Below are 57,671 nucleotides of genomic sequence, written 5' to 3' on the forward strand. Positions count from 1 at the left end.
CATATCAAGATGCCTCAATATGTCCTATCCAGTATTAGCTCCAGTTTCCCAGAGTTATCCTCGAGTTAAGGGCAGGTTATCTACGTGTTACTCACCCGTTCGCCACTCTCTATATTGCTATAGAGCGTTCGACTTGCATGTATTAGGCACGCCGCCAGCGTTCATCCTGAGCCAGGATCAAACTCTCCAAAAAATTTTTGTAAAGTTTAATTTAAGCTCTAAAATTAATTAGTTTTTTTGTTTCATTGTTCATCATCATTCAGTTTTCAAAGACTCTTTTGCACTACGCTTTTTTCAAGCGCTTTTACATTCTATCATTATAAAACAACCTTGTCAACCACTTTTTGTCTAATTTAGACAAGGTTTTTAAATTGGATAGAAGTTTAAGTGGTGGAGGGGGACAGATTCGAACTGCCGAACCGTTAGGAACAGATTTACAGTCTGCCGCGTTTAGCCACTTCGCTACCCCTCCAACTTGTTCGTGCCTTATTATTCTATCGTAAGATAGATAAAATTGCAACTACTTTTTTAAACTTTTTTTGAATTGTGGCTAAAAGTTCGAAATACCTATATATAAGATATATATTAGGCGTTAAACCGATACTTTATATGCTTTTGTAATCACAATTCCTTATCTATTATAACAATACTTTTTTAAAAAACAACCTTTATGATAATTATTTTTTAATTAAACGCTTTTCAAGCTCATATCGCATTAAAACAATCTCACGACCACAGCCTTTACATTGAAGTTTAATATCTGCTCCAATACGTTTAATAACCCATTCTTTACTTCCACAAACATGTGCTTTTTTTGTTGTTACAATTTGACCAACTTCAAATGACATCATAATTCACCTCTTATAAAGGATTTTTAATGATTTTTGCGTATGCTCTTGGATATCCAGATTGGTGTTTTTCTTTTTTTATATAGATATTGGCTCTAAAACCCATATTCTCTAATTCGAAATTTTCAATATGGGAAATTTTAGAATTCAAAATTTTTAAAGCTTTATCTGCGCGCTTTATTTCTTCTTCATATTTAGATCCTTTAGGTGCAATAAATATACCACCAATCTTTAGCATTGGTATGCCGTATTCTAAAATGATATTAAGTTCACCTAAAGCTCTTGCAGTAACAACATCAAATTTTTGTTGATTTTTTAATGCATAAACTTCTGCACGCTCATGCACCACTTCATACTCTAAATTTAATTTTTCTTTAAGTTGATTTAAAAATTCAACCCTTTTAATTTGGCTTTCAACAATCGTGACCTTTAAGTTGGGATAAATCATTAAAAGCGGAATCGAAGGAAATCCTGCACCAGCACCCATATCACAAATTGATTCAACTTGATTAAAATCAATGCCTAATCCTAGTAAACAAGAATCTAAAAAATGTTTCACATATGCTTCTTCTTTATTTGTAATACGTGTTAAATTCGTATGTTCATTGTATGATACTAAAAAATCATAGTATGTATCAAATTGAACTACTTGCTTATCCGTTAGTTCATAATTCAAATATTTATTAAATAATTTTTTAAGCATGTCTAGACTCAAGGAATACCATTAAGACAGAAATATCAGACGGGTTAACACCTAATATTCTTGAGGCTTGTCCTAAAGTTTCCGGTTTTACTTTACTTAATTTTTCTCTTGCTTCAGAAGAAATATTGTGAATCATTGAATAATCAATATCCGCTGGTATTGTACGTGTTTCTAACTTTTTGAATTTTTCTGCTTCTCTTTTAGCTTTTTCAATATAACCTTCGTATTTAATTGTAATTAATGCTTGTTCATATGCAGATTCACTGTATGATCCTACAACAAAATGCTTTAAATCTTCTACATCAAGTTCAGGACGCTTTAATAAATCATAAATATAAACACCTTCATAAATTGGCTGAGAATTTCTAGATTTTAAATACTCTAAATTTTCTTTGGTTGGATTAATTCTTGTTTGTTTTGTATATTGAACGATATCATTCATTTCATTCATCTTGTTTTGGAATTTTTGATATGTAGATTCATCAACTAATCCAACTCGATAACCGTGTAATCTTAATCTAATGTCTGCATTATCATGTCTTAATAAAAGACGATGTTCGGCACGAGATGTTAATAAACGATATGGTTCATAAGTACCTTTTGTAATAAGATCGTCAATTAGTACGCCAATATATGCTTCATCACGGCCTAAAATTAAAGGTTCTTTATTTAAAACATTTAGCGCTGCATTAATACCGGCCATCAAACCTTGACAAGCCGCTTCTTCATAACCTGATGTACCGTTAATTTGGCCTGCACAATAAAGATTTTTAATAATCTTTGTTTCAAGCGTACGATAAAGTTGAGCAGGATTAATTGCATCATATTCGATTGCATATGCATAACGTAATATTTTCGCATTTTCTAATCCAGGTAAACTATGTACCATTTGTTCTTGAACATGTCTTGGCATAGACGTTGATAACCCTTGAATATACATACTATCCCAATTTAAAGATTCCGGTTCAATAAAAATTTGATGACGTTCCTTATCTTGGAAACGTACAAATTTATCTTCAATTGAAGGACAATATCTTGGTCCAACACCTTTAACAACACCACCATACATTGCTGATTCATCTAAATGATCAAAAATCAATGTTTTTAATTCTGGTGTCGTATGAATTAAATAACAATCCACATTATGCTTATATGATGTTAATTTAGAATCGTGTTCAAATGTCAAAAACTCCGTATCACCTGGTTGTGGTGTCATCTTAGAAAAATCAATTGTTTTTCTATCCACACGTGGTGGTGTACCAGTTTTTAAACGAATTACTTCAAAACCATGATTTCTTAATTGTTCTGAAATACCATATGTCGGTTTTTCACCGTGAGGACCACTTGCAATTCTTTCGTGTCCAATTAAAATTTCTGCAGCTAAGTATGTACCCGTTGTAATAACGACTGTCTTACCGTAATAAGGTGTTTCATCAAGTAGACGAACACCTTTTACGATATTATCTTCAATAATTAAGTCGTGAACTAATGCTTCAACAATTGTTAAATTTTCTTGGGTTTCTAAGACATCACGCATGATTTTAGGATATAATTCTTTATCAATTTGCGCTCTTAATGCTCGAACTGCAGGGCCTTTTGATGAGTTGAGCATTTTCATTTGGATCGTTGCTAAATCTGCTGATTTACCCATTTGACCGCCTAATGCATCAATTTCACGGACAACAACACCTTTAGCGGGACCACCAATTGATGGATTACATGGCAAAGTAGCAACTTTATTCAAGTCACCTGTGATTAGTAATGTATTCAGTTTGAGTCTTGCCATTGCTAATGCTGCTTCAACACCTGCGTGTCCAGCACCAACAATAATTCCATCATAAATCATATATTAAAAACCTTCTTTACCATTCAAAATACTTTCAAATTTTACAGCAACACTGTGTGGATTAAAACCAAAATGCTCTAAAACTTTTAAAGCAGGAGCAGATATTCCAAAGTCATCAACCCCATAAACAAATTGTGTGAATCGATACCATGAATAACTTGATCCTAACTCGATTGCTAAAGTTTTAACACCTCTTGGTAATATTTCGTTTTGATATGCTAAGTCTTGTTTTAAGAAATTATAATGACTTGGCATAGATACCACACGAATGTCAAATCCCTTTTGAGTTAATATTTTTTTTGCTTCTAGTGCAAGTTCAACTTCTGATCCACTTGCAAGTAAAATACCATCTAATTTTTGATGTTCTTTAGATACGATGTATCCACCTTTAAGAACACCCTCTTTAGATGTATTTTCTAAATTTAATACATTTTGACGTGTTGTAACAATCACATGTGCTAAATCTTTAGAATTTAATGCAGATTCTAAGGCAGCTTGTGCTTCTTTTCCATCTGCAGGACGTATCACATTTAAGTGTGGAATACTTCTTAAACCAACTAAATGTTCAACCGGTTCATGTGTTGGACCATCTTCTCCAACTAACACAGAGTCATGTGAAAAAATAAATGTGGAAGGTAACTTCATCATTGCAGCTAATCTCATAGGTGGTCTCATATAATCGCTAAAGACAAAGAAACCTCCGCTAAACGCTTTTAATCCCCCATGTAAATTAATACCATTCACAATAGCGCCCATCGCATGTTCTCTTACACCAAATTGGATGTTTCTACCTAAACGATTTTCTTTTGAGAATAAACCATCTTGTCCCTTAACTTTAGTTGATGATGAAAGGTCTGCAGAACCACCAATTAAGTTAGGATATTTTTTACCTGCGTAATCTAATAATTTACCTAACATATTACGTGTTGCATCTTTTGAACCAACTTCAAAAGTTACATCACTTAAATCAATTTCGAAACCATCTAAATATGATTTGAAATTTTTTGCCTCTTCTGGATATGCTAATTCATATTGATGTAACATTTCAATCCAAGCTTTATATGCTTTTTGCCCACGTTTATAAACCTTTGTGCGGTAATGTTCGTAAACTTCTTTTGGTACAAAGAATGGATCATAATTAAAATTTGTTTTTTCTCTTAAACTTAAGGCTTCTTCTTTACCTAATGGTGAACCGTGAACTTTAGATGTTCCTTCGTTTTTAGCACCTTTACCAATAATTGTTTTAATTTCGATAATGGTTGGACGATTTAAATCGCGTTTGGCAGCTAAAATCGCACGATGAATTGATTGAATATTTTCACCATCAGCAACTGATATATATTGCCAACCTTGCGCCTCAAATTGCTTTTTAACATCACTTGTGATGGCATCTTTTGTTGCACCATCTAATTGAATATTATTTGAATCATAGAAAACGATAAGTTTTCCTAATCCGAGGTGCCCCGCTAAACTCATCGCTTCTAAAGCAACACCTTCTTGTAGGTCACCATCACCACATATAACAAATGTATAGTGATCTATTAAATTAAAGTTTTCTTTATTAAATTTTGCACTTAAATGTGCTTCTGCAATTGCCAAACCAACTGCATTTGCAATTCCTTGACCTAATGGTCCTGACGTTGTTTCAACACCATCTGTATGACCATATTCAGGGTGACCTGGTGTATTACCAGGATATTGTCTAAAGTTTTTAAGATCATCAATAGACACATTAAATCCACTTAAATGTAAAAGACTGTATAGTAATGCAGAGCCATGTCCAGCAGATAAAATAAAACGGTCACGGTTAATCCAACGAGATTCTTTTGGATAGACAGTTAAATGTTTTGTAAACAAAGTATGTGCCATAGGTGCAGCACCTAAAACAATACCTGGGTGTCCACTATTTGCTTGGTTAATTGCATCCACACCTAAAAATCTGATACTTTGAATAGATAAAATGTCTTTATTATTCATTCTTATCATCCTTTTCTTCGTTTTCTTTCTCTTCTTCAATAACTTCGTTTTGATTTTCTTCTTCGTTAATTTCTTCAGTGTCTAAATCCACTTTAAAATATTGTTGATAATACAATTCTTGATTTTTTAAGACTTCTTCAAATTTTTCAACACCAAGATGATCTTTAATCATTTGACTTGCCTTAGTGTTTTCTCCTTGAACATAGTCTCTTAATTCTCTTTGTTGTTTATTTGATGAAACAAATAATCCAATCAACATAACAACCAATGTACCAATTGAAATTGGTTGTACATATTCAGAGAATAACATTTGAGCAACAAACATTAATATAAATAATGAAACAAACATTATCATAGAAAATGTTAAATATTTTTTACTCATTTTCTTTTGTTCGCCATAAATACTTAAAGTGAAATCTAACCAAATTGTATTAATTTCGTTTTCATATAATTCTTTTACTGCTTCATAATAACCTTTATCTACAAATAATCTAAAATCTTCACCATTAGAAGTCCAAACAGAGAAGCGACCTCTTTGTGCGAATTTTGCATAATCAGCACGATCATCTAAATAGTAAAATTCTAACTTTTTACCACGATAATCTTCCACTCTAAATGGAGTGCCTTGTGCTTTATCATAATCTTTTGGTAATATTTTCATTTTTTTCCTCCAATAATTAGTATCCATATTTGATTATATCATAATGATATATTGAATGGGCTTCGTTTATTTTTATTGATTCTATATGTCTCAATTTTTACATAAAAAAATATCCCTACGGGGTATCCTCACCCACATATCAGGTGACTTATGGCTGCTCCACTCAAGGCCTGACCAGGTTCGTTCCTTAATATTGAATGAGGATACCCCCTAGGGATATAAATTACCTTAGGGTTTTAAAAAAACTTTTTAATAATACTTTAGATTCATCTTCTAAGATGCCACCAACATATTCTACCTTATGATTAAAGTTATTGTCAAGTAAATTTACAACACTATTCACAGCGCCACCTTTTGAATCATATGCTCCAAAATAAAGTTTTTCAATACGTGCTTGAATAATTGCACCTGCACACATCGCACACGGTTCTAATGTTACATAAAGTGAAACTTCATTTAATCGCCATGATGGTACTTTTTTTAATGCCTTAAGCATTACAATCATTTCAGCGTGTTTTGAAAAGTCTTGATACTTTTCTTTTAAATTGTGGGCTCTTGCAATAACTTTTCCACCCATCACTGCAACTGCACCAACAGGAACCTCGCCTTTATCATAAGCCTTTTTAGCTTCTTTTAAGGCAAGTTTCATAAATTTTTCATGTGTTGTCATCGTCTTTTCCTAATACTTCATGTGCATGGCGACTTCTAGGTTCATAAGATTCAGATGCTCCAATAACAATAATTGGGTCATGAATACTCGCTGGTTTTCCATTAATGATACGTTGTGTACGTGTCGCTGGTTCTCCTGTTTTAACACAAATTGCAGTAAGTTTTGTAACAAACTCAGCAATAGCTAATAACTCTGGCATTGGTCCAAATGGTTTACCTTTAAAATCTCTATCAAGACCACCAATAATGACACGAATACCAATATCTGCTAAATAATCGGCAATTTTAACAATATTATGATCTAGGAATTGTGCCTCATCAATAATTACTGCATCAATATCTTCTTTAATGTATTTTAAGATATCATTTGCTTCCTTAATTAAAATCGCTTCTTCTGTAATTAAGTTATGTGATACAATTTCATTTTTTGCATTATAACGATTATCAATTTCAGGTTTAAATATTAAAAATTTTTGTTTCGCATAGCGTAGACGTCTTGCACGACGAATAAGTTCTTCTGTTTTTCCTGCAAACATCGGTCCACAAACAACTTCTATAAATCCATTTTGATATGCATGATACATAGCAGTAACCCCTAACTCTTTTTAGTTTATTATATCAAAAAGCGAGATGGATTCATCTCGCTTTTTAATTCATTATTTCTTAGATTTTTCTAAACGTTTATTGAACTTATCAACTTGACCAGCAGATGCAACGAATGTTTGTTCACCTGTGTAGAATGGGTGTGTGTCTGAAGTAACTTCTAAACGAACTAATGGATACTCTTTTCCATCTTTTTCGTAGATACCCTTTTCTTTTGCGTTGATAGTGGATTCAATTAAAAACTGTCTCTTAGTTTGAGCATCTTCGAAGATAACTAATCTAGTTTTTGGATGAATTCCTTGTTTCATACGCTAATTTCTCCTTCCGCCATGAGTGCGAACCTCATAGTAAGTTTTGCTAACCTATTATAACAAATCAAAATTATTTATGCAATAACTTTATTTAAAATGATGAAACCTTAAAATTTCTACTGTAAACTTGTAAAAATCTATTAGAAATGACACCTATTAAAAATCCCGCAGGAACGCTAATAAATAGCATAAACGGTAAATAATAGACTAAAAGTCCTTCTTCTAATAAATAAATACCAGCAATAATTTGTCCTATATTATGGAAAATAGCACCAAATACAGAAACTGTAACAATGTGTAATCTAAACCATTTTTTCATGATACCCATTGTAATAATTGAGAAAATTGCTCCACTTAACCCCATCCAGAATGTTACTGTAAATGATCGATATAATAATCCTACGAGTAATACTCTAAGAATGGTTACCAAACTTGCTTTTTTAAAATCGAATAAATATAACACAATCACAGTCACTAAATTAGCAAATCCTATTTTAGCACCTGGAACAGGTATGATATTAAGCTGCATTTCAATAACATTTAAAACTATAGCAGCAGCTAACATCATGGAAAGTGTTGTTAGAGTTTTAACATTTGTCATACATAACCATCCATATCGTCGGACACATTTTCAAATCGAATATATACTTTGTTTGGTAATGATATAACCGGTAATCCAGTTCCGTTATACCAATTTCGATTTACACCAATTTGTTTTGGTGTACTATCGTGAGCAATTCTTAAACTTTTTGTGTCAAAATCAATTTCAATCCACACTTCAGTAGGTCCGTTTTCATCCTCATAAGCACCCATAATAATATAGGCTAAATCGCCACCTTCATTTTCAATAGGATCAGTTACTTTAGGATATCCAGGAAATCCAGATTGTGGATAAACTTTGACTTCATTCTTATTAAAATCCACTTCAATGAGTAATTCGCTTCCTCGAAACACTTTTCCAATGGAGCCAGGCTCACCATGTTGAAGATTAACAATAATTAATGCAATACCGAAAATAACGAGGAGTGATGCAATAATCACATAGTCCTTTATTTTCATATTGTTATCCTCTTAGTGTTATTGTATTTTGGTTAAATACGCGTTTTGTACCATCAAATCGATAAATAACAGCTTCATATGGATGTTCTGTTAGAAACGCCTCAAGGGTTTTTTCATCCATACAGAATAGTGCAGTTGATAATGCATCCATGAATCCAGCATCTTCACCAATAATTGTTAAAGATAAATAATAGTTTGCTGGCATCTTCGTTTTTGGTGAAACGATATGGTGATACCAATTATTATCTGAATCTACAACATATTGTTCATATGATCCAGATGTTGTAATAGATGTATTTTTAATCGTTGCGTACGCGTATCCATAAGTATCAAACGGATCAAGTGGATCTCTCATACCAATCATAAATTCTTCAATTGAGCCAAACTTAACACCTAGAACAATCGATGATGTTCCACCTGAAATGTTATAGATAGTAACTTCATGATCTTCTAAATATTCTTTAGCTTTTTGTGTTGCAAATCCTTTAGCAATCGCTCCAAAATCAAGTTTTGATCCTTTTTTAAGTGTTACATAAAACTTTCCGTCAGTTTCATTTAGTGAAACACCTTTTTCAACAATTTCTATTGCATTCACTTTATCTTTAACTTGATTTACATCTTCAAAACTTACTTCTTCTTTAGGACTAGATTGAATTAAATCTTTCCACGCATCAACTACATCACCCATATAGAAATTAAAATAACCATTTGTTATTTCTTCAACCTCTAATGCTAATGCCATTAATTCATATAATAGTGGATCGATTTCAAAAGTTAATTCATCTTCATCAGTTTCTTTTAATGCTTTATTCATTTGAAAAACATTGTTTAAATAAACTTTATCATCTTCAAAATTATCAGTTAATGAATCAATTTTGTCATAGATTGCTTTAATATCTTTTTCGATATCAAGATTTGCATGTTTTTCGTTATCAAGATATGCATATCCACTAATATATGTATCCATTGTTTCAAAGCTGATATTTTTTCTTGATAAACCTAAATTTGGTATTGTACATGCAGAAAAAAGGCTTATTAAACCTATTAAAATTGTTATCATAAAACCTTTTTTCATCGTACAACACCTCAAAAATATAATTTAGAAAATACCTTTTAATCCTGATAATACCATTGCAATTAATCCTAATATAATTAAAAGAATTGGTAAACCTTTAAATCCTTTTAAAAGTGGATTAACACGAATGCGTGAAATAATAACTGTAAATAATACACTTGTAGCAACAAATCCAATCGCTGCTGCAAACATTTCAATTGTTGCATCACCTAATGATACTGAACCCAAACCATAAATAATTGGTACTAATAAAATTGAATGAATACCCATATATGGTTCATGTGGTAAAAATGGTACTTTAGGTTGAATAACTTGATATAACTCATTGACACAAATGAGTAAGAACATGACAATTAATAAATGTAAATACATTAAATCGAATGGAATTAATACAAATTGTACTAGTGCAATATCAATACCAAAGACAAGTAATGACATTACTGCAACAGTGCTACATTTAATAAATACTGGTTTAATTCGTGTTTGAGGTTCAATAATTGTTTCTAAACCTAAACCATGTGTCATAACGTTGCTGACAAGGACACCACTTAAAATGCTCGCAAGAATATTAAATAACATTTTGTGCATCCTCCTTGTCTCTTCTACTAAATCTAATTGTATTTATAATACCATATAAAATACCACCAAGAACAAATCCACCCATCGGTTGATTTAAGAATGAAAATGCATAATCTGAATTAAACACTTCAAACTTAAATTGGAATAATGAAATTGCTCCTGTTCCTAGGAATTCTCTTAAGAACCCTATAACAATACATAATAACAAGACTAATCCTAAATGTTCTAATCGATCAATATATCGTACTTTAACTTCATCTTCACCGTGTACTAAGTGAATAATGATTTTACTTGCATAAAGTGCAAGCATTTCTTCTAATGAAAGATAAGTATTAATCAATGTTAATAAAATTGCTAATATAGTTGTATTGAAAATAATCAATGAGTATACCTTCATACGGCCATCTAAGTACTTACTGATTAAAGCTTCAAATGGATACATTAAGGAAGCAATAATTAAGAATAGTAAGCCTACAGTTATACCTGATTGCAGTGTTGTAATGACGATAATTAATGGTGCTACACCAGCTAAAACCCAATATTTAACACGAGACTTACTCATCTTGCCACCTCCATAATATCTTCAATAATATTTGAGATAAGTGTTTGTGAATATGTAGTACCAGCTACTAAATCTGGTAATTCATCATTCACATTAACACCTTTTAATAATTCTACATATGAATTTGAAATTTGATAGAAGTTTCCTTGAGTATGACCGTATAAATCTTTAGGCATTGATACGTATTGAATAACGCCATTTGTATCGATTGCAACTAAAATTGTGATAGAACCTTCATGATCTTGGAAACCATCATTATAGCTACCATTTAATTTATGGCGGTAAACTTTATAGTTTTGTCCATTTACTGTAACATCACTAACTTCGATACCTAATACTGTATTTGATGCGTTTAATGTATATTTAGCACCAAATAATTGCTCAATGTAGTCAATTGGTTTACCGTTATGATAAACAATGATTTGTTCAACAACATTTTTAATTGCAGAACGAGATACTTGAATTGTTGTAGCACCTGCTGCACCATCAATGTATTGAACGTTTGGATAATATAATCCGTTATAGTTTTTAAGTAAATATTCACGAACTAAAGGTAAATAACTTTTTGATGTTTCATCTTTTGGAATAATTTCTTTATCAATTGCATAAACTTTACCTTTTGCATCGATTGCAACATATAACTCTAAATAAAAGTAAGTGTTGTCAACGCGCGCAATATAAAGGTTTGCAAGTTTTTCACCATTTAAATTCTTTACTTCTGCTTTTTCAAAAATTTGTGAATATTCAGGATCAATAACCGCTTGTTGATTAGCAATTACAACTTTTTGATTAAACATTTTATCGATTGCAGTTAAAGGTACAAAGTTTTGTAAAGTAACAACAACAATACCTACAACAAGCATGATCACAAATGCGACAGTTAATATGAGGTTTTCTTTTTTCATCATGATTGATATACCTCTCTTATAATGACTAAAATTTTGTGAACTAATCTTCTTGAGTTGTATGCTATTGATGGATCTGATGCACCAGCATAATTATCTAAAACATCTTGAATTTTACCGTCAAAGAATAATTCTAAATATTCAATAACAGTCGCACGATAGTTACCACCTGAATGCTTATATAAGTCGCTTGGTAATTCACCACCAATAATCTTACCTTCTAAATCTAAGGCTAAAATAAGTGTGATTGGTCTTTCAACATCAGAATCTGAGTTATAAATACCTGATTTAGTAACTGTATATACATAACCTTTATCTTTAATTGATTCTACTTTAACTTCAGCACCATCATATGTTGTTATTTCTGTACTAACAACTTCATAATCATCACCAAAGTATTCTTTGTAAGGTAACATATTTGGGAATTTTATAATTGAATCGTGATAAACACCTAAGCTTTTCATCATGGAAATTAAAGTATTTAGTGATACAGATGTTACACTACCAAGTACATCTGGCATATTAGAACTTACAAGCGCATCAACATATAATTTGATAGCTTCTTGAGTTCTAGATTGATACATTGTTTGATTTAATTCAACAATTTCAATTTTATCTATGCGATCTTTTAAATTCACTAGTACTCTTAATTTGATATTACCAAAACTATTTCCTGCATTAATGATATATAAATACCCTAATGGTGTTTCATCTTTTCCATAAACTTTTAATGCTAGTTCAATAGATACACCATTGATTGTATCTTTTGTCAATTGTTCAAAATCAATAACGTTTGGATAATAAACTTTAACTTCATCTAACATTTCTTGTCTGTCACGTTCTTTTTTGATTGGATCAAAGATTGCGTGGCTTAAAATAACTAATCCAAAACTAAAAGCCATTGATACAAATAATATAATTAATTTTTTAATTTTTGTTGCTGTCATATTGTGTACCCTCCTAAGACAAGGAAGCTAATCACACATATTAAGGCAAATGATAATCCGTATGTTAAGAAAAATTTCTTTGTAAAACGGTTTGTTGCCCAACGTGGATAATCAATAATTGGTACGAGGACATTGGCAATTAAAATTGCAAATGCTACCCCTTCAGGAAGTGCACCAAATGTTCTAATCATGAAAATTAACGTTCCAATGATTAAGCCATAGTACCATCTGCCCGGACGTGTAATTGGACTTGTTACAGGGTCTGTTACCATGAAAGCCAATCCAAAGAGTAATCCACCAGATAATAAATGGAATAATACATATTCAACAACGTGATATGGATAAAGAATTATACCAGCAATTGTTGTTAATACAGTGAAGATAACTAATGCTGAAACCATTGGTCTAAAATCAGCACTTTTACGAATAATTAAGTAAATTGCACCAACTAAAATGAGTAAACTATGAACTTCACCCATTGCACCAGGAATATTACCAACGAAAAGGTCAGTTAATCGATAAGCATTAAATGCATTGGGGAATCCCATACTTAATGCTGTAGCTCCAGATGTTTGGTCAACAAAACCATAACTACCTTGGAAAAATCCTGCAAATGTTACTGCAATAAATACTCTGCCTAAAGCTGCTGGGTTAAAAATATTGTATCCTAAACCACCAAAAATCATTTTTCCTACAAATGCTCCAAATAAAGCACCCATAAACACGACATATAAACTGAGTTTATCTGGTAATAACATTGCATAAATTAAACCAGATACTGCCGGAGCAGAAAAATGATTGATAGAATATTTTTTAAATTTTGCTTGAAGTTTTTCTTTAAAAGTATACCCTTCTACTTTAGTTGTTGCTAAAAAATAAATTAATTCAGTAAGTATGAATACAACTAAGCTGATTAAAATACGAACTAATGCATCTAATCCATATTTATAAATTGAGAAAAATGTAACTGGTGTTAATGCGATTAACACATCAAACATCATGCGTTTAGTAGAAGTTTCTTTTCTAATATAAGGTGATGTTTTTTTAACAATTGATGGTGTCATGTTCAATTACCTACCTTAACATTCTCTTACCTTGTCTCATATAATCTGTTAAATGAATCTTAGATGGACATACGTATGAACATAATCCACATTCGATACATTTATTAACAGACAAGGTTTTTAAAAATTCTTTGTCGTTTGCTTTAACAGCATTCATAATTTGAACTGGTTGAATCTTAACAGGACATGAATACACACATGATGCACAGTGTACACATGGATCTTCATTTAAAAATACTGTGTTTTGAACAATTAATGATGTTGTTGTATGCGTTAAGATTAAATCATCTGAAGGAACGCTTGAACCCATCATTGGTCCACCTACAATTAAGGTTTTTGGAATTGATGGATCAACATAACCCCCAGCAATATCAAGTAAACTTTGGATAGATGTTCCGATTCTTGCTTTAAATGATTTATTAACAGCACCATCACCTGAGATAACAAAGTATCTCTCTAAGACAGGTAAATTGAATTTAACTGCATGATATAAAGATTGTAGTGTTGAAACGTTAAATGGAATAATGCCATAATCAGCTGTTAATTTACCTTGTGGTACAACAATACCAGTAGCTGATTTAATTGCTTCTAATTCCCAACCTTGTGGGTAATAATTACCAACAGATGCAACTTTAATATCATAGTCAGTGTAATAATTTAATGCAAACTCTAATCTTTCTTTAATTTCGGTATATTTTTTCTTAATTGCAATAATACCTTGTTTAGCACCTACAGCTTGCATTGCATAAATTAACCCTTTGATGAGTTCATCTGGATGATTCATCATAAGCTCATAGTCAGAGATTAATTTAGGTTCACATTCAACACCGTTTGCTAAGATGATATCAACTTTAGCTTTTGTGTTTAGTTTGATATAAGTAGGGAATCCTGACCCACCTAAACCAACTAATCCTGTGTTTTTTGCAATTTCAACAAAATCTGCTTGTGTTAGTTTTGCAATATCTTCATCAGATCTTGTTTGTACTGACTCATGGATTTCATACTTAAAATCATTTTTAACGATTAAGCAGTTAACTTTTTGTCCAGATGAGTCATACTTCATCTCCATCCCTACAACTTCACCCGAAACAGTTGCGTGGATAGGTTGTTCAAAAAATGCGCCCTTTCTTGTACCAATAACTTCACCAACTTTAACAAATTGTCCAAAAACAACGCATGTTTCACCTTCTGGACAACGTTGGTTTGTAATTGGGTAATATAGATATGGTGCTTCAAGATGGTGTACTAAAGGTAATCTTTTTAAATTAGTTTTACCATCGGGAATAATTCTTGTCTTTGTAATCAAGGAACATCTCTCCTTCTATTCTTTAGATTTTATTAGTTCAATGACTTTTTGTTGTGTTTCTTTAATTTTTTCTTTAGTCGGGTCTGATAATAACTCATGGATAAAATATGATATTTTGATGAAATCTTCTTCTTTAAAACCTTTTGTTGTCATCGCAGGAGATCCTAAACGAATACCTGATGTATACATTGGTTTTTCTTCATCAAAAGGTATGGCATTTTTGTTAATTGTTATATTTGCTTGATATAAGATGTCTTCTGCTTGTTTGCCTGTTATACCAAGTTTTGATTTCACATCAATTAAAACTAAATGATTCTCTGTTGTACCTGAGACAATCTTATAGCCTAACTTTGCAAAAGTATCTGCCATTACTTTAGCATTTTTTATAACTTGTTGTTGATATGTTTTAAAATCATCTTCTAATGCTTCTTTAAAGGCTACCGCTTTTGCTGCTATAACATGCATTAGTGGACCACCTTGTTCACCAGGAAAGACAGCTTTATCTATCTTTTTAGCAATTTCATCATCATTTGTTAGAATGATTCCGCCGCGCGGGCCTCTAAGTGTTTTATGCGTTGTTGATGTTACAACATGTGCATAGGGTAATGGTGATGGATGAAGTCCTGCCGCTACTAATCCTGCAATATGTGCCATATCAACAAATAGATATGCACCTACTTCATCTGCTATTTCTCTAAACTTTTTAAAATCAATGATTCTTGAGTATGCACTAGCACCTGCAATAATCATTTTTGGTTGAACATCTTTTGCTATTTTTAAAACTTCTTCATAATCAATCATGCCAGTTTGTTTCGAAACACCGTAATGATAAGCTTCATAAAATCTTCCTGAAAAAGATAATTTATAACCGTGTGTTAAGTGCCCTCCAGCATTGAGGTTCATACCTAGTACACGATCACCAGGATTAAGTAATGCATGGAAAACTGAAGCGTTTGCTTGAGAACCTGAATGCGGTTGAACGTTTGCATATTTTGAATTAAAAAGTTTTTTTACACGTTCAATTGCTAAATTCTCAACAATATCAACATATTCACATCCACCGTAATAACGTTTACCTGGATAACCCTCGGCATATTTATTTGTAAGAATTGAACCTTGTGCTTCTAAAACGTTCTTTGAAACGAAATTTTCGGATGCAATAAGTTCAATGTGATATTTTTGTCTTTCTTCTTCTTTTTGAATTGCTTCATACAATTCCTGGTCATATTTTTTTAAATTTTCCATAGATAAAAACCTCATCATTCGTACTATGTTAAAATTATACCATTTAAAAAAACAATTTCTCTTAACATAGTTATATATACATTAATAATGTATAGAATCGTCGGTGCATATCTATTTTAAGGGTTGCGTATTAAAAAAGCAACTTTTTATGTAAATGATAACGCTTGCAAGACAAAAATAAAATAAGTGCGACAATTGCGCACTTATTTTACGTTATGGTAAACGTTTTGAACGTCATCAAGTTCTTCTAATGTGTTAATTAGTTTTTCAAATTTTTCTAATTCTTCTTTAGAAGTAATTTCTACAGATTGAAGTGGTAAGAAGGTAATATTATCTTCTTTTGTTTCAATACCTGCATTTTTTAATGCATTTTTAACTTCTGCATATTGTGAAGGTTCAGCATAAATTGTAATTTCATCACCTTCAGATTCAATGTTTTTAACATCTAAATTGTTTTCTAATAAGACTTCTAAAATCTTATCTTCTGTTGATTCAACTAAAAATGCTGAAACATGTTCAAATTGATGCATTACAGATCCTGAAACGCCTAGTTTTCCACCAGATTTATTAAATGCTGTGCGTACATCTGATAATGCACGGTTATTATTGTCTGTTAAACATTCCACAATAATTAAACTATTTCCTGGTCCAAAACCTTCATAACGAATTTCATAATAGTTTTCATCACTATTACCTTTAGCCTTGTCAATAGCACGTTTAATAACGTCACTTGTAACTTGATCTTTCTTCGCTTTTTCGATAACGCGTTTTAAGTTCACGTTTAATTCAGGGTCAGGAACTCCAGCTTTCGCTGCCATATATATTTCTTTACCGTATTTAGCATAAACTTTTGATTTAGCCAATGCGGTTTTCATCATTGATTCTTTTCTTACTTCAAATGCTCTTCCCATTGTTAATCAATCTTCCTTCTTGCTAAATTTTTTCTCATATGAAGTCATCGCTTCTTCAATTACACGAACTGCTTCCTCGCGACCTTCAATATCTAAAATATATGTTCTTTTCCCCTCTAATGACTTATACACTTCGAAAAAGTGTGAAATTTCAGATAGTAAATGATGCGGTAAATTTTTAAGGTCAGTATATTGAGTTAATGATGGATCTCCAAAGGGTATTGCGATAATTTTTTCATCAACTTCATCGCTATCAATCATTTTGATAACACCGATTGGATAACAATCGACTAAACTCATTGGTTCAATATCTTCTTGGCAAAGTACTAATACATCGAGTGGGTCATTATCTCCTGCATAAGTACGAGGTATAAATCCATAATTTGCTGGATAGTGAGCAGATGTAAATAAGACTCTATCCAAAATAATCATACCTGTTTCTTTATCAAGTTCATATTTTTTCTTACTGCCTTTTGAAATTTCAACGCATACAATAAAACGTTCTGGCGTTATTCTTTTTTGGCTAATATCATGCCATATATTCATATTTTTTCACCCGTTTTTCTTTTATAGCATATACATTTTAACACTAAATCAAAATTTTTTCTATCTAAAGATAGTATAATATGTTTGAAAGGTTGTGAAAAAATGAAAGAAGTTTATGAAACAATAGTTACTAACGAAGATGGTTCTTATGCAAAAGTTTTTGCTGAAAATGGATTTTATGTTAACGTAAAGCCTGTTAAAGAAGCAGATAGTGAGCATACAAACCCAGAACAACTTATTGGTGCTTCTTGGGCAACATGTTTAAATATTACTGTTCAATCTATACTTAAAGCTAAACAAATGAACAATAAATCTAAAGTTAGAGTTCATGTGAAATTATTCTTTGATCCTATAACAAGATATAGTTTTACACTTGATGCCTACGTATCAATTGAAAATTTAAGTTTAGAAGAAACAAAAGTTATTGCTGAAACTGCAGATAGATTTTGTCCAGTATCTAAATTATTAAAAAACAGTGGACAAGTCACATTAAATGTGGAGTCATATGAATAAAAAGAGTGGGCAACCACTCTTTTTTAATCTTTTAATCTTAGTTCATCAATAATTTGTTTAAGTAAATCCGGTCTATCTGTAATAATACCATCTGCGCCTAATTCAATTAACAATCTCATTTCTTCAGGATCATTAATTGTCCAATAAAGTACTGCCATATTTTTACGATGGGCATCATTGATGATTTGACTATGCATTAAATTTGGTTCATAAACATCTCCAACTTTAATACCAATTTTATCTTTAATAAATCCAGGAAGCATATCAAGTAAGCTTGCGGTACTTCCACTAATTGGCTCCATGCTTGTACGATTTGGAAGAATTAAAACTTCGCTGTTTACATTCCAGAAAAAATCAATATGAAATGCACTAAATACTGCAAAGTTTGTTGTTTCTTTAACACCTGCATTCATTAACATTTCAGGTGCATTTTCTCTAAAGTATGTTGTTACATCGTCAGAGAAAGATGCTAAAACAACATTGTTCTCTAATCCATACTTGTAAACTAAATCAATAAGTATTTGAGCAGCTACTTTATATCTATCGCCACCTTCATAACCTTCTGATGTTGGTGAGTCTTTAATTTCTAAAATGTATAATACACTATCTCCAACTTTTTTAAAGATATCTTCTTCTAAATTTGCCGGTACCATTTTAGATAATTGCTCTTTGGTGCTATTTTCAAATGGTTTATCACCATTAGGATCAACAAAATTTCTCGCTAGATAATAGTCATCATTTTCATATTCTTTTAAAATATCTTCATAAGTATAATCTTTAATTAATTTACCATTCATCTCTGATTCATCTGAAAAGTGTAAAAATAAATCATGATGTGCAATTAAAATATTATCACTCGTTAAAGATAAATCTATTTCTAAAACATCTGCATCAAAATCATAAATCAACATATCATATGCATATATTGTATTTTCTGGTGCTAATTTTTTAGCTCCTCCATGAGGAATAATTAAAGGGTATTTTCCCTCTTTAATAAATGGGTTTGTCTTATTCACTTTAGATGGTGTAACCGGTATAACGTTTAGTACTGTAATTGATAATACTAAAACGAATAATACAATGATAAACCATTTAATAATTCTAAATAATATTTTCATTTTTCCCTCTCATTTCTATTCAAATATAGTTCATATAAATTATACCCTAAAGCACAAATTGTCATCGGTCCAACGCCTTTTGGAACAGGTGTAATATAACTTACTTTATCTTTAACGGCTTCAAAATCAACATCACCTGTTAGTTTGCCATCAACACGATTAATACCCACATCAATTACGATTGCTCCATCCTTAACCATATCGTATGTTACAAATTTAGGTTTTCCTAGTGCTGCAACTAAAATGTCTGCTTGTTTAGTAATTGATGGTAAGTCTTTCGTTTTTGAATGTGTAATCGTTACAGTAGCGTTTTTATCTAAAAACATTTTAGAAAGTGGAGCACCTACAATTTGACTTCGACCAATAATGACAACATGTTTGGATTGAACATCAATTCCATAATAATCAAGTAGCATCATAATTCCTTTAGGTGTTGCTGGACGAATTCCTTCTCTTTTTTGGAATAATAAACCTTGATTCATTGTATGGAATCCATCAACATCCTTTTTATATGAAATAGCATCCATTAATCTTTCTTGGTTCATATGTTTTGGTACAGGTAATTGTAAAAGAATCCCATCAACAGAATCATCATTATTTAGTTTTTGAATAAATTCATAGATTTCATCTTCATCACTATTTTCTTTAAAATGATTTAAATTCGCAACCATACCCAATTCACTTTGTGTCTTCACTTTTGAATTCACATAAATTAGGCTTGCTGGATCATCACCCACTAAAATAATTTCTAATCTAGGTTTTCTTTTTAGCTGTTCTACTTTTTTCTTTAATTCTTCGTTGAGTATTTTTGATACTTTTAAACCTTCAAGTAACATCATTCATCATTCCTTTTCTATCATTCATATTTTACACTATAAACAAAAATTTTAGTCTTTATTCAATAAAAAAGGATTTAAGTTACCTTAAATCCCTTGTTTCATATATTTATAATCTTTTTTAAGAATTGATTCTGCAAAATCGATCAAATCTTGACTTGGAACATCAATATGACCTAACTCATACTCAAAACCAAGTTTTTCCCATTTATAGATTCCCGCTTTATGATAAGGTAATATATCAATACCAACAAAATTGTCTAATGTATCTATATAAGCTCTTAATTGTTTTAGATGTGTTTCACTTGAATTAATTGTTGGCAATAAAACATATCTTAAAATTGTTGGAATTTTACGCTTTGATAAAAACTCAGCAAACTTTAATATATTTGTATTTTCAGAACCTGTTAACCATTTGTGTTGTTCGTTATCAATATGCTTGATATCTAATAACACTAAATCAGTATACTTAATTAATTCTTCGAACTCTTCTATTCTTGACTCTCTAAATGTTCCAGCCGCTGTATCTAAACAAGTATGAATGCCTTGTTTTTTGGCTTCTTTGAATAATTCGGTTAAAAATTCAAGTTGAAGGGTAGCCTCACCGCCAGAAACGGTGAGCCCACCCTTTTTATAGAAGGCTCTGTATTTATTGTAATCTTCTAATACTTCCTCAACACTCATAAGTTTATTTGTTTGTGTAGACCAAGTATCACGATTGTGACAAAATTTACAACGTAGTGGGCATCCTTGTAAAAATAGTACATATCTTAATCCTGGGCCATCAAAGGCACCAAAGGTTTCGATAGAATGCACATTACCTAAAATCTTAGAAGTTTTCATGGAATGTACGTTTCATAACTTCTCGTTTTTGTTCATCTGTTAGATTAGAGAAGTTTACTGCGTAACCTGATACTCTTATTGTTAGGTTTGGATATAAATCAGGATTTTCGTAAGCTTGTTGTAATAATTCACGGTTAAATACGTTAACGTTTAAATGGTATCCTTTTTGTAAGAAATAACCATCGATTAATTGTACTAAGTTTTCAACACGTATATCTTTAACTTCATGTACAATACTATCTTTGATTTCAACTTTCTTACCTAATGCTTGAGGAATAATTGTAAATGTATTTGAAATACCGTCTCTAGCATATTCATAAGGAATTTTAGCAACACTCATTAATGATTTTAATGCGCCGCTATTATCTCTTCCATGCATTGGGTTTGCACCAGGTGCAAATGGCTCACCATAGCGTCTACCATCCGGTGTGTTGCCTGTATTTTTACCATAAACAACGTTTGATGTAATTGTTAAAATTGACATCGTTGGAACACTATTTCTATAAGTTGGATATGAAGCAATTTTCTTCATAAATCTTTCAACAACGTCAACGGCTAATTGGTCAACACGATCATCGTTGTTACCAAACTTAGGATAATCACCAACAACTTCAAAGTCTGTAATTAATCCACGATCATCATATATTGGATGAACTTTCGCATATTTAATAGCTGATAATGAGTCTGCAACAACTGATAAACCTGCTAAACCTGTAGCAAAGAATCTTGTAACATCCTTATCATGTAATGCCATTTCAATTTTTTCATATGCATATTTATCATGCATGTAATGGATGATGTTTAATGCATTTACATATACTTCAGCTAATTCATCTAATGTTTCATCAAATCTAGCCATAACTTCATCGAAGTTTAATATATCAGCTTTTAATACATCTTTCTTTGTACGATAAAATACTTGATCACCAGAGATTTCATCACGTCCACCATTTAATGCATAAAGTAATGCTTTAGCACCATTTGCGCGGGCACCAAAGAATTGCATTTCTTTACCGATCGCCATTGGTGATACACAGCATGCAATACCATAGTCATCACCATGGTTAGGACGAATTAAATCATCTGATTCATATTGAATACTTGATGTATCAATTGATGTTTTTGCACAGAAGTTTTTAAATCCTTCTGGTAAGTTTTCGCTCCATAGAATTGTAATGTTTGGTTCAGGTGATGTACCTAAATTGTAAAGTGTTTGAAGAATTCTAAATGCAGTCTTAGTAACTAATGAACGACCATCTAATCCCATACCACCTAATACAGCTGTAACCCAGGTTGGGTCTCCTGTAAATAATTGGTTGTATTCTGGTGTTCTTGCAAAACGAACCATTCTTAATTTCATTACAAAATGGTCAATAAATTCTTGAATTTCTTCTTCAGTATAAACACCATTTTTTAAGTCGCGCTCAATATAAATATCTAAGAATGCATCAACTCTACCTAAACTCATTGCTGCACCATTTTGTTCTTTTACTGCTGCAAGATAAGCTAAGTATAACCATTGAATAGCTTCTTTAGAATCATTAGCTGGACGACTTAAATCAAATCCATAAATATTACCTAATTCGATTAATTCATTTAAACTGTTAATTTGATCAGTGATTTCTTCACGTAAACGAATTTTATCTTCTGTCATTGGGAATGTGATTGATGCTAAATCTTTTTTCTTTTCTTCAATTAAGAAGTTAACACCATATAAAGGTACTCTTCTGTAGTCACCAATAATTCTTCCACGACCATATCCATCAGGTAAGCCTGTGATGATATGTGATCTTCTAGCACGACGAATTTCAGGAGTATATGCATCAAATACACCTTGGTTGTGTGTCTTTCTTACCTTTGTATAAGTATGAATTGTTTCTTCATCAACGTGATAGCCATATGCTTCTGCGGCTTTTACTGCAATATTTATACCACCATTAGGGAAAAAGCCTCTTTTTAGTGGTTTATCTGTTTGTAAACCAACGATTTTTTCTAACTCTTTGTTGATATAACCCGCACCATGAGAAACGATAGTTGATGCTACTTTAGTATCTAACTCAATGACGCCGCCTTTTTCTCTTTCTAATTTAAGTAGAGATTTGAACATTTCATTTAATGTTAGTGACGCATCAGTTGGACCAGCTAAAAAGTTGCCGTCCCCTTTATATTCAGAATAGTTTCGGATAATAAAGTCTCTAACATCAATTTTTTCTTGCCAAACCCCTTCTTTAAATCCTTCATAAGGTTTCATAACAAGTCCTCCTATAAAAATTAATTGACCTTTCATTTTTATTTTATATCGTTGTAAAATTATTTGCTTGGAATTCTATAATTGAAAACGTTTTCTACTTAAATATATCGGATTGTGGGTTTTTTAATATAATTAAAAAGCAACCCTAAAAGTTAGAGGTTGCGCGTATTTTTTATGTGATCAGAATATGATTGAATAACTTCTAAATTATGATTCGTTTTAACTAACATCCAAGGTAATTTTTTATAGTTATGTCGTACATAATATATCGGATGATCATCCGCTTTTAAAATAATCCATTCTTTCATTCGATAAAATGAACTGCCTGGACTTGCAAGTTTTTTAACTTCGATTGATTGTATTTCATCCCATTTAAATGTTTTAATATGTCTTCCTAACATATGTAATGTAATTGATTCTTTTGTAACTGTTAAGGTTTGGAATTTTAATATAAAGAAAACTAATACAATGATTTCAATCAATAAAATCATTATAACAAGTATGTTTCTTAAAATATCAGCTGTAAAACCAATATAAATTAAATTAAAGGCGTTTAAAATTGTAAGTAAAACTAATATAACACCTAACCATATTTTGGTTGATTTTTTATAAACTTGTAATTTAACCATTGATATACTCCTATAATAACGGTGAAAAGGTTCTTAAAACCGCTTGAAAAACGCGATAAATAATATTTCTTTTTTTGATTGCTTCTTTTGTAATTTGTTTTGAATAATTGAGTGTTTCTTTAAAATATTCTGACATATCTTTTATTGTATTTGGATCATTTAACCATAAATTATTTTCTAAATGCATGTACAAACTTCTAAAATCTAAGTTAGATGTACCTATCATTGCAACCTTTTCATCACAAATAATCATTTTAGAATGAATAAAACCTGGAGAAAATTTATAAATTTTTACACCATAAGGAATTAATTCTTGTACGTATGATTCAGAAACCATATAAACTAATCTCTTATCAGGAATTGCAGGAATAATAATATTGACATCCACACCACTTTCAGCTGCTAGTTTTAAAGCAGATGAAATTTCTGTATCTAAGATTAAATATGGTGCTGTTATATATATTGATTTTTTAGCATCATTAATCAAATGTAGATAAATACTTCTTGCAGTTAGACTTTTATCAACTGGGATATCACCAAATGGAATATACTGGTAATTTCCATGAACACTATGTTTAATATGATAATTCTCTATTTTTTCTTCTTTTTTAGTTGAATATATCCAGTTTTCAAGGAATAGTGCAGTAAAACTCCAAACCGCTTCTCCTTCAATCATAATCCCTGCATCATGCCAATAACCAAATACTTTCTTTTTATTAGTATATTCATCACCAATATTAATACCACCTGTAAAGGCTATCTTATTATCTATAACAACAATTTTTCGATGATCTCTATAGTTCATTGAAAAATTTAAATGTAATTTCATTGGATTAAATCGAACAACTTTCATACCAAGTTTTTCTAATTTTTTATGATAATTATATGGTAATTTAGTCGCTGAACCAAAATCATCATACATAATACGAATCTCAACACCTTGTTGTTGTTTTTCAATTAATACATCTAATATTTCATCCCACATTTTTGATTTTGTGATAATAAAATATTCCATGAAAATAAATTTTTCTGCTTTTTTTAATTCTTCTAACAAATGTTGTTGTTTAATTTTTCCGCTTGGTAGAAAGATAGATTTTGTATTTTTATACACAGGGAAATTTAAATTCATTAAATATTTTTGTTGTTTAAAGTATTCATCTGAAGGATATGATATTTCATGACTTAATAATTCTTCACGTTTCTTTTGAACTTCACGCATTCTTGAAGATGATGACATACTCAAACTTTCGGTTCTTGAATATATGTAAAGCAACACACCAAAAACAGGTGTAATTAAAATAAATATAATCCATGTCATTTTAAATATTGGATTTTTATCATCAGATATTAAATACAAGCTAATCATAAAACCAATAATCATAGATGTTAAATGTAGATAGTACCAACGTGATGCAAATTCTAGAATAAACCAAACGATTAATGCGATTTGCAGTAATAAAAAAAGGCCAACAATAACTAATCTATTTGTCAAAATGGATATAAGTCTTCTCATCTAGTTCATCCTTCCTATATACTCAAATTTTATCATAGATAAATATAATTACAGTTTTTATCTTTAATTTTCGAACTTTTACAACAAAAAAGATGCTAGTAGTTTTTTGTATCTACTAACATCTTACTATTTCAATATTTTTTCTTTTATTTGATGATATGAAATATGCGTGTTGCCAAACCTTTAATTTCATTCGTTGGAATACTGCATAATGCCAGTCTTAATCCTTCATCCATAGGAACTAAATAAATATTGTTTTGTTTAAGTTTTTCAAAAACTTCAATTGGGTTTTCATGTTTGATTAAGACAAAGAATCCACCTTTATATGGATAAATTTTTAATCCAACTTCGTTCGCTTCCTCAATAAAAATATTGCCACGTTGACTTAATATATGTGTAAATCTTTCAAGTGAGGTCAAATATTTATCTTTGTTTTTGATAATCTCATTAAATATTCCAATACCAACACTTGGTGCGGTACTCCATTTACCAAGTGCATCTTCTATAACAACATTTTTGAAAAATAATGCTTGTTCTTTTAATTGGTGTAATGCAATAAGTGCACCAAGACGAACACCATATATTGCAAATGACTTTGAAGCACTAAACGCAATCAATGGTTCAACGTGTCTTTTTAATTTGGTAAGTTTTATGAATTTTTCTCTTGAATGAATTAAGCCTTCTGGATTAAAGTCCATATACGCAATATCATAAATGAGTTTAATTTGATTTTCATCATACATATTTAATATGTCAATGAGTTCATCCCATTCGTGATTGCTTAATTGATAACCTGTTGGATTATGACATGGATCATTTATCACAATTAATAGTGTTTCTTGTTTGCTAGCATATACTCCAATCTTTTCTTTTAAATCCTTGATATTAAAGTTGTTTTCATCAAATAATTTAAAACTTATAGTTTCTTTATTAGCACTATTAATAAAATAATCATATCGCCATCTAATATCTGGTACTAAGACAACATCGTTTATATTACCATAACTATTAAAAATAAGTGATAACGCCCCTGAACCCCCCGGTGATGCAATAACTGATATGTCAAAATGTTTTTGAATATCTTTAACTTTAGACCCAAATACCCAGTCTATGACATTCTTTTTAAAAGTTTCTCCTCCATCGGTAGGTCCATATTTAAATGTCTCATTTAAGTTAAGGTTGTGGTATGCATCTATAACATCATGAATGATAAATTCATGGTTATCATCTAAAAACATACCAATTGTTCCATTAACGATATTTGGATTCAAATTTTTAGCATCTTGTGCTTCTTTAGCTATCTTTAATATATCCACTTTTGACATGTGTTATCCCCTTTGTTTATCTTCGGCATACACGTAGTAATCTAATAGTTCACAAGCTAAGTATAACCAGTGTTCTGATCTTAATTTTGTTAGAAGATGAACTTCTGTTTGACCTCGCATATCCCTAAGTTCAATTGTTAGTCCGTTCACTAAAGCTGCTTCATAGAACTTGATACCATTAAGTTTAACATTTTCTCCCCAAGGTATCACCATTTTAACTATATTTTTTTCAACTATCGTTTGTTTAATGCTTGCTTTATGACATAACTTTTTATATAGTTTTTCATACATATATAATGAAACATCTAAATCTAAATGCCCGAAACGGTCAGTTAATTCATCTTTTAATTCATTAACTTCAGATAGTCGATTTAAACTTTGAATACGTTTATGAATTTCGATACGTACTGAATCTTTTTCAATATATTCTTTTGGAATATGGCGCTGTGCAAAAATTTGTTCGGGACCTTCCGTTTGAGTTTCAACTTCTTTATCTGGTTCCATAACTTCTTTTAGTAACCTTAAATATACTTCCATACCAACAGAATCAATAAATCCAGACTGTTCTTCACCTAGAATATCTCCGGCACCGCGAATATTTAAATCTCTTAATGCGATTTTTAATCCACTACCTAAGTCTGTAAAATCTTCAATAACACTTAATCGTTTACGTGCTTCATCATTCATATTCTTGTGTGCGTCATACATTAAATATGCATAGGCAATTCGATCACTTCGTCCAACTCGACCTCTTAATTGATAAAGTTGAGCTAATCCTAATTTATCAGCATCATGAATAATGAGTGTATTTGAATTCGGGATATCAACACCTGTTTCAATAATTGTTGTTGCTACTAATACATCAAAATCTCGATTAATAAATGATTCTAATACTTTTTCTAGCTGATCTTTACGCATTTTTCCATGTGCAAAACTTACTCTTGCATAAGGAACTAATTCTTTTATATGCTCAACAACATGTTCAATACCAATAACATTATTGAATAAATAAAATACTTGTCCACCACGAGCTATTTCTTTTTCAATGGCTTCTTTAATAATCGGGTCTTGTCTTTCAATAACATATGTTTGAACAGGGTATCTATTTAAAGGTGGCGTTTCAATCATTGATAAATCTTTTAACCCATACATCGCCATTTGGAGTGTTCTAGGAATTGGTGTTGCAGAAAGTGTCAATGTATCAACATTAACTTTTAATTCTTTAATTTTTTCTTTGTGTTCTACACCAAATCGTTGTTCTTCATCAATAATAAATAAACCTAAATCTTTAAAAACAACATCATCAGATAAGATACGATGTGTACCAATTAATACATCAATATAACCATTTTTTAATCTTTCTAAAATTTGATTTTGGTCTTTCTTTGAGACAAATCGGCTTAATAATTCAACAACTCCGCCGTATTTTTCAAAACGCTCTTTAAATGTTAAATAATGTTGACGAGCTAAAACTGTTGTTGGTACTAAATATGCAACTTGCTTACCATCTAAAATCGCTTTAAATGAAGCTCTTAATGCAATCTCAGTTTTTCCAAATCCAACATCACCTGCGATTAATCTATCCATCGGTATTTCTGATTCCATGTCGCGTTTGACACTTTCGATTGCTTTCAGTTGGTCTTTGGTTTCTTCGTATTTAAAGTCTCCTTCAAATTCTTTTAAAATTTCGTTGTCTTCACTAAACTTATATCCTTTAGCTTCTTTTCGCTGACTATAAAGTTTAAGTAGTCGATCGGATAAATCTTTAATCTTTTTCTTAACTGCTTCTTTTGTTTTTTGCCATTGCTTAGTGCCTAATTTAGATAGTTTAGGTGGAATATCATCAAAATTTCGATATTTTAAAATAAGATCAATCTGATCCGTTGGTACATATAATGCTTCATCATTATCATAAATAATATGTAAATAATCACGTTTTACACCAGATAAATCCATGGTCTTAAGTCCCATATATCGACCAATCCCAAAGTTATAATGAACAACATAATCACCTTCTGTTAATTCTGATGCATCTCTAACTTTAACCGATTGGTTGATGACTGAACGATAGCGAATGCGACTTGTCTTTTTCTCTTTGAATAATATTTCATCTGTTATAATTATAACTTTGTTATTTTCATCAATAAATGAACCCGGAAATTCATCTAAAATAAAATAACATTCATTTGAAATATCTTTCTTATTTAACTCAATAAATTTCTTAATTTTATCTAAATTTTCTTGATTTTTTAATATGAAAAACACTTTAAATGTCTCATAGTTTTTTAGGTAGAAAATTAATGGATCTAATAAATTTTCAAATGATTCAATATCAAGTACCGATAACTCTATCGCTTCTATATTTGGTGTATGATAGAGATCAAATTTAATTTTATCTTTATCATCAAGCGATGATAGTGGTAATCTAAAAGGAATTAATGTAAATGCATTTCCTTTTAATGTCTCTTCTAATATTTTCAAATCAGATATTACATTATTTTCGTTAACAACCATTTTATAATAATCAACGAATATAAGTTCATAATGATTTGTAAAATTTAAAATGGTCGTCTCTTCTTCATTGAAAAATGGAATATAATAACTTAAAGTATCTAATTTATTTCTTTGCTCTAAATTTTCTAAATCTCTTAAATACTTATCGTTCTCTTTTGTTGATAATTCTTTATTACCGAAAAAATCTTTAATTTTTTCTAAAACTTCATCTTTTTGTTTATCTGTGAAAAAGAGTTCATGTAATGGTGCAATTTCAATTTCTTCAACGCTTTCGATACTACGTTGTGTTAAAACATCAAAAGTTTTAATTGTTTCAATTTCATCATCAAAAAAATCTATACGATATGGATTTTTATTATGGTGTGTGAATATATCAACAATTGAACCACGAATAGAATATTCACCTGGACGTTCAACCGTATAATTATATTTATATCCATCATAAATTAATTTTTGAGTTAACTTTTCATAACTATATTGCATACCTTTTTTAAGTGTTAAAACACTATTAATATAGTCTTGTGGTTTAAGTTGTCGTTTTAATAAACCATCTTGGGTTGTTATGACTACATAATTTTCTTTACCCTCTAAAAGTTTTCTTAATGTAAATAAGCGTTCGTTTTTAAATTCAGGTGACCCTAATGCCATAATTGTTGTAAGTATTTGGTCTTGTGGATAAAAAAGAACAAATTCTTCACCAATACAATTTGACAACTTATCATAAAATTTTTGAGCATCATATAAATTAGGTGTTACAACAATAATGTTTTTTTGTTTAAGTAAAAACTTAAGTTCAATAACCCATTGTAAGAAACTTGGAGTAACATGCTTAAAATACCCATTTTTAGTCGTAACAGGCAATGTATTTTGATAAAGTTCAAGTAATTTTGTATTTTTCATATAAATCCTTCCCAATGCATAAAGCCCAGACACTCAAGTCTGGGGGGTATATTAATTATATTTTGACATAATTATATTAAAGTTATCGGTAGAAATCCATTCCTTAATTGCAACATAACATGTATCAAACGACATCATAAGTTGATCAATTTCATTTTTGGTAAAGCGAGATAAAACATAATCTGCTTTATCGTATTTTGGATCAAAATCAATACCTATTCTTAATCGTTTAATGTCATTAGTTTTAAACTGTTCTAATATATGTTTTAATCCTTTTTGACCGCCATGAGTCCCTTGATTTCTAAAACGAATTTTTCCTAATGGTAAGGCAATATCATCAGAAATTACTAAAATATCTTTTGTTTCTATTTTGTAAAAGTTTGATATTGCAACTACTGCTTCACCGGATAAATTCATGTAGGTTAATGGTTTTGCAAGTATAACATCTTCATTCTCAATTTTTGTTTTAACTAAAGCACTTTTTAATTTTTCATTTACTTTAAATTCTGTTTTAGTTTCATATGCAAGTTTATCAATCATCATAAATCCAACGTTATGTCTTGTTTGAACGTATTCTCTACCAGGATTACCTAAACCCACAATTAACTTCATTAGATATCCTCAACAATTCTAGTAAAGATTTGAGAAATTGGTTCATCATTTAAAATATGTAAGATTGCCTCTCCAAGTAATGGTCCAATTGAGAGTTGTTTAATTTTTGGTCGTCTTTTTTCTTCTTTTAAATTAATTGTATCTGTGATAACTAACTCTTTTAATACAGAATCTTGAATACGATCTGTTGCTTGTTTGGTTAAGACACCATGTGTTGCTGCTGCATATACTTCTTTAGCACCCATTTTTAATAATGCATTAGCACCTGCAATTAAAGTACCACCTGTGTCAACGATGTCGTCAATCATAATACATGTTGCATCTTTAACATCCCCGATAATATTCATAACTTCAGCTTCATTTGGTTTAGGTCTTCTTTTATCAATAATTGCAAGTGGTGCATCAAAGTATGTTGCAAATACCCTTGCACGAGAAACCCCACCATGGTCGGGTGATACAACAACGACGTTATCTAATTTTTTCTTTTTAAAGTATGAGGCTAAAAGTGGTGCTCCCGGAAAGTTATCAATAGGTATATCAAAGAAACCTTGAATTTGTGCAGCATGTAAATCAATACATACAACACGATTAACACCTGCAACTTGCAAAAGATTTGCTACAAGTTTAGCTGTGATCGGCTGACGACTCTTAACTTTTCTATCTTGTCTTGAATAGCCATAATATGGCATGATAATTGTAATTGATGCTGCAGATGCACGTTTAAGTGCGTCAGTTAATACTAAAACTTCCATTAAATGATCGTTTGCAGGTTCACTTGTTGGTTGGACAACAAAAACGTGATTGCCACGAACAGACTCTTCTAAATTGACAGTAATTTCTCCATCTGCAAAACGGACTACCTCAACATTAGATAATGGAATTTTTGCAGTTTTTGAAATCGATTCAGCTAATGGGCGATTTGCACTTAATGCGAATAATTTAACTTTTTTTAAATCGGTGACCATAAATTAACGCTCCTCTCATACTTAACTTATTATATCACTCTTAAGTTCATTTTAAAAAGAAAAAAGACGGTAATGTGCCGCCTTTTTATCTGGTGCTATTTAGTCCCCATTAGTTTCTTGTTTTTGAGATTCAACTGCAGCCTCATAGGCTTTAATAATAGCGTCTTCAACTGCTTTTCTCATTTCTTGATGAATAGGGTGAGCGATGTCTCTAAATCCCCCATTTGGCATTTTTTTGCTTGGCATAGCTACGAAAATGCCATTTTCCCCTTCTATGACGCGTATGTCATGAACCACAAATGAATCATCAAATGTAACAGTGACAATACCCCTCAGTCTTGAATCACTCGTTACGAGTCTAACTCTCACGTCTGTAACTTTCACTTTGCCCTCCTAGATGTTAAGAAACTTAACATTATTATACCATATTTTTACATAATACAAACGCTTACACTTAATTTTTGTTTAGTTTTTGATATGGAAATGTATTTTTTATTCAAAAATCCAATTAATATTCATTAAAAATAAAAAAATTCTCTTTAGAAGTAGAGAATTTTTTATTTGATATGTATATTGTTTTTTTGAATTTCTAATGTTAAATCAATTAGATTCTCAACACTTAACGCTTCAGCTCTTGTTTTCTCATCAAAATGTAGTGCACTAATTAGTTTAATAATTTCATCTTTAGATAAGTTTAATCCGTTTTGAAGATTATTAACAAGTGTCTTACGTTTTTGAGTGAAAGCTAGTTTCGAAACCTTTTCATATAATTTATGAAATTCATCATTATATGGTCTTTCAATTTTTGTTAATCTAACAACCATAGAATCAACTTTAGGAACTGGACTAAACATCTCTTTCTTAACATTTAGTACTTTAGTTACATGTGTATAGTATTGTAAGATTGCAGAAAAAGCGTTGTAACTTTTTAAGTTTTTAGCACTGATCATGCGTTCTCCAACTTCTTTTTGAACCATGATTGTTGCTGACTTTATTTGATTCATCTCTAAAAACTTAAAGATAATCGGTGTTGTAATATAGTATGGTAAATTACCCACTAAATGGACTTCTTCGTTGTTAAAGTAATTGTTGATATCAATTTCTTTAACATCCATAAAATCTATATAGATAATTTTAGCTTTTTCATTTTCAAATTGAGTTAAGTGTTCTTTTAAACTTAAGTCAATCTCAAATGCTAAATATTTTTTTGAATCCTTAACTAAGAATTGAGTCAATGCACCTAATCCTGGTCCTATTTCTAAGACATTTTTATTATTAATTTCTGCACTTGTAACAATTTTTTTAATTAAATTTATATCTTTAATAAAATTTTGTCCGTATTTTTTCTTAGCTTGATGCATCGATAACCCTCTTAATATCAGATTTTGTGAGATTTAACCAGTTTAAACGTTTTAATAATGTCTTCGAATTAACGTGTCCTAAATGATAATGTGATGCAACTTTATAGCGTAAATCTTTAGATTCTTCAAATCCTGTCAATTTTAAATCATATAAATCGTGCATAGATAACATTTGGACGTTTGATTCTTTAACTTCGTATTTAATTATTTGTTTTAAATATTCAATCGGAACATGTTCTAATCCTATTTTTCGATTATTTTTAGAACGAGAAAACTCTTTGTCTAAAAAAATATGTTTTGGTTCTTTTAATACACTACTCAATTTATCTCGGATTCTTTTACCTTGATGATCAGGATCTAAAATTAAAATGATTTCGAATTCCCCTTGATGTTCAATTAAAAATTTTAAAACATCATCTTTAATTTGCGATCCACCAACTGAAATTGTTTTAATTTCAGGATATACGTGTTTTAAAAGTGCTTCATCATGACTACCTTCAACAACATATAATTTATCTTTCATATGGTCGGTAGAAAATTTTAGGATCAATTTTCATTGAAGATTTAACAAGTGAATGAACAATGGATGAATGTTGTGTTAATGATATAACTTCATTTTTTTCATTAAGTATATATATTTGATCACCTAGGTTAGATCTAGATTCTTGATATGCACCTTGTTGTACTGAAGTCTTTAAAGTGAAATACTTAATTTCTTCTTCGGTTAAATCATTATATATTTTTTGAATTGCTTCTTCGTTTTCTTTATTATCATCCATGTGTTTCCACATTCTTCGATTAAGGAAGTCATGTGCTAATGTTTTTAGTATTGTATCTTTTTCATGTTTGAATGATGCAATCATACCATTGATATAAAAATCATCAATTTCTAAATATGCATCTAAATCATTTGGATTATCTAAAATGGCTTTAAGATAAGAAACATCTTGAATAAATTGATAACCACCATGAATTAAATCTTTTACCCTTAAATAAATCTTTTCTAATATTACTTCATAGGCCCTAGCTTTTGGATGGTAATATACTTGCCAGTACATATGATATCTTGCAACTAAATAATTTTCTATCGCGTGAATACCACTTGCTTTAAAAACTAAACGATTATTTTTAACTGTAACTACACGCATTAATCGATCTAAATCAATATGTCCATATGCAGCACCTGTAAAATATGCATCGCGCTCTAAATAATCAAGTCTATCAATATCTAACTGACTAGAGATAAGTTGTTCAATTAAAGGGTATTTGCCTTTTTTTAGAATAATTGATGCACAATCATATTTAAAATCTTTATCAATTTTATCTAATACTTTTGTAATTTCTGGGTGTTCTTGAATAATTCTTGCTCCAATTTTTTCGTGATTTACTTTAAATACATATTCAAATGCATGTGAATAAGCACCATGTCCGATATCATGTAATAATGCTGCTGCTAAAAATAATTGTTGCTCACGTTCATTGAGTGCTTCGTTGATTTCTTCAATTTTCAAAAAACGATATGCCAATTCATATACACCTAAAGCATGTGTAAAACGTGAATGTTCAGCGGCATGAAACACCATATGAACACCAGATAATTGACGTATTCTTCTTAATCTTTGAAAGACAGAACTATCAATTAATTCTGTGATAAAGTCATAATCAATATGTATATATCCATATAATGGATCTCGAAAAACTTGTTGTCGTTTTTTCTTCATTTTCTCACCCTTTTTTTAAAATAAGTGGCATAGCCACTCATTTTTTATTCAACAATAATATATTTTTTAACTAATTCAACAGTATCCCCGTTTTTTAATAAGAATGCTGCTCCGTCATCAGTATCTAAGTGACAGTCTAATCTAAAGTTTTCGTGAACTCTACATAAAATATTGTCTAAAATACCTGGTTTTTCACCACTAATTTTAATAGATACGATGTCTTTATCTTTAACACCAAATTCTTTGGCTTCTTCTAATGAGAAGTGAATATGGCGGTCAGCAATAATTACACCTTCGTTCAATTCAACTTCACCTTTAGGTCCTATAAGTTTGCAAGCGCCGCTTCCTTTAATATCACCACTTGAACGAACTGGTGCTTCAAATTTATAACGAATTGCATCAGATTTTGATATTTCAACTTGACTTTGAGGGCGAACTGGTCCTAAAATACGCACTCCTTCAAGTGCTAAACCTTGTGGAGATACAACTGTAACTTTTTCTTCTGCAGCGTATTGTCCTGGTTGGCTTAAGTCTTTGAATTTTGTTAATTCATAACCTTTACCAAATAAAATTTCTAAATGTTCTTTGGTTAAGTGAACATGACGTCCAGATATACCAACTGGTATCTTTCTCATAATTAAACTTCCCTTCTAATTTTCATTACAATTATATCACTATTTATATAAAACTATCAATTTCACATTTTTGTTATAATATATAGTAAAGGAGTGATATCACATGGAAACAATTTTTACAAAAATTATTAAACGCGAAATACCTGCACATATTGTTTATGAAGATGATCTGGTGATAGCATTTTTAGATATTACACAAACAACTTTAGGTCATACATTAGTTGTTACAAAAGAGCCTTATAAAAATATTTTCGAGGTTCCTGAAGATACGTTAAAACATTTAATTGTTGTTGTTAAAAATTTATCAGTAGCTATTTCAAATGCTTTTAATGCTTCTGGTGTTAATCTGTTAAACAACAATGGTGCAATGGCAGGCCAAACTGTATTTCACTATCACGTCCACATTATCCCACGATTTAAAAATGATGATATAAAAGTTGAATTACCTAACCAAATGTCTACACTAACCCAAGAAGACTACAAAAAAAGAGCAGCAATGATTATTGCGGCTCTATCGTAAATAGTACACCATTATGATGATTTTGAGCTGTAACTCTTAATCCAAAATGATCTAATGTTTCTTTAACAATGGCTAATCCTAACCCAAATTGTCCTTTTGAACCTTTTTCATAAGGTTTAAATAATGAATGTAATATTTCAGTTTCAATGTGCTCACCGTCATTAAAGATGGTGAGTTTTTTATTTTTTAATTGAATAACAATTTTAGTTTCTACATAACGTATCGCATTATCAATAATGTTTGAAACAACAATATAAAAGTTTTCTCTAACCATTAAATGTTTCCAATCACTTTCAACATCAACAATGATTTGAGCATGTGTTAAGTATTTATAATGATCAACAACTTGTTGAATCACTTCTTTCATGGATACTTCTTCTAAATTTTCATCTAACTTCATATATCCAACTTTTGAGTATTCAATAATTTGCTTGACTTTATTATTTAAAATATCAGCTTGTTTAATAATTAAATTTGCAGCTTCTTTATCTTCAATACCGTCTAAAATTGCTTCAGCATATGATTTAATAACTGCAATTGGTGTTTTTAAATCATGCCCAAGATTTTGGATCATATCTTTTTTTGTTTCTTCATTTTTCTTAATTTCTTGGCGCATTTTATCAATCGCTAATGATAACTCATTAATCTCTTGGGCGCCTGCAACCTTAATTTCATTTTTATAGTCGTCCTTAACCATGGCATCAATTGCATTTTTAAGGTCTTTAAGTTTTGTTACAGTATTTGTACTCCATAACCAAATAATTACGTTTCCTAAAACTAATATATTCAAGAATGCTAATGTTGTATAAAACGGTATATCCCCTGTCATGTCTTTAATATATTTATCTGTATCACTTAAAACGATAATAGCATATTTGACATTACCATCAATTCGAATAACCTCACCCATGAAACTAATATTATTATATTTTTGATATTTAATGGGTAATGTCTTTCCTTCAAAATCTTGATAAAAATATTCATCCATAACAAGATCATATACATCTAAAATGTTTTTTTGTCCAACGTTTGTATTTTTATATGTATCGATATATCCGAGTGTATTTAAAATAATGTAGTCATTATAAACCGCTTCATATTCAAAGTCAAAATAACTAGGATTTTCTTCATATCTATTTTTAACTTTATTGTAAAAGTTTTCAAGATAGACAATATTTTGATTTTCATAGCCTTTTGTGAAACTTAAGTTAAGTACAAAAAGGAATACTATACATCCTAGTATTGTAACAAAGCTAAAGATCATATTGACTTGTGAAGCAAGTTTAAAATTATTCATAGTAATCGATAGCCAAACCCATAAATAGTTTCAATTCTCAATAGAGGCATTTTAGCTCTTAATCTTCTTAATAAATCATCAACAACTCGATCAGAACCAACATAGTTTTCACCCCATATTGCATTTAGCAATATTTTGCGTTCAATTGGCTGTTGCTTATTTTTTAAGAATACTAACAACATTTCAAATTCTTTATTGGTTAATTCAATAATTTGATCATTGTGACGAATTTCTCTTGAATCAAGTGAAATTTGATATTCACTATAATTTACTAATCCAGGTCGCTGAGTTTTACGTTTTAAAACAGCTTTAACTCTTAATATTAATTCTCTTGGGGAATATGGTTTTGCAAGATAATCATCACTACCTAATTCGAGCCCTTTAATTTTATCTAACGCTTGGTCACGAGCACTTGTAAAGATAACTGCTGCATCTGGGTTTTTTTCATGGATTGCATTTATTAAATCAAATCCATCAACTTTGCCTGTTAACATGATGTCTAATATCCATAAATCGACATTATCACCAACGTGTTGCATCGCAGTTTCTCCATCATAAAAGACAGTGACATCGTAATTTTCACGAACTAAGTATTTTCTAATAATTTCGGATAAATCTTTCTCATCTTCTACGTAATAAATTTTCATAAAAAAAGTCCCCCCTTAATAGTTCTTTTCTATTAACATAATTTTATCACATAATTGTGTGTATATAAATGAAAAGCCCTAAATTTAAAGTAATTTAGGGCCCTTCATAGAGAGAGAAAAACGAAGTACTTTTAGTATATAGTTAATATTTCGCTTTCTCAAATATTGTCGTAAACTATGTAATATTTTGAAAAATTATGGTTTATTTAATAATATCTACACCCATATATCGACGTAAAACTTCAGGAATTGTAACAGTTCCATCTTCATTTTGATAATTTTCTAATACTGCAATTAAGGTTCTTCCAACAGCTAATCCTGAACCATTTAATGTGTGTACATATTCTGGTTTACTGTTTTTATCTCTTCTAAAACGAATATTTGCACGTCTTGCTTGATAATCTCCCGCATTAGAGATAGATCCAATTTCACGATACATATTTTGTCCAGGTAACCAAACTTCAATATCATATGTTTTTCTCATTGAGAATCCTAAATCCCCTGTTGATAATAAAACAACGCGATAAGGAATGTTAAGTTTTTGAAGTACAGATTCTGAATCTTTTAACATCTTTTCTAATTCATCATCACTATCTTCTGGTTTTGTAAACTTAATTAATTCAACCTTATTGAATTGATGCTGACGTAATATTCCTTTTGTATCTCTACCTGCACTACCTGCTTCTGATCTAAATGCTGTTGTATAAGATACATACTTTTTAGTTAACATTTCAACAGGCATGATTTCATCACGATAAAGGTTAATCGTAGGAACTTCAGCTGTTGGGTTTAAATACCAAGGAAAACCTTCTAATTTAAAGCTATCTTCTTTAAATTTAGGAAATTGACCTGTACCATACATTGAATCTTCATTCACAATATAAGGAGGTATTAATTCTTCATATCCGTGTTCTGATGTATGTAAATCAATCATGAAGTTAATTAAAGCTCGTTCTAATCTGGCACCTAATCCTTTATCAACAACAAATCGAGATCCAGTTATTTTAGCTGCTCTTGTAAAATCTAAAATACCTAATTTTTCACCTAATTCAACATGATCTTTAATAGGAAAATTAAACTCTCTAATTGTTCCCCATTTACGAATTTCTTTATTTTCTTGATCATCTTTACCTAATGGAACAACTAAATCAGGAAGGTTTGGAGTGCGAAGTAAAATATCTTTCATTTGTTTTTCTAAGGCATTAACCTTTTCATCTAATGTTTGAATTTCATCTTTAAAATCTGCCTTAATGTGACTTGCATCTTTACCTTCACGTTTAAGCTGACCAATAAGTTTAGCTGCTTCATTACGTTTGTTTTTTAAATCTTCACTTTTTTTGATGATTTCTTTTCTTTCTTCACTTAAATTATTAAGTTCACGTAAATAAGAATAATCACCATTACGTGTATTCAGTCTTTTTATGACTTCATCCATATTATCTAAAACATATTTTAAATCTAACATATGAATTCTCTCCTTTACATCTTTATTATAGTTTATAAATAAAAAAGTCCCTAAGATTAAAAATCTTAAGGACGAATCAAATCGTGGTGCCACCTTAATTCCTATGTTTCCATAGCTCATTACATTGATAACGGAATGACCCGGATGTGATTAGCATCACTAAAGAGTGGATTCATTAAGTGTAGATATCTATATTTCACCTAACTATAGATTCTCTTTTTTATCTAACAACTTAATTACTAGTCTCTTTTTATAGCGTTTGTTATATTATACTATTTTTTATTCACTACGTAAAGCAATAACAGGATCTTTTGATGCTGCAATTCTTGATGGAATTAATCCTGCAACAAATGTTAAAACAACCGAGATTGCAATTAAAAGAATTGCGTGTCCATAGAATAATTGAGCTGTATTTGAAGTTCCGGTTGCAGCATCTAAGAAAATATTAATAATTGGAACTAAACTATAGGTGATTGTAACACCTAATATACCAGCGATAAATCCTATAAGGATTGCTTCTGCATTAAATACTCTAGAAATATCTTTCTTTCTTGCACCAATTGATCTTAAGATACCAATTTCTCTAGTTCTTTCTAGGACGGATGTATATGTAATAATACCAATCATTACACTTGATACAACTAATGAAATTGAGCTAAATGCGATTAATACTGCAGATATCGCATTCATAACATCTTTAATAACAGACACCGCAGAAGCAACAGTATCGGTATATCCAATTTGCTCATCTGGATTTAATTCATTATATTTATCTAATACTTTAATAACTTGTTCTTTCCCGTCAAAACCATTTGGATAAATAAGAATACTTGATGGCGTTTCAATACCACCTAACTCATCTAATAAGTCTTCTTTAGTATATTTTGTTAGTGGATTAACTAAGCTAAATGAAACTCCCTCAATTACTGATTGAAATTGATCATCGCTATTTCTTTGTGCAATAACAACTTGAGAATCTTTATTTAATTCCATAATTCTATCTCTTACTTTGTTGTTAAATGCAATGTGTTGGGAAGTTGAAATTAATTGTGTATTTGAACGAACAATACCAACAATTTTGATTGTGATAACATTTGGATTATTATTTGAATTATAAATTTCAATTAATTCTTCATCTGATTTAACTCTAAATTTAGTGTTATTTTCATCTGGATTTGCATAGAAAACGTCATTACTTAAAATTTTGATTTCTTTTCCAACAATATCAGAATATGGTATTACGCCACTTTCTGTTTCATCTTCACCTAATAAACCTAAAAATCTTAAAATATCGTTTGGAACTCTGTTTTGATTATCCACAAATAAAATAGCTTCATATTCGTTTTCTGTATAATATCTTCCTGATACAACATCAAAAAATTCTTCTAAGAAACCTAATGTGAATGTGCTTTGTCTAACAATTCTTGAACTTGATTTGTTATCGCGAATAAGTTTTCCGTTGTTTACATACATTGTATTTGGCTTAATACCGTAATTATAAACAATTGTTGCATAGTTATTTTCTTCTAGTTGTGAATTTTTTAAATACTCAATGTATTCTTGACTTAATTTATTTTCTTTAATTAAAGTAACTTCTAATGGTTCATACCCACCAATACCACCTTCGATAGGTTCTTGATTTATTGCACCTGGTTGTGTTGCCTCCATTAAAGCGTTTATATCTAAGAAACTACGATTAATTTGGATTGGAAGTCCTGCAAATGTACCGCGCTCCATATTATCAAGATATTGGGTGAAACCATATTGTAAAGACATTACAAGCGCAACTCCAATAATACCAATCGAACCCGCTAATGCTGTGATTAATGTTCTAACCTTTTTAGTTAGAAGGTTTTTAAATGATAAGCGTAGTGCTGTAAAAAAACTCATTGATGTTTTTTGGGTTTCTTCCTTAACATCTTTTTCTTTTGGATTAAATGGGTTTGTATCACTTAAAAGTTCTCCATCTTTAATTGAAACAATACGATTAGCGTATTCTTTTGCAAGTGTCTCATTGTGCGTAACCATGATAATTAATTTATCTTTTGATATTTCAGTAAGTAAATTCATAATATCAACACTTGTTTCACTATCTAATGCACCTGTTGGCTCATCAGCTAAGATAATGGTTGGATCGTTGACTAATGCTCTCGCGATAGAAACCCTTTGTTGTTGTCCACCTGATAATTGATTAGGTCTTTTATACATATGATCTTTTAATCCAACACGTTCTAATACCTTTTTCGCTTTTTCAATACGTTCTTCTCTTGATACACCTGATAAGGTTAATGCTAATTCAACGTTTGATAAAACGTCTAAATGTGGTATTAAATTATAGTTTTGGAAAACAAAACCTACACGATGATTACGATATGCATCCCAGTCTTTATCTTTATATTTTTTAGTTGAAACATTATCTATAATAATATCCCCACTATCATAGCGATCAAGTCCGCCAATGATATTCAAAAGTGTTGTTTTACCACTTCCTGATTGACCTAAAATAGCAACAAACTCATGCTCTCTAAATGCTAAATTAATACCTTTTAATGCAGGAAATTCTATTTCTCCAATTTTATATATTTTCTTTACGTTTCTAATCTCTAGCATAGTCTCATAATCCTTTCCATTGATTTATTAGTTGTTTAAAAATTTTATTTCGATTTGCATCATCAGTTAATGGCCCGTTGTTGAATCCTGATAATTTTAACATAAAATGATGTGCATAAATACTTATTAAGATTGTACTGCTTGTTTTAAAATCCATTTGATTTATTTCGCCTATTTGGGCTTTTTTAGATAATAAGTTGGGTAACCATTTTTCTTTATTTTTTATCATATGTATAAATTCAGTTTTGACATTTTGATCAACATCATCCATTTTAAGCATAATAAGTTTGATTTCTTCAAAATGATTATTAAATATATCATCAATTGATTGATATATTGCTTCTAAAGCATCCAAAATCGGAAGTGATTCAATATATGATTTATTTTGGTTCAATTGACTTTCAATATTAATTAAAGCTTCTTCACCAATAACTTTAATCAATTCTTCTTTTCCGCCTGGAAAATAATGATATAAAATATTTCCTGAAACATTACTACTTTTATGAATTTCTCTTACCGATGCACCATGAAATCCACACTTAGAAAAATGTTTTAATGCCGCTTGAATGATACTTTTTCTTGTTTTTTCTTTTTGTTGTTCTCGTCTGTTTTTTAGTCTAAGTTCATTCATTATATCACCTCATTGAACGAACGTTCAATCAACATATTAGCATAGATTTATGAAATTAAAACATCTTCGATAAAATATGTTAAAAATACATATAAAAAAATCTCTAAACTTTTTATCGTTTAGAGCTTTTTTTTATATATCTAAGTCAAGTTTTGTTTGTGAAACCTCTTCGGTTTCTTCTTCATTATCTTCAGGTGTTAATTCAACTACTTCAATAACTTTTTTTTCGTTATTTAGATTAAGTTCTTCTTGTTGGAAGTGATCATTAGTTTCTATTCCTTCAGTTTCTTCTTCTTGATGAGGAACTACAGCAACTGTTGAAACTTTTTGATCATTCTTAAGTGTTATAATTCTTACACCTTGAGTTGCACGTTTTGTTTCAGAAATTTGACTTATTGGAATTCTAATTGTAATACCTTTATCTGTAACAACAATTAAATCTTCCTCACTTGTAACAACTTTAAGTGTTCTTAAATTACCATTCTTTTGAGTGACATTTAAAGTCTTAACGCCTTTACCGCCACGGATTTGACGACGATACTCGCTCACTGCAGTACGTTTACCGTAGCCATTTTCTGTAATAACTAAAATTTGTTCATCTTCAGATTCTACAACAGCAACGCCAACGATGACTTCATCGTCTTCTAACCACATACCACGAACACCAGTTGCTGTACGTCCGATTTCGCGAGCATCTGTCTCGTTAAAACGAATTGCTTTACCATTTGATGCGCCTAATATAATATCTTTATTTCCGTCAGTTGACTTAACAGTTAATAATTCATCGCCTTCTTTTAAGTTAAGGGCAATAATACCGTTTGTACGAATATTTTTATATTCAATAATTGGTGTACGTTTTACAATACCTTTCTTAGTAACAAAGAATAAGAATTGATTCTCATCATCAAAGTCTTTAACTGTTGTGAAGGATGCTAATTTTTCTCCTTCTTGGAAGTTTAAGTAGTTTACAATAGGAACACCTTTAGATTGACGTGATCCAGAAGGTAATTGATACCCTTTAATCTTAAATACTCTTCCTAAATTTGTAAAGAATAAGTGGAAGTCGTGTGTTGAAGTCATAGCGATGTGTTCAACATAATCATCTTCATGAAGTTTCACACCACTCATACCAACGCCACCGCGATTTTGAAGTTTATATTCAGCAACGTTCATGCGTTTGATATATCCATTATTTGTTACAGTAACAACAATGTCTTCAACTGGAATTAATTCTTCATTATCAATATTTAAACCAGAATCATAATTGATTTCAGACATTCTAGGCTCACTGAATTTATCTTTAACTTCTTGAAGTTCTTGTCTTAATACATCTTTTTTCTTATCTTCTGATGCTAATATTTCTTTATATTCAGCAATCTTTTGACTTAAGTTTATAGATTCTTCATTAATCTTATCTATTTCAAGAGAAGTTAATCTTTGAAGTTGCATTGTAAGAATCGCTTTTGCTTGAATTTCAGTAAAATCATATGCTTCCATTAAGTTGTTTTTAGCAATTTCTGGATTTTTAGCATCTTTAATAATTTGAATGACGTTATCTACATCAGATAATGCCTTAATTAAAGCTTCTATAATGTGCATACGAGCTAATGCTTTATCTAATTCAAATTGTGTACGACGTGTAATGACTTGAATTTGGTGTTCTACATAATACTTGATTAACTCTTTAAGTGATAGTAATTTAGGTTCACCATTTACAAGTGCAATCATGTTAATACCAAATGATGTTTGAAGTTGTGTATGTTTATATAAATTATTTAATGTTACATCTGGATTAACATCTTTTTTAAGTTCAATAACAATTCTCATACCCTTACGGCTAGATTCATCACGAAGATCACTAATACCTTCAATGACTTTATCTTTAACAACTTGAGCGATACGTTCAATTAAAGTTGTTTTATTAACGCTATAAGGAATTTCAGTAATAATAATTTCTGCTTTATTTTTATTCATCACAATTTCGTGTTTTGCACGAATTGCAATAATACCTTTCCCGGTTTCATAACCGTCTCTTAATCCGTTTATACCAAGGATTTCACCACCAGTTGGAAAGTCTGGTCCTTTGATATATTTCATTAAGTCTAAGACAGTAATATCCTCATTATCCATATATGCAAATATACCGTCAATGACTTCACCTAAGTTATGTGCTGGAATGTTGGTTGCCATACCAACAGCAATCCCAGTAGATCCGTTTACTAAAAGATTAGGGAATCTTGCAGGTAATACTTGTGGTTCTCTTTCAGAACCATCATAGTTATCTGCAAAATTAACTGTATCTTTATCTAAATCTCGTGTCATTTCACCAGCAATTTTTGATAAACGCGCTTCAGTATAACGCATGGCTGCTGCTGGGTCACCATCAACAGATCCAAAGTTACCGTGTCCATCAATTAATGGTGCACGATAACTAAAAGGTTGCGCCATACGAACCATTGCATCATAAATTGATGAGTCACCATGTGGATGATATTTCCCCATAACATCCCCAACGATTCTCGCTGATTTTTTGAATGCTGATCCATAATACATATTATTTTCATGCATTGAGTATAAAATACGACGTTGAACAGGTTTTAAACCGTCACGAACATCTGGTAAGGCACGAGATACGATAACGCTCATTGCATAATTTAAGAAAGAGGTTTTCATCTCGGATGTAATTTTTATTTCTTTAATTTTGTCAAATTTTTTCTCTTCCATGATGTCCTCCATTAAGCATCAATATCTGTGACATATTGAGCGTTCTTTTGAATGAATTCTTTTCTTGGTTCAACTTCTTCACCCATTAACATTGTGAAGATTTGATCCGCTTCAATAGCATCATCTAATTGAATTTGTAAAAGTGTTCTTGTTTCAGGATTCATTGTTGTATCCCAAAGTTGTTCATAGTTCATTTCCCCTAGCCCTTTATATCTTTGAAGCGTAGGTTTAGTTTCTAATTTAGATGTAATTTCATTTAATTCTTCATCTGAGTATGCATATTTAACGTTTCTGCCATATGAAACTTTATATAAAGGTGGTTGAGCTGCATAAATATGTCCATTTTCAATAAGTGGTCTCATATGTCTAAAGAAGAATGTTAATAATAATGTACGAATATGTGCACCATCAACGTCAGCATCGGTCATAATAACGATCTTATGATATCTAAGTTTTGATATATCAAATTCTTCTGAAATACCTGTCCCAATAGCTTGAATGATATTAATAATTTCTTTGTTTTTTAACATAGTATCAATTCTTGCTTTTTCGACGTTTAGAACTTTACCTCTTAATGGGAGAATAGCTTGGAATTCTGAATCTCTACCTTGTTTAGCAGAACCACCTGCTGAATCACCCTCAACAATAAATAATTCAGATTTTTCAGGATCTTTAGAACGACAATCTGCTAGTTTAGATGCAAAATCTAATTGATCAAGTGGACTCTTACGACGTGCCAATTCTTTTGCTTTTCTAGATGCTACACGCGCACGTGTTGCTTCAATTACTTTTTCAACGATTGATTTGGCTTGTTGAGGATTTTCAAGTAAAAATCTTTCAAGTGCTTCTTGAGTAACTTGAGATGTAATCGCACGAACTTCAGGATTACCAAGTTTTGTTTTGGTTTGTCCTTCAAATTGAGGTTCTGGGTGTTTAACTGAAATGATTGCTGTTAATCCTTCACGAGTATCTTCACCAATGATTGCATCATCTTTTTTAGCCTTCATATCATCAGCATATCTTGATATAACGCGCGTTAAAGCCATTTTATAGCCATCTTCATGCATACCACCTTCAGTGGTTGAGATGTTGTTTGTGAATGAGTGAATATTCGGTGTATATGTATCTACATATTGCATCGCGACTTCAACAGTAACACCATCTTGTTCTTTTTCAAAATAAATAATATCTGGATGTATTGTCTTTTTATTTTGATTTAAAAACTTAACATATTCAATAATTCCACCATCATATTTAAATGTTTCTTGATATATATGATTTTCATCACGTGAATCAGATAATGAAATTGTAATTCCACGATTTAAAAACGCTAATTGTTGAATTCTAGTTCTTAATGTTTCAATATCATAAACGGTTGTTTCTGTAAAAATTAATGGGTCTGCTTTGAATGTTGTAATTGTTCCTGTACGATTTGTTTCGCCAAGTTCTTTTAAATCATAGGCAGGGATTCCACGTTCATATTTTTGTTCATAGATTTTACCGTCTTTATGTATTTCAACAACATACCAAACAGAAAGACCGTTTACAACAGATGCACCAACACCGTGTAGACCTCCTGATACTTTATATGAACCTTTATCGAATTTACCACCAGCATGAAGTGTTGTTAAAATAGTTTCAACAGCTGGGCGTCCTGTTTTAGGGTGAATATCAACAGGGATACCACGTCCATTATCACTTACGCGTATAACGTTATCCTTTAATACCTCTATTTCGATGTGATCTGCATAACCAGCTAATGCTTCGTCAATAGAGTTATCAACAATTTCCCAAACTAAATGGTGTAATCCTCTTTCCCCTGTTGATCCGATATACATTCCTGGTCTTTTACGAACAGCTTCTAATCCTTCAAGAATTTGAATATTATCCGCTGTATAATGATTGTTTTGATGATTATCCATGGATCTACTTCTCCTTTGTTAATACGATTTTTTGTGCTTCTATGCCATTAATTTCTGTAGCACTTGTTATAAACACTTGATGTGTTTTTGGCATGGTTGTTAAAAATAATTGTTGTCGTTCAATATCTAACTCAGATAAGACATCATCTAAGAGTAGGATGGCATCTTCTATACCATTTTCTTTTAAATACGCTAAAACGGCTAGTTTTAATTCAATAACGATTAATCGTATCGTTCCCTGCGATGCATATTCTTTTGCTAAATGTCCGTTATATTCAATTTTTATATCATCTTTATGAATACCGTAAAGTGTTTGTTGGTATTGAATTTCTTGTTTTTGTTTTGTTTTAAGTATTTCTAACCATTCTTCTTTTGATACATCCGGATCATAAGTTAATTTGATGTGAAAATCTTTATATTTTTGATTTATCTTGTCAAATTTTTTATTTAAGTTTTCGATGAATTTAATGCGCTCATCATAAATTCTTAATCCTACTTCATATAACTGTTCAGAAAGAATGTTTAAGAATGTATAATCACTATCTAATGTAAGTTTTTTTAATAACGCATTTCGTTGTTTCAAAATTTTCTTATAAATGTTCAAATCGTTAAGATAGGTTTTAGAAACTTGCATTAATTGGAAATCCATAAAATATCGTCTTTCGGAAGGTCCGCCTTTAATGAGTGATAAGTCTTCAGGAGAAAACATCACTACATGAAATGAACCAATATATTCACTTAATTTTCGAATTTCTTTTTTATTAATGAAAGTTCTTTTACCTTTATCTGATAAAATAACTTCATTTAAACTATTTTTAAGTTTAAGTTTTACCCTTAAGTATTGTTTACCGTGTTGAATCATTTCGCTTTCTTTGTTTGTTCGATGTGACTTTGTTGTGGATGCAAAATAAATAGATTCAAGCAAACTTGTTTTACCAATACCGTTAGGACCTTCAATAATGATTAACGGTTCTTGAATCTCTACTTTGTAATGACCAAGATTTCGAAAATTTTTAACTTCCAAAGTTTGAATCATATCATCTTATATCGATTACCTTCAATTGTAACGATATCTCCCTTGTAAATTTTCTTTCGACGTTCTTGTATAAAATGACCATTGATACTAACGTTTTTATCTAATAAAAAAAACTTAGCTTCTCCGCCAGATAAGCTGTAACCTAAAACTTTTAATAGTTGTGTAATTGTAATATATTCACCACGAATTTCAAACTCATTCATAAGACCATTTTTCCTCTACATTTTATATTATAACATAATATAAAGAAAAAATGGCATAAAATCACCTATCTTTTTCATTAAAACGATATAAATATAGATTTAAATGAAAAATAGGTTTTTAATGCCAAATTTTACGTTTAAAGAGTTGTTAAAGTTTTTCAAATAGTCATTTATATTCAAGTAATAATTTTTTATACACTTTAATAACAATGTTAGTTATAATATTTTATTCTGTTATATGTAATAAAAAAACCGCATTATATGCGGTTTGTTTTTAATCAATTCTTACTGGTAATATGAGATGTAATAAATCTTCATCTAAATTGCCTTTTATTACAAAAGGTTTAATTTCTCCTGCAAAGTTTAATGTGATTTCAGAAGAATTAAATGCTTTTAATGCTTCATTTAAGTATTTAGATGAAAATGCAATTGAAATTAATCCGCCAACTGGATCTGCTGTTGGAATAACTTCTTCTTTTGCATCCCCAACTTCAGTATTTGTTGAAGAAATTTCTACAACTTGATCTGGTCTTAATGTGAGTTTAATAATGTTATAATTTGATTCTCTATCTCTTGGAGAAAGTAATGATACACGATCAACTGCAGCTAATAACTCATCTTTATTAAATGTTAATACCGTTTGAAAATCAACAGGAACAATTTTTTGAGTATCTGGATAGGTTCCTTCTAATAATCTTGTTTGGAACCAAATTTTGTTCATTTTAAAGAGCACTTTATTTGGGTTGATATAAACTTCCACATCTTCATGCGTATGGTCTAAAATCTTTGATAATTCATCTAATGATTTATTTGGAATAACAATATTAAATGATTTTGAATGCGTACGAATCTTTAAATTTTTTTGTGAAAGACGATATGAATCAGTCGCTACTGCAAATAAATGGTTATTTTCATATTTAAAATTAACTCCCGTTAAAATTGGGCGTTTTTCGTTGTCTGCAGTCGCGAAGTTAGTCTCTCTTATGATTTGTTTAATAATGTCCGCAGAAAGGATTACAGGGTCGTTTAAATCAAGGAAATCAACCTCTGGATAATCATCGACGTCCATTAATTTAAGTTTAAACTCACTTCGATCAGCTCTAATAACCAATAAACGTTCTTCTTGAAGTGCAACTTCAATTTGTTGAGCAGCTACTTTACGAATAATTTCTATAAAATAGCGACCCGGTAAAGCAACCTTACCAGTTTTATTTACTCTTAAAGATTCGTCATCAATTAATACTTGAATTGCAATATCAGAGTTAGAAGCTGTTAATTGAATATAATCTGAAAAAACTTCAAATTTGATTGCATGTAATATAGGTAAAGGTGTTTTAACAGGCAAACCTTTTTGTACATGAATTAAATGATTTAATAAGACATCACGATCAATTGTAAAATTCATATTTAGCCCCTTTTTATTTATTATATTTTTAAACTTGTTATTATTAAGCGATGTGGATAAGTGGATAAGTCCGAAAAATCGCTTTATTACTATATTATTTTACCACATTTTATGATTTTTATAAACATGGTTGTTTTTATAAAATTTATTTAACATTTATTGAATCCAATTTTTTCAAAATTGAATCAACAGCAAATTTTAAATTTTTATCATGTTTTAAATCTTTTTCAATTTTTTCACAAGCGAATAAAACAGTTGAATGATCACGATCACTAAATAGCGAACCAATTGTCTTATAAGCTAGGTTATATTTGGATTTAATAAGATACATAGCGATGTGTCTAGGTAGTGAAAATTTAGCATGTCTTTTCTTACCAATTAAATCTTCTAAGGTGATATTAAAGTAGTCTGCGACAACACTTTGAATCTTATCGTAGTTATTTTCATTAAGTAAATTTGAATTACGTCTAGTTTTTAATATTGAACCTAACGCTTCTTCGACAATATTCATATCAATTTTTAGGTTAAATGTTTGTGCATAACTAATAAGTCTAATTAATGCACCTTCCATTTCACGAATATTTGCTGCAAATTGAGTAGCTATAAAAGTTAATATATCTTCACCAATTTCGATAGACTCATCAAAATGTGTTAATTTTCGTTTTAAAATTGTAATTCTATGTTCTAAATCAGGCACTTGAATATCAACAGATAATCCAGCTTCAAAACGAGTTGTTAGACGAGGCATAATATTTGTTAATTGACTTGCTGGTTTATCAGAGGTAATGACAATTTGCTTATTATTTAAATATAAGTAATCAAATAGTTTGAAAAATTCCATTTGTGTTTTAGATGCATTAGCCATAATTTGAATATCGTCAACTAATAAAACATCAATATCACGATACTTAGTATTAAATTCATCATTTTTATTATTTTTTGATAGAAGTGAAACAAAATCTTCAATAAAATTATCCGCTTTTACATATAAAACGCGTTTTGAAACATCATGGTCAAGAATGTAGTTTCCGATAGCTTGCATAAGGTGTGTTTTACCTAATCCAACATCTCCAAAAATATAAAATGGGTTAGCAACTACACCTGGTTGATCGGCAACTTTCATAGCCATTCTAAATGCGAACATATTTGATTTACCAACAACAAAAGAATCGAAAGTAAATCCCGCATTTAAATTGCCTTGTCGGTAGTCAATAGAAATCTTTCTATCGGTATGAACTTCTTCATGTTTAATCTCATCTTGACATATGAACTTAAAGCGTACAGGAGTCTGTGAATATTTAGCTGCAAGTTCATTTATTTTACCGATGTAAAGTTTATTGATTCTATTTTTGATAAATTCACCGTTTACAACCATAGTAATTAAACCATTTTGATATTTGTAAACTCCGGTGATAGGTTGAAACAACTCAGCGTATGTTTCTTCGCTGTATATTGTTTCAAGATCCTTGAGTATTGTTTGCCATAGGGTGTCATAAGGATTCATGTTATCGCCGCTTTCTATAATCTTAATGTTACTAATATCATAGCACACCAACATACAAAAAATGTTAAAAAGTTTTCCACATTATTTGTGGATAAATATAAGTCATTTTTTAAGAAAACAACTGAAAGTGTGGAAAAAATATGTTGTATAATTTGCTTTATAAAGCCATGAAAATGATTTTCATAACATATCAACAATGTGTATAACTTTGGGGAAAAGATATCCACAATCATTTATAAAATTTTGTGGAAATAAATGGTTAAAAATATAACAAAAAATAATAGCTAAAATTTTATTTGACAATTATAATAACTTTCTATATAATATGAAAAGCAAGGTTTCATATGAAAGGTGGTTTTTGACTATGAAAAGAACGTTCCAACCAAGTAAATTAATACGTAAAAGAAGACATGGATTTAGAGCACGTATGGCAACAGCTAATGGTCGTAAAGTTTTAGCAAGAAGAAGAGCTAAAGGTCGCCACGTATTATCTGCTTAAAAAATGAATAACCCAATCATTCAATTAGAATACCAGGACTACCAGAATTAATTGAAAACAATTTTTTGTTTTTTTATTCAGGTAGTCTTTTATTTTAAGCGGTAGGTAAAGCAATGAAAAGAATTTATTCATTAAAAAAGAAAGAAGAAATTGATCAAATATTTAATTCAAAAAAATCGGTGGGTCACAGTTATTTATCGATATACTATGAAACCTACGACCAACCTCATTTTAAATATGCAATTTCTATAGGCAAAAAATATGGTAATGCAGTTAATCGAAATCTAGCTAAAAGAAGAATTCGATACGTATTATCTATGAATAAGGATAAAATTCAGCCAAATGTAAGTTTTGTAGTTGTTGTAAAGCCAAAAGCAAATACATTAAGTTATCAAAAACTCAGCGAAATGCTTACATCACTATTATATAAATCAAAAATATTAAAGAAAGAGGAGTCTTAAATGCGTAAAAAAATATTCGCTTTAATTACAGTGTTAGCATTAGCATTAATATTGGTTTCTTGTGGACCGGATGAAACTGTAATTGATCACTTCATTTCTCCAAATAAGATTCTTTACTTAAATACAACAGATGATTTTGATGGAACAAAACCAAAAGTTGATATTGATGATTTCGAATTGTATTCAATTAAAAGAAATCAATCAGTAAGCAAAGAAACAGTTTTAGTTGGTGAAGTTGAAGTTAAACCTTTAGAAGACAATATCTTCGAAGTTATTGTTAAAGGGGTTTATAAATATAATATTTACCTTTATGACGAAGAGGCCGTCAATAAAGATGAAGTTGCAGTTTCAGTACTTTCCGCAACTTATGGCATCACAGATGAAAATGAAAAAGCATATAATGTAAGAAAACTATTCTTTACAGTGATTGCAAATGAAGTAGATTTAGATGGATTATCAATTGTTTCTGTAACATATGGAGCAGATTCATATGATAAAGTATCGGTTAAAGATGCGAAAGAAGCGTTAGTTAAACCAGAAGGTTACGACAATAATATATATAAAACATATTATGAACATGTGTTAGCATTTAATTTAGAAAATGGAACTCAAACACAAGTTAAGAATATTACTTATAAACCACAAGATAACCAATTACCAATCAATACAAAGATGGAAAATAATTGGATCGGTTATATTTGGGATTGGGTTTTAATTATTCCAATTTCTACAATCATGGCATTCTTCAGTAGTTTATTCTTTAACAGTTTTGCAGTAGGTATTCTATTTACAACAATTATTGTAAGAACAATTGCTTGGCCAATTTATGCTCGTGCAAATGATATGAGCGTTAAGATGGCATTAGCTCAACCAGATTTAAATAGATTGCAAAATAAATATGCACTAAAGAAAGATCCTGCAAGCCAACAAAAGATGCAAATGGAAACATTAGCTATCTATAAAAAATATGGTATTTCAGTATGGGGTTGCTTAACACCATTTATGCAAATGCCAATATTCTTAGCTATGTTCCAAGTTGTATATCGTATTAGTGTACCTGGTGGTATGTATGTTGATAAGATTTCAAATCCATTTGTATTATTTGGTCAAATTGACCTAACAATTGGTGGATTTACAGATGTATGGAGTTATGTTTTAGCTGCATTAGTTGGTGTGACAATGTACTTACTTCAAAAGATTTCACAAAAGAAACCTTCTTATGCTAAGAACACTGGAACTCAAATAAAAAGCGAACAAGCTATGCAAACAGAAAAAACAATGAAAACAGTATCTAACGTCATGATTATTATGATGGTATTTACAACCATTTCATCAGTTAATGCCTTAGGGTTCTATTGGATTATTGGTAACTGTTACTCACTTGTTCAAACATTAATTAATCGTAAGCTATCTGAAAAGAAATACAACAAAGCTAAACAAACTCAAAGCATTGTTTAAGTTTAGGGGGAAAAAACATGTTAAAAAAAGTTGAATTTGAAGCTAAAAATCAACAAGAAGCGTTAAATAAAGCAGCTGAATTGTTAAAAGTAGCACCAGAAAAAATCAAACTTGATATTGTTAAAGAGAAAAAAGGTTTTTTAGGTGTAGGTTCTTCAACTTTCTATGAAGCATCTCCAAATATTGATTTAACAACCGAAGGTAAGAATTATTTAGAAAGAATTGTTAGAGCGTTAGATATTGAATGTAGAATGGAAATTCGTGTGCCTAACCCAAATGAAATTCATTATCGTTTACAAACAAATGAAAATGCATTATTAATTGGTAAAGATGGTAAAACGTTATTAGCTATACAATATTTATTAAGAAATTATTTAGCACAATTTGTTGAAGATCAACTCTTAGTATCTGTTGATATAGGTAATTACCATGCAAATCGCAGAAAGCAATTAGAGATTTTAGCAACTAAAACAGCTAAAGATGTTGCAAGAACACGTATAGCGGTAAAACTTGATCCTATGAATGCATTTGATAGAAGAATAATTCATGCGAAACTCGCTGATTGGAGAGACGTAGAAACCGTTTCTGAAGGTGAAGGCGAAGATCGAGCAATCATCATTCGTCCAAAGAAAAAATAACAAAAGAAAGTGCGTAGATTCACGCACTTTTTTATATGATATAATTATAAATATGAGAAAAAAGAAATTTAAAATAAGTAAAATATTTAAATTTATCTTGGTTATTGTTTTGTTTATTTTTATTTATTCAATTGGTGCATCAATTTATGAACATGTGCAAAAAAACGCATTAATTAATGAATTTAAAAGCAGAACAATTGAAACTGTCACCGTTGAAAAATATGGTGATGTTTATCATTATCACAAAGTTAAAAGAGTTCATGAATATGAGTTAAATGATACGAGAAGTGTCTTTTATGATTCAGCTAAAGATTATCCTGGGCAAAAAGGTGATGTATTATTAACATTCGAATCACCGTTTCCACACATGTATTTATTTGATAAAGCACTTTTATTCTGGACTGGGGGACATGCTGCAATTGTTCTTGAAAATAATAAAATATTTCAATCAACCGGCAATATTTCAGGAAATTTTTCTTTCTTTATGATATTTGATACAATTATGCACAAAGGTTATAGCGATGGTAATGGCTTAACTGCACAAATTGTAAGCAATTATTGGCTGGCACCATATAGAAATGCAACCGATGTTGCATATCCTTATTATGGTAAATATTATCGTAATGAAATAATAGCGGTAAGACCAAAATATCAGGATTTAAAAAATGATTATGAAGCGATAAAGGAGTATAGTAATGAACGCGTTGATAAAGCCCTTTATAACTATTTATTTATCGTTGATACAAAGTATAAATATTATTGTACAGACTTAGTTTCAAGAGCATTTGAATATATAAATTCAGTAAATGGTACAGACTATAATTTAAATAAAGATGGCGTTGTTACAACTGTATATGACTTACTTTTAAATGATGATGTATATATCACAATTTATAAAGAAACAATTAATAACGAAATACATATTTATTATTTAGAGGACTTATAGGAAAGGGGATAAAAAATGTTAGAAGGGTTACTTATTGCATTAATTATTTTAGTGGGGTTATTATTAGTTGGCTTTGTAGTTTATATTATTTTAAACATGAAAAATAAACCAAAAGAATTACAACCAAATAAAGAGTTTTATGAACTCATGAATAAGGTTGAAAACTTAAAGGAAGATTTAAATAATAGATTAGAAAAATTTTCATTAGAAAATAAAAATGAATTTCAAAAAGAACTTCATCATTTTAGAGAAAATCTTTCAACAAAAGTTTCTGAAGACATGAGTAAAATTAATGAAAAAGTTGAAATTCGTTTAAAAGAAGGATTTAAGACATCAAACGAATTATTTACTGAAATCACTAAAAAGTTAGCAGTCATAGATAATACTCAAAAAAATATTGAAAATCTTTCAACAAATGTTGATGAACTTTCAAGATTACTTTCTGATAAAAAGTTAAGAGGTATTTATGGTGAAGGACAACTATACCAAATATTAGATAATGTGTTTGGAGAAAATAATTCAAAATTATTTGAAAAACAATATAAACTATCTAATGGCACAATGGTTGATGCAATTATCTTTGCCCACGATGGTATAGGAAAAATTCCGGTCGACTCTAAATTTCCACTTGAAAATTATTTAGTTATCAATAATCCTGATAGTTCAAAAGATGAAGTTGAACAAGCAACAAAAGATTTTAAAACAAATATTAAAAAACATATCGATGATATTTCATCTAAATATATTATTAAACAAGAAACATCTGATCAAGCAATTATGTTTGTACCTTCAGAAGCAGTGTTTGCAGAAATTCATGCAAAATACCCAGAGTTAATAGAATATGCTCAAAGAAAACACGTTTGGTTAACTTCACCTACGACACTTGTTTATATGTTAACAATGCTAATGGTGATGTCTGCAAATATCGAACGAGAAAAAAATGCTGATCGAATGTTAAAAGAACTTCAAGGTTTATTTGATGATTTTAGTCGATTATTTACTCGATGGGATAAGATGAAAACTACAATTGATAATTTAGTAAAAACAAAAGAGTCGCTCGACATAAGTGTTGATAAACTAAATAAAAAAGTATATCAAATTGAACAATCAGATTTTGATTTATTGGAAAATGATAAAAACATTGATTAAAGTATAAAAAATGTTATAATCAATATGAAATCGATGAAGAGACACGTAGCTTTTTAGATGCTTTAAAGAGAGTTAATGGTTGGTGGAAATTAACAAGATAAAAAAAGCTATAACACTCTAGAGAGACAGAAGAAAAAGGGTAACCTTGAGTAGAACTGTACGGGGCCTTCCGTTACAAGGTCAAAGTGCTATGGTCTTAAACTATAGAACTAAGGTGGTACCGCGGATTTTTTAATTCGTCCTTAAGATTATTCTTAAGGACTTTTTTAATTTTAAAACAAAAAGGAGAGATATTATGGTTTTAACAATACGCAAAATTTATGAGAATCCTAAAGCGTTTGAAAATCAAGAATTCACATTAAAAGGGTGGATTAGAAATCATCGAGATCAAAAAGAATTTGGATTTATTAATTTAAATGACGGTAGTTTTTTTGAAACAATCCAAGTTGTTTATGAAAAAGAAAAAACAAAGGATTTTGAAAAAATAACAAAACTTCATGTTGGGTCATCCATTGAAGTTATTGGACATTTAGAATTAACACCAGAGAGAAGCCAACCATTTGAAATTAAAGCACATGAAATTATTCTTTTAGGTGATGCAGACGAATCTTATCCAATTCAACCAAAGCGTCATACAAGAGAATTTTTAAGAGAAGTTGCACATTTACGTCCAAGAACAAATTTATTCTCTGCAGTGTTTAGAGTGCGCTCAATTGCTGCATTTGCAATTCACAAATTTTTCCAAGAAAGAGACTTTGTTTATGTCAACTCACCAATTATTACTGCAAATGATGGTGAAGGTGCAGGAGAAATGTTTAGAGTTACAACGCTCGATTTAGATAGATTGCCTAAGAAAGATGATGGATCTATTGATTACTCAAAAGACTTTTTTGGTAAACCTGCTAACCTTACAGTTACAGGTCAATTAGAAGCCGAAGCATTTGCATTGGCTTTTAGAAACGTGTATACCTTTGGTCCTACATTTAGAGCTGAAAACTCAAAT

General features: G+C 30.3%; 55 protein-coding genes, 1 tRNA gene, 1 rRNA gene, 1 other RNA gene and 2 other annotated features (1 of these 60 running past the window's edge). Of the genes, 9 read left to right on the forward strand and 49 right to left on the reverse strand.

Annotated features, from left to right (window positions below; translation table 11 throughout):
• The 23 genes from T434_RS0104515 to T434_RS07935 all read right to left on the reverse strand — a co-directional run.
• Nucleotides 1–193: ribosomal RNA gene (locus tag T434_RS0104515) — 16S ribosomal RNA — on the reverse strand; the annotation flags it as partial.
• 195 nt (nucleotides 194–388) lie between these two features.
• A tRNA-Tyr gene (locus T434_RS0104520) sits at nucleotides 389–472 on the reverse strand.
• Nucleotides 473–677: 205 nt separating this feature from the next.
• Nucleotides 678–851, reverse strand: a complete 174-nt coding sequence (locus T434_RS07705) for a DUF951 domain-containing protein (RefSeq protein ID WP_084301091.1) — start codon at nucleotides 849–851, stop codon at nucleotides 678–680.
• A 10-nt stretch (nucleotides 852–861) separates the two neighbouring features.
• Entirely contained in the window at nucleotides 862–1,551 is a 690-nt protein-coding gene (gene rsmG / locus T434_RS0104530) for a 16S rRNA (guanine(527)-N(7))-methyltransferase RsmG (RefSeq protein WP_035358416.1), read from the reverse strand.
• Complete coding sequence (gene mnmG / locus T434_RS0104535) at nucleotides 1,544–3,397, reverse strand: tRNA uridine-5-carboxymethylaminomethyl(34) synthesis enzyme MnmG (RefSeq protein ID WP_026400088.1); 1,854 nt, start codon at nucleotides 3,395–3,397, stop codon at nucleotides 1,544–1,546. The genes rsmG and mnmG overlap by 8 nt, the downstream gene beginning before the upstream one ends.
• Nucleotides 3,398–3,400: 3 nt before the next feature.
• Entirely contained in the window at nucleotides 3,401–5,374 is a 1,974-nt protein-coding gene (gene tkt / locus T434_RS0104540) for a transketolase (protein WP_026400089.1), read from the reverse strand.
• A complete protein-coding gene (locus tag T434_RS0104545; protein WP_026400090.1) occupies nucleotides 5,367–6,035 on the reverse strand; it encodes a hypothetical protein in 669 nt (222 codons plus the stop codon). The genes tkt and T434_RS0104545 overlap by 8 nt, the downstream gene beginning before the upstream one ends.
• A gap of 116 nt (nucleotides 6,036–6,151) precedes the next feature.
• An RNA gene (gene ffs, locus T434_RS07710) (signal recognition particle sRNA small type) lies at nucleotides 6,152–6,245 on the reverse strand.
• A 13-nt stretch (nucleotides 6,246–6,258) separates the two neighbouring features.
• A complete protein-coding gene (locus T434_RS0104550) occupies nucleotides 6,259–6,705 on the reverse strand; it encodes a nucleoside deaminase (RefSeq protein ID WP_026400091.1) in 447 nt (148 codons plus the stop codon).
• Nucleotides 6,692–7,288, reverse strand: coding sequence for a thymidine kinase (locus T434_RS0104555; RefSeq protein WP_162150735.1), 597 nt, complete (start codon nucleotides 7,286–7,288; stop codon nucleotides 6,692–6,694). The genes T434_RS0104550 and T434_RS0104555 overlap by 14 nt, the downstream gene beginning before the upstream one ends.
• 72 nt (nucleotides 7,289–7,360) lie before the next feature.
• Nucleotides 7,361–7,615 (reverse strand): type B 50S ribosomal protein L31, encoded by a 255-nt coding sequence (locus T434_RS0104560; protein ID WP_026400093.1) that lies wholly within the window; start codon nucleotides 7,613–7,615, stop codon nucleotides 7,361–7,363.
• A 94-nt stretch (nucleotides 7,616–7,709) separates the two neighbouring features.
• Complete coding sequence (locus T434_RS07010; RefSeq protein WP_051614418.1) at nucleotides 7,710–8,219, reverse strand: Gx transporter family protein; 510 nt, start codon at nucleotides 8,217–8,219, stop codon at nucleotides 7,710–7,712.
• A complete protein-coding gene (locus T434_RS0104570) occupies nucleotides 8,216–8,677 on the reverse strand; it encodes a hypothetical protein (RefSeq protein WP_162150736.1) in 462 nt (153 codons plus the stop codon). Before T434_RS0104570 ends, T434_RS07010 begins: the two co-directional genes overlap by 4 nt.
• Nucleotides 8,678–8,681: 4 nt before the next feature.
• Nucleotides 8,682–9,752, reverse strand: coding sequence for an FAD:protein FMN transferase (locus T434_RS07525; protein ID WP_051614420.1), 1,071 nt, complete (start codon nucleotides 9,750–9,752; stop codon nucleotides 8,682–8,684).
• Nucleotides 9,753–9,776: 24 nt separating this feature from the next.
• A complete protein-coding gene (locus tag T434_RS0104580; RefSeq protein WP_026400095.1) occupies nucleotides 9,777–10,331 on the reverse strand; it encodes a hypothetical protein in 555 nt (184 codons plus the stop codon).
• Nucleotides 10,321–10,893, reverse strand: a complete 573-nt coding sequence (locus tag T434_RS0104585; protein WP_026400096.1) for a hypothetical protein — start codon at nucleotides 10,891–10,893, stop codon at nucleotides 10,321–10,323. The genes T434_RS0104580 and T434_RS0104585 overlap by 11 nt, the downstream gene beginning before the upstream one ends.
• Complete coding sequence (locus T434_RS0104590; RefSeq protein ID WP_162150737.1) at nucleotides 10,890–11,801, reverse strand: hypothetical protein; 912 nt, start codon at nucleotides 11,799–11,801, stop codon at nucleotides 10,890–10,892. Before T434_RS0104590 ends, T434_RS0104585 begins: the two co-directional genes overlap by 4 nt.
• Nucleotides 11,798–12,745: a hypothetical protein gene (locus T434_RS0104595; protein ID WP_162150738.1), complete on the reverse strand. Its 948-nt coding sequence runs from the start codon at nucleotides 12,743–12,745 to the stop codon at nucleotides 11,798–11,800. The genes T434_RS0104590 and T434_RS0104595 overlap by 4 nt, the downstream gene beginning before the upstream one ends.
• Complete coding sequence (locus tag T434_RS0104600; RefSeq protein WP_162150739.1) at nucleotides 12,742–13,809, reverse strand: RnfABCDGE type electron transport complex subunit D; 1,068 nt, start codon at nucleotides 13,807–13,809, stop codon at nucleotides 12,742–12,744. Before T434_RS0104600 ends, T434_RS0104595 begins: the two co-directional genes overlap by 4 nt.
• Nucleotides 13,810–13,819: 10 nt before the next feature.
• Nucleotides 13,820–15,115: an RnfABCDGE type electron transport complex subunit C gene (locus tag T434_RS0104605; protein WP_026400100.1), complete on the reverse strand. Its 1,296-nt coding sequence runs from the start codon at nucleotides 15,113–15,115 to the stop codon at nucleotides 13,820–13,822.
• Between the two features lie 15 nt (nucleotides 15,116–15,130).
• On the reverse strand, nucleotides 15,131–16,360 hold the full coding sequence (gene glyA, locus T434_RS0104610) for a serine hydroxymethyltransferase (RefSeq protein WP_026400101.1): 1,230 nt from the start codon (nucleotides 16,358–16,360) through the stop codon (nucleotides 15,131–15,133).
• Nucleotides 16,361–16,563: 203 nt separating this feature from the next.
• Entirely contained in the window at nucleotides 16,564–17,271 is a 708-nt protein-coding gene (locus T434_RS07930; protein ID WP_026400129.1) for a YebC/PmpR family DNA-binding transcriptional regulator, read from the reverse strand.
• Nucleotides 17,272–17,277: 6 nt separating this feature from the next.
• Nucleotides 17,278–17,817, reverse strand: a complete 540-nt coding sequence (locus T434_RS07935) for an inorganic diphosphatase (RefSeq protein ID WP_162150740.1) — start codon at nucleotides 17,815–17,817, stop codon at nucleotides 17,278–17,280.
• Nucleotides 17,818–17,919: 102 nt separating this feature from the next.
• Between T434_RS07935 and T434_RS0104625 the strand changes: the two genes are divergently transcribed.
• Nucleotides 17,920–18,330 (forward strand): OsmC family protein, encoded by a 411-nt coding sequence (locus T434_RS0104625; protein ID WP_035358419.1) that lies wholly within the window; start codon nucleotides 17,920–17,922, stop codon nucleotides 18,328–18,330.
• Nucleotides 18,331–18,353: 23 nt separating this feature from the next.
• Here T434_RS0104625 and T434_RS0104630 read toward each other — a convergent pair whose 3' ends face one another.
• From T434_RS0104630 to T434_RS0104700, 15 genes are all read right to left on the reverse strand, one after another.
• The gene (locus tag T434_RS0104630) at nucleotides 18,354–19,448 is read right to left on the reverse strand and encodes a glycerophosphodiester phosphodiesterase family protein (protein ID WP_026400103.1); all 1,095 of its coding nucleotides are present in this window, start codon (nucleotides 19,446–19,448) and stop codon (nucleotides 18,354–18,356) included.
• On the reverse strand, nucleotides 19,445–20,287 hold the full coding sequence (locus T434_RS07025; RefSeq protein ID WP_162150741.1) for a bifunctional 5,10-methylenetetrahydrofolate dehydrogenase/5,10-methenyltetrahydrofolate cyclohydrolase: 843 nt from the start codon (nucleotides 20,285–20,287) through the stop codon (nucleotides 19,445–19,447). The genes T434_RS0104630 and T434_RS07025 overlap by 4 nt, the downstream gene beginning before the upstream one ends.
• Nucleotides 20,288–20,371: 84 nt before the next feature.
• Nucleotides 20,372–21,127: a pyruvate formate-lyase-activating protein gene (gene pflA / locus T434_RS0104640; RefSeq protein WP_026400104.1), complete on the reverse strand. Its 756-nt coding sequence runs from the start codon at nucleotides 21,125–21,127 to the stop codon at nucleotides 20,372–20,374.
• Nucleotides 21,114–23,378 carry a formate C-acetyltransferase gene (gene pflB / locus T434_RS0104645; RefSeq protein ID WP_026400105.1) on the reverse strand — a complete coding sequence of 755 codons (2,265 nt, stop codon included), beginning with the start codon at nucleotides 23,376–23,378 and terminating at the stop codon, nucleotides 21,114–21,116. The genes pflA and pflB overlap by 14 nt, the downstream gene beginning before the upstream one ends.
• A 152-nt stretch (nucleotides 23,379–23,530) precedes the next feature.
• Entirely contained in the window at nucleotides 23,531–24,007 is a 477-nt protein-coding gene (locus T434_RS0104650; protein WP_026400106.1) for a hypothetical protein, read from the reverse strand.
• A 10-nt stretch (nucleotides 24,008–24,017) separates the two neighbouring features.
• Nucleotides 24,018–25,520 carry a cardiolipin synthase gene (gene cls, locus T434_RS0104655; protein WP_026400107.1) on the reverse strand — a complete coding sequence of 501 codons (1,503 nt, stop codon included), beginning with the start codon at nucleotides 25,518–25,520 and terminating at the stop codon, nucleotides 24,018–24,020.
• A 146-nt stretch (nucleotides 25,521–25,666) separates the two neighbouring features.
• Nucleotides 25,667–26,845, reverse strand: a complete 1,179-nt coding sequence (locus T434_RS0104660; RefSeq protein WP_026400108.1) for a pyridoxal phosphate-dependent aminotransferase — start codon at nucleotides 26,843–26,845, stop codon at nucleotides 25,667–25,669.
• Nucleotides 26,846–26,848: 3 nt separating this feature from the next.
• The gene (mfd, locus tag T434_RS07030; RefSeq protein ID WP_051614422.1) at nucleotides 26,849–30,259 is read right to left on the reverse strand and encodes a transcription-repair coupling factor; all 3,411 of its coding nucleotides are present in this window, start codon (nucleotides 30,257–30,259) and stop codon (nucleotides 26,849–26,851) included.
• A gap of 51 nt (nucleotides 30,260–30,310) precedes the next feature.
• A complete protein-coding gene (gene pth, locus T434_RS0104670; RefSeq protein WP_026400109.1) occupies nucleotides 30,311–30,871 on the reverse strand; it encodes an aminoacyl-tRNA hydrolase in 561 nt (186 codons plus the stop codon).
• Nucleotides 30,871–31,836, reverse strand: a complete 966-nt coding sequence (locus tag T434_RS0104675) for a ribose-phosphate diphosphokinase (protein ID WP_026400110.1) — start codon at nucleotides 31,834–31,836, stop codon at nucleotides 30,871–30,873. Before T434_RS0104675 ends, pth begins: the two co-directional genes overlap by 1 nt.
• A gap of 99 nt (nucleotides 31,837–31,935) precedes the next feature.
• Nucleotides 31,936–32,220, reverse strand: coding sequence for a septation regulator SpoVG (gene spoVG / locus T434_RS0104680; protein ID WP_026400111.1), 285 nt, complete (start codon nucleotides 32,218–32,220; stop codon nucleotides 31,936–31,938).
• A gap of 173 nt (nucleotides 32,221–32,393) precedes the next feature.
• Nucleotides 32,394–33,197, reverse strand: coding sequence for a 16S rRNA (adenine(1518)-N(6)/adenine(1519)-N(6))-dimethyltransferase RsmA (rsmA, locus tag T434_RS0104685; protein ID WP_035358421.1), 804 nt, complete (start codon nucleotides 33,195–33,197; stop codon nucleotides 32,394–32,396).
• Nucleotides 33,184–33,720, reverse strand: coding sequence for a ribonuclease M5 (gene rnmV / locus T434_RS0104690; RefSeq protein WP_026400113.1), 537 nt, complete (start codon nucleotides 33,718–33,720; stop codon nucleotides 33,184–33,186). Before rnmV ends, rsmA begins: the two co-directional genes overlap by 14 nt.
• Complete coding sequence (locus tag T434_RS0104695) at nucleotides 33,710–34,918, reverse strand: HD domain-containing protein (RefSeq protein ID WP_026400114.1); 1,209 nt, start codon at nucleotides 34,916–34,918, stop codon at nucleotides 33,710–33,712. Before T434_RS0104695 ends, rnmV begins: the two co-directional genes overlap by 11 nt.
• Nucleotides 34,919–34,962: 44 nt before the next feature.
• The gene (locus T434_RS0104700; RefSeq protein WP_026400115.1) at nucleotides 34,963–35,553 is read right to left on the reverse strand and encodes a phosphate propanoyltransferase; all 591 of its coding nucleotides are present in this window, start codon (nucleotides 35,551–35,553) and stop codon (nucleotides 34,963–34,965) included.
• A gap of 103 nt (nucleotides 35,554–35,656) precedes the next feature.
• Here T434_RS0104700 and T434_RS0104705 point away from each other — a divergent pair, with 103 nt between their 5' ends.
• Complete coding sequence (locus T434_RS0104705; protein ID WP_026400116.1) at nucleotides 35,657–36,073, forward strand: HIT family protein; 417 nt, start codon at nucleotides 35,657–35,659, stop codon at nucleotides 36,071–36,073.
• Here T434_RS0104705 and T434_RS0104710 read toward each other — a convergent pair.
• From T434_RS0104710 to dnaA, 11 genes are all read right to left on the reverse strand, one after another.
• Nucleotides 36,054–37,370, reverse strand: a complete 1,317-nt coding sequence (locus tag T434_RS0104710) for a sensor histidine kinase (RefSeq protein WP_026400117.1) — start codon at nucleotides 37,368–37,370, stop codon at nucleotides 36,054–36,056. The genes T434_RS0104705 and T434_RS0104710 overlap by 20 nt on opposite strands.
• Nucleotides 37,367–38,017: a response regulator transcription factor gene (locus T434_RS07035; RefSeq protein WP_162150742.1), complete on the reverse strand. Its 651-nt coding sequence runs from the start codon at nucleotides 38,015–38,017 to the stop codon at nucleotides 37,367–37,369. Before T434_RS07035 ends, T434_RS0104710 begins: the two co-directional genes overlap by 4 nt.
• Before the next feature lie 202 nt (nucleotides 38,018–38,219).
• The gene (gene serS, locus T434_RS0104720; protein ID WP_026400118.1) at nucleotides 38,220–39,482 is read right to left on the reverse strand and encodes a serine--tRNA ligase; all 1,263 of its coding nucleotides are present in this window, start codon (nucleotides 39,480–39,482) and stop codon (nucleotides 38,220–38,222) included.
• Between the two features lie 64 nt (nucleotides 39,483–39,546).
• Nucleotides 39,547–39,745: a binding site (T-box leader), on the reverse strand.
• Between the two features lie 16 nt (nucleotides 39,746–39,761).
• On the reverse strand, nucleotides 39,762–42,092 hold the full coding sequence (locus T434_RS0104725) for an ABC transporter ATP-binding protein/permease (RefSeq protein WP_026400119.1): 2,331 nt from the start codon (nucleotides 42,090–42,092) through the stop codon (nucleotides 39,762–39,764).
• A gap of 4 nt (nucleotides 42,093–42,096) precedes the next feature.
• Nucleotides 42,097–42,723 (reverse strand): TetR/AcrR family transcriptional regulator, encoded by a 627-nt coding sequence (locus tag T434_RS07530; protein ID WP_162150743.1) that lies wholly within the window; start codon nucleotides 42,721–42,723, stop codon nucleotides 42,097–42,099.
• 132 nt (nucleotides 42,724–42,855) lie between these two features.
• On the reverse strand, nucleotides 42,856–45,450 hold the full coding sequence (gyrA, locus tag T434_RS07045; protein WP_084301096.1) for a DNA gyrase subunit A: 2,595 nt from the start codon (nucleotides 45,448–45,450) through the stop codon (nucleotides 42,856–42,858).
• Between the two features lie 8 nt (nucleotides 45,451–45,458).
• Nucleotides 45,459–47,369, reverse strand: coding sequence for a DNA topoisomerase (ATP-hydrolyzing) subunit B (gyrB, locus tag T434_RS0104740; protein WP_026400121.1), 1,911 nt, complete (start codon nucleotides 47,367–47,369; stop codon nucleotides 45,459–45,461).
• 4 nt (nucleotides 47,370–47,373) lie between these two features.
• Nucleotides 47,374–48,405 (reverse strand): DNA replication/repair protein RecF, encoded by a 1,032-nt coding sequence (gene recF, locus T434_RS07050; RefSeq protein ID WP_051614426.1) that lies wholly within the window; start codon nucleotides 48,403–48,405, stop codon nucleotides 47,374–47,376.
• Nucleotides 48,402–48,608 carry an RNA-binding S4 domain-containing protein gene (locus T434_RS07055; protein ID WP_035358440.1) on the reverse strand — a complete coding sequence of 69 codons (207 nt, stop codon included), beginning with the start codon at nucleotides 48,606–48,608 and terminating at the stop codon, nucleotides 48,402–48,404. Before T434_RS07055 ends, recF begins: the two co-directional genes overlap by 4 nt.
• Nucleotides 48,609–48,882: 274 nt before the next feature.
• Nucleotides 48,883–50,013: a DNA polymerase III subunit beta gene (dnaN, locus tag T434_RS0104755; protein WP_026400122.1), complete on the reverse strand. Its 1,131-nt coding sequence runs from the start codon at nucleotides 50,011–50,013 to the stop codon at nucleotides 48,883–48,885.
• Between the two features lie 145 nt (nucleotides 50,014–50,158).
• The gene (gene dnaA, locus T434_RS0104760; protein ID WP_245588323.1) at nucleotides 50,159–51,571 is read right to left on the reverse strand and encodes a chromosomal replication initiator protein DnaA; all 1,413 of its coding nucleotides are present in this window, start codon (nucleotides 51,569–51,571) and stop codon (nucleotides 50,159–50,161) included.
• 310 nt (nucleotides 51,572–51,881) lie between these two features.
• On the opposite strand from dnaA, the gene rpmH reads away from it, so the two are divergent.
• The 7 genes from rpmH to asnS form a co-directional block, all read left to right on the forward strand.
• Nucleotides 51,882–52,016, forward strand: a complete 135-nt coding sequence (gene rpmH, locus T434_RS0104765) for a 50S ribosomal protein L34 (RefSeq protein ID WP_026400124.1) — start codon at nucleotides 51,882–51,884, stop codon at nucleotides 52,014–52,016.
• Between the two features lie 113 nt (nucleotides 52,017–52,129).
• Complete coding sequence (rnpA, locus tag T434_RS0104770) at nucleotides 52,130–52,477, forward strand: ribonuclease P protein component (RefSeq protein ID WP_026400125.1); 348 nt, start codon at nucleotides 52,130–52,132, stop codon at nucleotides 52,475–52,477.
• Nucleotides 52,478–53,935 carry a YidC/Oxa1 family membrane protein insertase gene (locus T434_RS07535; RefSeq protein ID WP_051614427.1) on the forward strand — a complete coding sequence of 486 codons (1,458 nt, stop codon included), beginning with the start codon at nucleotides 52,478–52,480 and terminating at the stop codon, nucleotides 53,933–53,935.
• A 17-nt stretch (nucleotides 53,936–53,952) separates the two neighbouring features.
• Nucleotides 53,953–54,573, forward strand: coding sequence for an RNA-binding cell elongation regulator Jag/EloR (jag, locus tag T434_RS07065; protein WP_051614430.1), 621 nt, complete (start codon nucleotides 53,953–53,955; stop codon nucleotides 54,571–54,573).
• A gap of 109 nt (nucleotides 54,574–54,682) precedes the next feature.
• A complete protein-coding gene (locus T434_RS0104785; protein ID WP_026400126.1) occupies nucleotides 54,683–55,519 on the forward strand; it encodes a hypothetical protein in 837 nt (278 codons plus the stop codon).
• Nucleotides 55,520–55,534: 15 nt separating this feature from the next.
• On the forward strand, nucleotides 55,535–56,668 hold the full coding sequence (locus T434_RS07070) for a DNA recombination protein RmuC (RefSeq protein WP_051614431.1): 1,134 nt from the start codon (nucleotides 55,535–55,537) through the stop codon (nucleotides 56,666–56,668).
• 24 nt (nucleotides 56,669–56,692) lie between these two features.
• Nucleotides 56,693–56,915 (forward strand) — a binding site (T-box leader).
• A gap of 48 nt (nucleotides 56,916–56,963) precedes the next feature.
• On the forward strand, nucleotides 56,964–57,671 hold the 5' portion of the coding sequence (gene asnS, locus T434_RS0104795) for an asparagine--tRNA ligase (protein ID WP_026400127.1). The gene runs 684 nt beyond the window's last position; the window shows 708 of its 1,392 coding nt (coding positions 1–708); it begins with the start codon at nucleotides 56,964–56,966; its stop codon lies off the right edge, out of view.

This window comes from Acholeplasma equifetale ATCC 29724 (genome assembly GCF_000687735.1).
In the GTDB taxonomy this organism is placed as follows: Bacteria; Bacillota_I; Bacilli_A; order Acholeplasmatales; family Acholeplasmataceae; genus Acholeplasma; species Acholeplasma equifetale.

Bases quoted from the DNA above. Each gene is read 5' to 3' on its own strand.
- T434_RS07705 (WP_084301091.1), bottom strand. From the start codon at position 851: ATGATGTCATTTGAAGTTGGTCAAATTGTAACAACAAAAAAAGCACAT.
- rsmG (WP_035358416.1), bottom strand. From the start codon at position 1,551: ATGCTTAAAAAATTATTTAATAAATATTTGAATTATGAACTAACGGAT.
- mnmG (WP_026400088.1), bottom strand. From the start codon at position 3,397: ATGATTTATGATGGAATTATTGTTGGTGCTGGACACGCAGGTGTTGAA.
- tkt (WP_026400089.1), bottom strand. From the start codon at position 5,374: ATGAATAATAAAGACATTTTATCTATTCAAAGTATCAGATTTTTAGGT.
- T434_RS0104545 (WP_026400090.1), bottom strand. From the start codon at position 6,035: ATGAAAATATTACCAAAAGATTATGATAAAGCACAAGGCACTCCATTT.
- T434_RS0104550 (WP_026400091.1), bottom strand. From the start codon at position 6,705: ATGACAACACATGAAAAATTTATGAAACTTGCCTTAAAAGAAGCTAAA.
- T434_RS0104555 (WP_162150735.1), bottom strand. From the start codon at position 7,288: ATGTATCATGCATATCAAAATGGATTTATAGAAGTTGTTTGTGGACCG.
- T434_RS0104560 (WP_026400093.1), bottom strand. From the start codon at position 7,615: ATGAAACAAGGAATTCATCCAAAAACTAGATTAGTTATCTTCGAAGAT.
- T434_RS07010 (WP_051614418.1), bottom strand. From the start codon at position 8,219: ATGACAAATGTTAAAACTCTAACAACACTTTCCATGATGTTAGCTGCT.
- T434_RS0104570 (WP_162150736.1), bottom strand. From the start codon at position 8,677: ATGAAAATAAAGGACTATGTGATTATTGCATCACTCCTCGTTATTTTC.
- T434_RS07525 (WP_051614420.1), bottom strand. From the start codon at position 9,752: ATGAAAAAAGGTTTTATGATAACAATTTTAATAGGTTTAATAAGCCTT.
- T434_RS0104580 (WP_026400095.1), bottom strand. From the start codon at position 10,331: ATGTTATTTAATATTCTTGCGAGCATTTTAAGTGGTGTCCTTGTCAGC.
- T434_RS0104585 (WP_026400096.1), bottom strand. From the start codon at position 10,893: ATGAGTAAGTCTCGTGTTAAATATTGGGTTTTAGCTGGTGTAGCACCA.
- T434_RS0104590 (WP_162150737.1), bottom strand. From the start codon at position 11,801: ATGATGAAAAAAGAAAACCTCATATTAACTGTCGCATTTGTGATCATG.
- T434_RS0104595 (WP_162150738.1), bottom strand. From the start codon at position 12,745: ATGACAGCAACAAAAATTAAAAAATTAATTATATTATTTGTATCAATG.
- T434_RS0104600 (WP_162150739.1), bottom strand. From the start codon at position 13,809: ATGACACCATCAATTGTTAAAAAAACATCACCTTATATTAGAAAAGAA.
- glyA (WP_026400101.1), bottom strand. From the start codon at position 16,360: ATGGAAAATTTAAAAAAATATGACCAGGAATTGTATGAAGCAATTCAA.
- T434_RS07930 (WP_026400129.1), bottom strand. From the start codon at position 17,271: ATGGGAAGAGCATTTGAAGTAAGAAAAGAATCAATGATGAAAACCGCA.
- T434_RS07935 (WP_162150740.1), bottom strand. From the start codon at position 17,817: ATGAATATATGGCATGATATTAGCCAAAAAAGAATAACGCCAGAACGT.
- T434_RS0104625 (WP_035358419.1), top strand. From the start codon at position 17,920: ATGAAAGAAGTTTATGAAACAATAGTTACTAACGAAGATGGTTCTTAT.
- T434_RS0104630 (WP_026400103.1), bottom strand. From the start codon at position 19,448: ATGAAAATATTATTTAGAATTATTAAATGGTTTATCATTGTATTATTC.
- T434_RS07025 (WP_162150741.1), bottom strand. From the start codon at position 20,287: ATGATGTTACTTGAAGGTTTAAAAGTATCAAAAATACTCAACGAAGAA.
- pflA (WP_026400104.1), bottom strand. From the start codon at position 21,127: ATGAAAACTTCTAAGATTTTAGGTAATGTGCATTCTATCGAAACCTTT.
- pflB (WP_026400105.1), bottom strand. From the start codon at position 23,378: ATGAAACCTTATGAAGGATTTAAAGAAGGGGTTTGGCAAGAAAAAATT.
- T434_RS0104650 (WP_026400106.1), bottom strand. From the start codon at position 24,007: ATGGTTAAATTACAAGTTTATAAAAAATCAACCAAAATATGGTTAGGT.
- cls (WP_026400107.1), bottom strand. From the start codon at position 25,520: ATGAGAAGACTTATATCCATTTTGACAAATAGATTAGTTATTGTTGGC.
- T434_RS0104660 (WP_026400108.1), bottom strand. From the start codon at position 26,845: ATGTCAAAAGTGGATATATTAAAGATAGCTAAAGAAGCACAAGATGCT.
- mfd (WP_051614422.1), bottom strand. From the start codon at position 30,259: ATGAAAAATACAAAATTACTTGAACTTTATCAAAATACATTGCCTGTT.
- pth (WP_026400109.1), bottom strand. From the start codon at position 30,871: ATGAAGTTAATTGTGGGTTTAGGTAATCCTGGTAGAGAATACGTTCAA.
- T434_RS0104675 (WP_026400110.1), bottom strand. From the start codon at position 31,836: ATGGTCACCGATTTAAAAAAAGTTAAATTATTCGCATTAAGTGCAAAT.
- rsmA (WP_035358421.1), bottom strand. From the start codon at position 33,197: ATGCATCAAGCTAAGAAAAAATACGGACAAAATTTTATTAAAGATATA.
- rnmV (WP_026400113.1), bottom strand. From the start codon at position 33,720: ATGAAAGATAAATTATATGTTGTTGAAGGTAGTCATGATGAAGCACTT.
- T434_RS0104695 (WP_026400114.1), bottom strand. From the start codon at position 34,918: ATGAAGAAAAAACGACAACAAGTTTTTCGAGATCCATTATATGGATAT.
- T434_RS0104700 (WP_026400115.1), bottom strand. From the start codon at position 35,553: ATGAGAAAGATACCAGTTGGTATATCTGGACGTCATGTTCACTTAACC.
- T434_RS0104705 (WP_026400116.1), top strand. From the start codon at position 35,657: ATGGAAACAATTTTTACAAAAATTATTAAACGCGAAATACCTGCACAT.
- T434_RS0104710 (WP_026400117.1), bottom strand. From the start codon at position 37,370: ATGAATAATTTTAAACTTGCTTCACAAGTCAATATGATCTTTAGCTTT.
- T434_RS07035 (WP_162150742.1), bottom strand. From the start codon at position 38,017: ATGAAAATTTATTACGTAGAAGATGAGAAAGATTTATCCGAAATTATT.
- serS (WP_026400118.1), bottom strand. From the start codon at position 39,482: ATGTTAGATTTAAAATATGTTTTAGATAATATGGATGAAGTCATAAAA.
- T434_RS0104725 (WP_026400119.1), bottom strand. From the start codon at position 42,092: ATGCTAGAGATTAGAAACGTAAAGAAAATATATAAAATTGGAGAAATA.
- T434_RS07530 (WP_162150743.1), bottom strand. From the start codon at position 42,723: ATGAATGAACTTAGACTAAAAAACAGACGAGAACAACAAAAAGAAAAA.
- gyrB (WP_026400121.1), bottom strand. From the start codon at position 47,369: ATGGATAATCATCAAAACAATCATTATACAGCGGATAATATTCAAATT.
- recF (WP_051614426.1), bottom strand. From the start codon at position 48,405: ATGATTCAAACTTTGGAAGTTAAAAATTTTCGAAATCTTGGTCATTAC.
- T434_RS07055 (WP_035358440.1), bottom strand. From the start codon at position 48,608: ATGAATGAGTTTGAAATTCGTGGTGAATATATTACAATTACACAACTA.
- dnaN (WP_026400122.1), bottom strand. From the start codon at position 50,013: ATGAATTTTACAATTGATCGTGATGTCTTATTAAATCATTTAATTCAT.
- dnaA (WP_245588323.1), bottom strand. From the start codon at position 51,571: ATGTTGGTGTGCTATGATATTAGTAACATTAAGATTATAGAAAGCGGC.
- rpmH (WP_026400124.1), top strand. From the start codon at position 51,882: ATGAAAAGAACGTTCCAACCAAGTAAATTAATACGTAAAAGAAGACAT.
- rnpA (WP_026400125.1), top strand. From the start codon at position 52,130: ATGAAAAGAATTTATTCATTAAAAAAGAAAGAAGAAATTGATCAAATA.
- T434_RS07535 (WP_051614427.1), top strand. From the start codon at position 52,478: ATGCGTAAAAAAATATTCGCTTTAATTACAGTGTTAGCATTAGCATTA.
- jag (WP_051614430.1), top strand. From the start codon at position 53,953: ATGTTAAAAAAAGTTGAATTTGAAGCTAAAAATCAACAAGAAGCGTTA.
- T434_RS07070 (WP_051614431.1), top strand. From the start codon at position 55,535: ATGTTAGAAGGGTTACTTATTGCATTAATTATTTTAGTGGGGTTATTA.